The sequence below is a fragment of the Paenibacillus plantarum genome, assembly GCF_013141695.1.
GTDB lineage: Bacteria > Bacillota > Bacilli > Paenibacillales > NBRC-103111 > Paenibacillus_E > Paenibacillus_E plantarum.
On sequence record NZ_WHNY01000091.1, the window covers coordinates 57,672 to 102,445 of the forward strand.

The 44,774-nt window shown below is 45.9% G+C and carries 24 protein-coding genes (1 of these 24 only partly in view); 4 read left to right on the top strand and 20 right to left on the bottom strand.

All coding sequences use genetic code 11. From position 1 onward, the window contains the following. Positions 1-460 carry the 3' portion of an HAD family hydrolase gene (locus tag GC096_RS36045; RefSeq protein ID WP_171637715.1) on the top strand. The gene continues 359 nt to the left of window position 1, outside the view, so only the last 460 of its 819 coding nucleotides appear in the window; its start codon lies off the left edge, out of view; the stop codon is at positions 458-460. 19 nt (positions 461-479) lie between these two features. On the opposite strand, the gene GC096_RS36050 is transcribed toward GC096_RS36045, so the two are convergent. Continuing rightward, positions 480-1,310, bottom strand: a complete 831-nt coding sequence (locus tag GC096_RS36050) for an AraC family transcriptional regulator (protein ID WP_171637718.1) — start codon at positions 1,308-1,310, stop codon at positions 480-482. 183 nt (positions 1,311-1,493) lie between these two features. Here GC096_RS36050 and GC096_RS36055 point away from each other — a divergent pair, with 183 nt between their 5' ends. Further along, positions 1,494-2,561 carry a Gfo/Idh/MocA family protein gene (locus GC096_RS36055; protein WP_171637720.1) on the top strand — a complete coding sequence of 356 codons (1,068 nt, stop codon included), beginning with the start codon at positions 1,494-1,496 and terminating at the stop codon, positions 2,559-2,561. A gap of 60 nt (positions 2,562-2,621) precedes the next feature. On the opposite strand, the gene GC096_RS36060 is transcribed toward GC096_RS36055, so the two are convergent. From GC096_RS36060 to GC096_RS36075, 4 genes are all read right to left on the bottom strand, one after another. Beyond that, positions 2,622-7,235, bottom strand: coding sequence for a 3-keto-alpha-glucoside-1,2-lyase-like domain-containing protein (locus GC096_RS36060; protein ID WP_171637722.1), 4,614 nt, complete (start codon positions 7,233-7,235; stop codon positions 2,622-2,624). Between the two features lie 215 nt (positions 7,236-7,450). Beyond that, complete coding sequence (locus tag GC096_RS36065; RefSeq protein ID WP_171637724.1) at positions 7,451-9,094, bottom strand: type 2 periplasmic-binding domain-containing protein; 1,644 nt, start codon at positions 9,092-9,094, stop codon at positions 7,451-7,453. A gap of 82 nt (positions 9,095-9,176) precedes the next feature. Next, complete coding sequence (locus GC096_RS36070; RefSeq protein ID WP_171637726.1) at positions 9,177-10,067, bottom strand: carbohydrate ABC transporter permease; 891 nt, start codon at positions 10,065-10,067, stop codon at positions 9,177-9,179. Between the two features lie 22 nt (positions 10,068-10,089). Next, a complete protein-coding gene (locus GC096_RS36075; RefSeq protein ID WP_312886418.1) occupies positions 10,090-11,052 on the bottom strand; it encodes an ABC transporter permease in 963 nt (320 codons plus the stop codon). A gap of 268 nt (positions 11,053-11,320) precedes the next feature. Here GC096_RS36075 and GC096_RS36080 point away from each other — a divergent pair, with 268 nt between their 5' ends. Together GC096_RS36080 and GC096_RS36085 are read left to right on the top strand one after the other, a co-directional pair. Continuing rightward, positions 11,321-13,072 (top strand): cache domain-containing sensor histidine kinase, encoded by a 1,752-nt coding sequence (locus GC096_RS36080; RefSeq protein WP_171637728.1) that lies wholly within the window; start codon positions 11,321-11,323, stop codon positions 13,070-13,072. Further along, entirely contained in the window at positions 13,057-14,691 is a 1,635-nt protein-coding gene (locus GC096_RS36085) for a response regulator transcription factor (protein WP_171637730.1), read from the top strand. The genes GC096_RS36080 and GC096_RS36085 overlap by 16 nt, the downstream gene beginning before the upstream one ends. 37 nt (positions 14,692-14,728) lie before the next feature. Here GC096_RS36085 and GC096_RS36090 read toward each other — a convergent pair whose 3' ends face one another. The 15 genes from GC096_RS36090 to GC096_RS36160 form a co-directional block, all read right to left on the bottom strand. Further along, positions 14,729-15,829 carry a M14 family metallopeptidase gene (locus tag GC096_RS36090; RefSeq protein ID WP_171637732.1) on the bottom strand — a complete coding sequence of 367 codons (1,101 nt, stop codon included), beginning with the start codon at positions 15,827-15,829 and terminating at the stop codon, positions 14,729-14,731. Positions 15,830-15,918: 89 nt separating this feature from the next. Further along, the gene (locus tag GC096_RS36095; protein WP_171637734.1) at positions 15,919-18,261 is read right to left on the bottom strand and encodes an FAD-dependent oxidoreductase; all 2,343 of its coding nucleotides are present in this window, start codon (positions 18,259-18,261) and stop codon (positions 15,919-15,921) included. A gap of 208 nt (positions 18,262-18,469) precedes the next feature. Continuing rightward, positions 18,470-26,326 (bottom strand): discoidin domain-containing protein, encoded by a 7,857-nt coding sequence (locus GC096_RS36100; RefSeq protein ID WP_171637736.1) that lies wholly within the window; start codon positions 26,324-26,326, stop codon positions 18,470-18,472. A 213-nt stretch (positions 26,327-26,539) separates the two neighbouring features. Next, positions 26,540-27,418: a carbohydrate ABC transporter permease gene (locus GC096_RS36105; RefSeq protein WP_171637738.1), complete on the bottom strand. Its 879-nt coding sequence runs from the start codon at positions 27,416-27,418 to the stop codon at positions 26,540-26,542. 11 nt (positions 27,419-27,429) lie between these two features. Further along, positions 27,430-28,404, bottom strand: coding sequence for an ABC transporter permease (locus GC096_RS36110; RefSeq protein ID WP_171637740.1), 975 nt, complete (start codon positions 28,402-28,404; stop codon positions 27,430-27,432). Between the two features lie 156 nt (positions 28,405-28,560). Beyond that, the gene (locus GC096_RS36115; protein ID WP_246303233.1) at positions 28,561-30,222 is read right to left on the bottom strand and encodes an extracellular solute-binding protein; all 1,662 of its coding nucleotides are present in this window, start codon (positions 30,220-30,222) and stop codon (positions 28,561-28,563) included. A gap of 173 nt (positions 30,223-30,395) precedes the next feature. Further along, positions 30,396-32,630 (bottom strand): helix-turn-helix domain-containing protein, encoded by a 2,235-nt coding sequence (locus GC096_RS36120; RefSeq protein ID WP_171637742.1) that lies wholly within the window; start codon positions 32,628-32,630, stop codon positions 30,396-30,398. Between the two features lie 456 nt (positions 32,631-33,086). Then, positions 33,087-35,339 (bottom strand): family 43 glycosylhydrolase, encoded by a 2,253-nt coding sequence (locus GC096_RS36125; RefSeq protein ID WP_171637744.1) that lies wholly within the window; start codon positions 35,337-35,339, stop codon positions 33,087-33,089. A gap of 112 nt (positions 35,340-35,451) precedes the next feature. Continuing rightward, positions 35,452-37,464: an alpha-L-arabinofuranosidase family protein gene (locus tag GC096_RS36130; protein ID WP_171637746.1), complete on the bottom strand. Its 2,013-nt coding sequence runs from the start codon at positions 37,462-37,464 to the stop codon at positions 35,452-35,454. A 24-nt stretch (positions 37,465-37,488) separates the two neighbouring features. Continuing rightward, entirely contained in the window at positions 37,489-38,385 is an 897-nt protein-coding gene (locus GC096_RS36135) for a carbohydrate ABC transporter permease (RefSeq protein ID WP_376769552.1), read from the bottom strand. Between the two features lie 10 nt (positions 38,386-38,395). Continuing rightward, positions 38,396-39,352 carry an ABC transporter permease gene (locus GC096_RS36140; protein WP_171637748.1) on the bottom strand — a complete coding sequence of 319 codons (957 nt, stop codon included), beginning with the start codon at positions 39,350-39,352 and terminating at the stop codon, positions 38,396-38,398. 27 nt (positions 39,353-39,379) lie between these two features. Then, complete coding sequence (locus GC096_RS36145) at positions 39,380-40,963, bottom strand: extracellular solute-binding protein (protein ID WP_171637750.1); 1,584 nt, start codon at positions 40,961-40,963, stop codon at positions 39,380-39,382. A 119-nt stretch (positions 40,964-41,082) separates the two neighbouring features. Continuing rightward, positions 41,083-42,678, bottom strand: coding sequence for a response regulator transcription factor (locus GC096_RS36150; RefSeq protein ID WP_246303235.1), 1,596 nt, complete (start codon positions 42,676-42,678; stop codon positions 41,083-41,085). Further along, entirely contained in the window at positions 42,679-44,457 is a 1,779-nt protein-coding gene (locus GC096_RS36155; protein ID WP_171637752.1) for a cache domain-containing sensor histidine kinase, read from the bottom strand. Beyond that, positions 44,454-44,618, bottom strand: coding sequence for a hypothetical protein (locus tag GC096_RS36160; protein WP_171637753.1), 165 nt, complete (start codon positions 44,616-44,618; stop codon positions 44,454-44,456). Before GC096_RS36160 ends, GC096_RS36155 begins: the two co-directional genes overlap by 4 nt. Positions 44,619-44,774 lie beyond the last annotated feature (156 nt).

A 44,774-nucleotide genomic window follows, 5' to 3' on the forward strand; every position in this document is an offset into this window, starting at 1 on the left:
ACTGGCTCAGCAATTCACGGAGGAAAGAAGGAATCGTCCTTATGTTTACGACGACACCTTCAAAGTACTTGAGGAATTACGCAAAGAATATAAACTATTGCTAATGACCAATGGAGCACCTGATATCCAGCAAGAAAAAATAGATAGTATTCCGGAACTTGCGGATTATTTTGATCATATCGTGATTTCTGGCACCTACGGCGTTGGCAAACCGAATCCTGCCATTTATCGCCATGCGCTGGATCTGCTTAGTCTCTCTCCGAGTGAAACGGTCATGATTGGAGATACGCTTATAACCGATATACTAGGGGCGCAATCCGCCGGTATCACTAACATTTGGATTAACCGCCATCTTGTTCCCCCAACACTTACCATTCGGCCAACCTTTGAGGTTCAGAGTCTAAGCGAAATTCCACAGCTTTTACTTTCGATTCAACAATCACAACAAGATATTGTTTAAGTGGATTGATGATCACAACCTAAAGTTCTTGTATATCTTGCCGATATTGCATCCGATACTCACTAGGACTTTTTCCATATTTGGCGCGAAATGCACGGCAGAAATAAGGATAGCTGCGGAAGCCGGATGCTTCGGCAGCGTCCTCAAGCCGCATGTCACTGTACCGGACTCGGTCACTGGCAATGGCTAGACGCACCTCGACAGCATAACGCATTGGCGGCAAGCCAAAAGCCTCTTTGAACACATGGGAGGCGGTAGACGCGCTGACACTGTTGCGCGCGGCAAGTTCATCCAGCGTGAGCGGTTCTGTCGCATGTTTTTCAATATATCGCTTAAGCCTAGAAGCAATATAGTGTTCCTTTCGGCCTCCCGCGGACAATGCATTGGCGATGGACCGTTCCAGTGTCAAACAAAGCAGCTTGGCGCAACAAGCGGTGATTTCTTCATTGTTCTCATGTACATTTCGCTTCTCATAAATTAACCTCCGCCACAGACTAAGCAAATCTTCATTAACCTCGATGTGTGCGTCATCGGGTAATGTCTGACTGGCGAGCCAATGGTCGACCCATCCTCCCCCACATACCACATAGTAATCCGTACTATCGACAAGAGTTTGTCCATCCATCCCGCTCTCTTCGCCAATGAACAGCTGATAGGTGCCGTCTGGTTTCGAGATAATCAAATCGCCGGGATGAATGTGATGCGGATTGCCATCCAGATCAACACGACAAGTACCCTTCACTTGCAACCTCATCAGCACACCGTCCTGTCGACGCTCCAATTGATTGCGGTGCGGTGCTAGATGATGGGAATAACCCACATGTATATATCGAAATCCGTAATTTTCCATAGTCGCCCCCTTCTCTTTTACCCTAAATAAAATGCAAGATAAGTCAAACCTCACAAGATCGGATATTCCACCAGTGTAATGGTCTTTTTATAATTAAACTAAAGAATTCAAGCCAACTTTCTGGCTATTCTTTACGAAATAAGTCAATTACAACGAAATGAATACTAGGAGGATCTTAGAGTTATGAGCACGACATATCGGATTGGCATCGCTGGAGCAGGCGGTATTTTCAAAGAGTCGCATTTGAAGGCCTGGCAGGAAAATCAAGAGTGCGAGATCGTCGCCATCTGCGACGTCAATGAAGCACGTGCACACGAAATGGCTGAGCTTTCTGGTGCAAACCTCGTTTACACCGATTATAAGCAAATGATCGCTGAGGCAAATTTGGATGTAATTGATATTTGTACGCCGAACCTATATCACTCGGAAATTGCGATTGCGGCGTTACAAGCGGGAATCCACGTCATCTGCGAGAAGCCGGATGCGGTCTCTCCCGTCGAAGCGCAGAAGATGGCTGATGCAGCAGCCCAAAGCGGCAAACTGCTCATGACGATTCGCAATAATCGCTTCCATCCGAATGCCCAATTCCTACAGCTGTTTGCCAAAGAAGGCGGACTCGGTGAGATCTATACCGGACGCTGCGGTTGGATACGTCGTAGGGGCATCCCCGGCAAAGGTGGTTGGTTTACGACGAAGGAATTGTCCGGCGGCGGACCTTTAATTGATTTAGGTGTTCATTTTATCGATATTGCGGTGTGGGTCATGGGCAATCCAAAGCCTATCGCAGTGAGCGGAGCTACTTACCGTAAATTTGCTGACAACGATGTATCGGACTCGAAGCATAGCAACTTCGGGGAGAAACAGTCCGATGGCACATTTGATGTGGAGGATTTGGCTATAGGTTTCATCCGCTTTGACAACGGCGCTACACTGCAAATCGAGTTCAGCTGGGCTTCCAATATTGAAGAAGAGACGTATTTTGTCGAGCTTCGCGGGACGAAAGCAGGCGCAACTTACCGAAATTACGAGTTAGGTCTATTCTCAGAAATGAACGGCCAATTAGTGGATACCAAATCCTCACGTAACCAAGGGAAACCGGTTAAGATGCATCATGCCAATATCAATCACTTTATCGATTGCTTGGCTAGTCGAGCAGAGCCAATTATTCGGCCGGAACATGGCGTGGAAATGATCCAAATCTTGTCCGCGATTTATGAATCGGCGGAGACAGGCCGAGAGGTTCGCCTCTAGGAACTGAAATAAAACGGCGGAACGCATCCTCTGCGTTACCGCCGTTTTATTTTTAACTAATCATGGAGCTATACTCACCACAACATCATCAAAATAAGCTTTGAGCATATGCGTGTACACACCGATCTTCCCTGCTGAGAATGTGCTGTCTGTAGCAGAAAGAATTGGGTTCCCATTCACATAAGCCTGCAACGTGTTCCCTACTACTGTGAATCGAAGCGTATGGTAGGTACCTGCGGCAAGCGGTGTGATTGCAGCTGAAATGGCTAAGTCGGTAATACTACCGTTTTGCAACTTACTAAGATAAACTTTCTTCGTAAAGTTATCATACGTCATCGTGTAATAGTTGTTATAGTCGATGAATCTTGCTACTAACCCCATTCTGCCGCTCGCTGTCTCCATTTTCCCCTTCGCTTCTACGCTATAGTTAGTCCATGTTGATGTGCCTGCAACTGACTTCGTTCCTCCTTTATCCGCATTATCAGATAAGTAAGCTTTCGAGCCATACACGTCTGACACCACGGAGAAATTCCCCCAAGAAGATACGACCGACCAACCACTCGCGTTACCGGACTCGAAATTATTGGTCAGCAGCGTGTTATTCGTTGTGACGATGGCTTCACTGCTTGCTTCCGACTGATTGTTCGCCGCATCCAACGCTCTAACCGTATAATGATACGTCGTAGCCAGGTTCAATCCCGTATCTTTGTACGTACTCACCACACCATTGACGGTACCTATTAATTGCTGGTCACGATAAATAGCATAGCTAGTTACCCCTGTATCATCGGATGATTGGGCCCATGACAACGCAACTTCCGATGATGATAACGCAGCAGCCGTCAATCCAGATGGTGAGGTAGGTGGCGTCACGTCAGGATTCGGAAAGAGATTCACAGCGATGTCGTCAAAATAACCTTTCGACAGATGCGTATATACCCCGATCTTCCCAGCTGCAAAAGCACTATCCGTGGCCATGGCAAGCAGTTGCCCATTCACATAAGCCTGCAATGTGTTCCCTATCACGGTGAATCCCAACGTATGGTAAGTGCCAGCGGCAAGCGGTGTGATCGCAGCTGAAACGGCTAAGTCCGTAATATTACCGTTTTGCACCTTACTAATGTAAACTTTCTGGGTATAGCTTTCATAAGTCATACTATAATAGTTGTTATAGTCAACGAATCTAGCTACAAGTCCAATTCTGCCTTTTGTCTGATCCATTTTAGCCTTGGCTTCTATACGATAGTCGGTCCACGATGATTGCCCTGCAACAGACTTCGTAGCCCCTTTGTCCGTATTGTCGGACAGATAGGCTTTGGTACTGCCATCCGTTACCACAGCGAACGTTCCCCAGGAAGATACGACAGACCACCCATTCGCGCTTCCAGACTCAAAATTATCTTCCAGCAGCGAGCTTTTTGTCGTCGCTATGGCATTACTACTTACATTAGAATGATTATTCGCTGGGTCAAATGCTTTCATTGTGTACGCGTAGGTAGTACCAAGACTTAACCCCGTATCCACATAACTCGTGCTCATCCCATTGACGGACGCAATTTCTTGCCCATCCCGATAAATGATGTAACCGGCCACACGATCATTATCTGTAGACGGGGTCCAAGATAGTGATACTTCATATGAAGAGAGTGGGGTCGCCATCACATTGGAAGGTACAGATGGTGCTGTTACATCCCTGTACGCAACGAGGAAATTATCATAAGACACCGGCCCCATAACCCGCTTTAAGACTTCTAGTAATTTTGTTATAAAAGTGCCGTTTGAACTTGAGATCCCTTCATTAATAGCTCCCTTAATCCCGCTCCCTAGCGCTGCTATCCATTGTTGACTAGCCGTACCAAGAGGGAATCCTGCGGGCAGCACGAGATCTTTGGTTAGTATACCTGCGGAACCATTTGCAATCGTACTATCTGTTGCTGTAACGACTAATTGGCCATTGATATAGCCATTCAAATTATTCCCCGCAACTTCAAACCTTAGGTTGTTCATGACATCTAGCGGCATTGTCAATCCAGCGGTTGATTGGAGAACGATCGTTTGATCATTGTTCTGTCTCTCGATGGATGCCTTGCCAAGAAGCGCATCGTAAGTGAAGCTATAATACTTGCCTGGATTCACGTATCTCGCAAGGAGTCCTACCGTGTCCTTAAAACTTGTCAGGCGAACATCAGATTCAACGAAATAGTCCGATCCATAGGTTTGTTCAACAACAGAAGTCGATTGTTTGGTCGTCCGATACACATGATTGCCATTGCTCTCTGTGTGAATTCCGAAATTCCCTTTGACCGCTGTCCATTCCGCTGCACCTGACTCAAAATCCGTAGAATAAAGTGGATCATATACGAGCTCAAAGGCTAATCCTTTATCCGTATTCAGCGATACAGATAGCACTTGACCGTTCACGGTCACAGGTATTTCCTGAAGACGCGCACCGTTCAGAGCAAGTTTATACGCTTTAAATCCACCAGCAGGTTTATTCGTTGTTAACGTGAACTTAGCCCGTTGCTGCTTCACCAGTGTAGGCAGTGTACCTTTGTAGTATTTTATGTCGCCAGAAGGCAGCAAAACATATTGTTCCCCTGTAGCTGCTACATCCGTTGTATAGACAAGCAGCATACTGTCGCTGTTTTGGAGAGAATTCCCATCTAACGATGATGCAAAAAAGGTCCCTTTGTCGACATCGCCTGTCACTGTCGCTTGCCCTAGTGCGAACGTATGATTATTCATCGTTCCTGCTGCCGCAATGACTTTCGGTGTGTTCACGAAGTAGGTGTCGAGATTGAGATCAAACGTAAGCTCCCCGGTGTCTGACAGCAGCTTATTCTGATTCAAGGCAACTAACATTTCGGTCTTCTTATTCGTATCGTCCAAGGAGTTAATGAACAATTCGGCCATCTGTCTGTTCGTCATAGAAGATGAAATAGGCAGCCTGTTGGCTTCTGGCAGATTGCCGCTAGCAATCTGATCTGGTGTTAGGTCTGAAGTAATTTTGTACACAGAAAACGGAACATTGGGTTTATCTGCATACACAGAAACGGTCTTGAACAAATGCGGAATGTACATCATATTCGTCAGATAAGCATCGCCTTCTGAGGCTGCCGCCTTATCGCGCGACCATGTGCGATCCCATACGAACACGAATTTCGGACTTGCAGTTTGAATGGCCCCATTTCGGAATAAGAGTACCGCTTCAGCCTCCGACATAATAGCAAGCGGATCGCCTACGATAGAGAACTCTTCAGGAGCACCTAACTTCATATTTTTATAAGCATCCCCTATATTGACGCCGAAGGAGTATCGGTTCATCATGTCCCAGCCTTGGTAAGCCCCGACTGCGCCATTGAAGATACCGATATCTTCACGCCCTTTGACGGGTTGTGTATCCTGAAACTCCGTAAGCACAAATGGTTTGGCATATGGCTGCCTTAATGATAGGGCTGGATAGTAAGATCCAAAATTCGTATCCGTCGGCCAATCCTTCGGATAATTGGCAATTGTAGTGCTATTGAACGCCATACTTAGACGAGGCTCCTTGAGCGGATTGTACTGATATCCACTCCCATTACTGTCCGTAAATCTATTGTTTGAAAATTGGTAATAGGCATGTGTTTCATACACATCCGACGCTTGATCGCGCCAATAGTTCACATTCGGGCTATAAATGTAATTTAATCCGCCAATAGGCGCTTTAACGCCAAGATCCTCTTTCAAATAAGTCCTCATCGCATTTGAGACATGAATGGTTTTATTGGAATAATACGCACTAAGCTGATCCTTCATGTCCCCTGCTGCATCCCAGTAATTGCCTGGGAAACTTAAGATGTCTGGCTTACCGATCGATTCCAGATACTGGTTGAAATCCTGCAGCATATAGTCGCGCAAAGGCACCTTCATGCCGCTAAGATTCATATTCAGAAGCAAGGATTCATTCCACGGGCTAACACCGATTAGAACGGGATCATGTTTCAAAGGGAGACCCGTATAGGGGTTAACATGGGACAGCCATTTGTCTGCAATCGCTTTCCACATGTCGAGCGCTTGGGGGAGGAGGGGAAGCAAATAAGGTGATTTCGTCCCATCTGCGTATTCGCCAAGCCCCGGTATATTTTTGAAATCATACAGGTGAAAAATGTCAATTGTTACGTAAATCCCCTTAGACTTCAACTTTGCAATAAAGTACTCTAATCGATCCAATCGATCTGCATTTAGTTGTGGCGTTGTTGATCCATTTTGGATGAAAATGCCTTGTGCCCAATCGGCCATTGCATCCTGTGCATGTATTCTAACCACGTTATAGCCTAAACGTGCCAGGCGATTCGCAGTTTGATCCGCATCATCATTCGAGCCGTAGAACATATTCCATGTTATATTGGCTCCGTATAACTTCACCTTTTTTTGCGGTGCTTGCTCAAACGTATAGTCGCCGTCAATGCCTTGTTGGATGAAACCATATTTACCTGCTGGCGCATCATTCAATCCAGATAAATCCACGGCGCTGCCAGGAACCGTCATCGGCTCTGTATCCATAGGCTTCCATACATCAGCTGCCTGAGCTGTCAGTGAATGACCTAAGATACCGCCACTGCCAATAACAGAGAGTACCATGGTAAAAATAAGCAAAACGGTTATTCGTCTACGGATCGATTTGTACGTCATTATTTAGCTCCTTTAATAGAGATTACAGTCGATCCCTCCATGTATCCAATGGCACAGTACTAGACTTAGGGCGTCTGTGCATTATATTTGAGTTGTTTCCCTTATCCCCCCCTCCCATTAAAGTCCACAAAAAGGCATATGCAAGCGTGTGAAGAAAGCTATCCACTCACGAACATTGCATATGCCATTGTTTAACCCTATTGGCTAGCTAACTCTTATTTCTTCTGATTTGTTGGCCAAGCAAACTGAATGCCAAGCGCTTTTTTGGCTTGCAAAAACTGATTGTTCTGGTAAGCATACAGTTCCTGATAACCGAGATTTTTTTCCAGCTCGATCTCTTCGTTATAGAACTTCTCCACATCGGCTTCCGACTTGGCTAGGAACATTTTGGCTCTTGCCTTCACACGGCTTTCTTCAATTTTTGCATTAATTCCCGCTTCTTTCGTCCCGCCTAACGGAGTCGTCGATTCGAAGGGCAGCATATCGTACGTATATTGAGCAAAATAGTCCGTCGCTTGTTTCTTCAAGGTGTTATCCAACGTCTTCGTTGTTGGTGAAGTCCGCGCGATGGGTACCCAGTTGATCAGCCAATTCAGTGTGCCATTGCCGTATTTCAGCTTGGCTTTGTTCGCATCTTCGGCATTCAGCTTATTGTACTCGTCCGTCAGCTTCACTTTGCCATTCTCATCGAAATCCCAGGCTGCGCCTTTCGGACCGTAGTTCACATTCAGACTCATCTCGTCCGTGGATAAAAAATGGAATAGTTTAATAATCCGATCCTGATATTTGGATTTGGAGCTAACCATGGACAGCGTCCAGCCTGTAACATTGACAGGGTCAACGTATGGCTTATTCCCCTTGCTGCCAACTACAGGCCCGACATGCACATAGGTCGCTTTCGGATCCTTCTGATACAATGCACTCCAGTCAATATTCTTGTTCGTGTAAGAGAATACCGCACCATTTGCAACCTTTTCCTGAATCTGATTCTTGTTCAGTGTCTGGCTGTCCTCCGGCATCAAGCCCTCACGATACAACTGATTAAGGAACTTGTACGCTTCCAGGGATTCCACCGTACGCTCACGGTCAATCAGATTACCTTGCGCATCCTCACGAGGCGCCCCGAAGAAGTTGGAAATAATCCAGCTGTCAAAATAAGCAGGCGTCAGAGCAAAACCGTTATATTTAACGCTCGAATCCTTCACCTTGCGAAGAGCTGCGACCAAGCCATCTTTCGTTTTAAAATCGTCGGCTTTGATGCCGAGTTGGTCCATAATATCTTGACGCGCATATAATCCTTGGTTGCTGGCGATATAGTCGCCGGGCTGGAACGTTTCCTTAGCCCAGAAGTAGCTGGCGTACCCGTAGAAGTGTCCGTCCGAGTTGCGGAACCAATCCTGCATGGTTTTCGCTACTTTGAAGGAAGGATCGTACTTCGCGATCAGGGTATCCATCGGTGCAACCAAGCCGGACTTCTCGAGTACTCCGCGCTGCGGGGATCCTTTATCGACAGTGATCACATCCGGAATGTCCCCCGCTGCGATGATCGCACTCAGCTTATCTGAACTTCCTGAGGTGAAATCGATCGAAACGCCGGTCGCGTCTGTAATCATTTTATCCAGCAAATTGTTGACCGCATCCCAATTCTTCTTGTAGTAATCCTGATCAACGAACCAGGTGATCTTGATTGGCGACTTGTCCTCTGTTGCTGCTTTCTGTGTAGCAGATGCTGTTTCCGAGGATGTTGGAGCTGACGACGGCTTATTTTGGTTGTCGCCTGTAACAGAGCATCCTGCTAATAACGAACCAATCATCATTAAGACAATCCCCGATTTGTGAAAACGTTTTCTTTTAAGCACTTGTTTTCCTCCCCTTCGTGTAGGCCTATATATTGTTAATGTACAGCAAAAGCATTCCGCTTGCATGCTTTTGCTGTGCAGATTAACCTTTCACAGAACCAATTAACACACCTTTTACGAAAAACCTTTGGAGAAACGGATACACAACTAAGATCGGAGCCGTCGTTGCCATCATCATGGCAAGCTTCAGGGTTTCGGAGCTGATCTGCTTCGCTTCCTCCGGCATATTCCCCGCTACTTGCTCCCCAAACTTCTGCGCGACCGATGCATCTGTCACAATGCGTTTTAAAAACAGCTGCACAGGCTCAAGATAGTCCTTGGTTGTAAAGAACAGAGCATCCGTATAGGCATTCCAGTGATACACGCAGTTGAACAGCGCAATTGCAGCCAAAACCGGCTTGGTCAGTGGAAGAACGAGCTGCAGGAAAATGCGGTATTCGCCAGCGCCATCCATCTTCGCAGATTCAACAATCGACTCCGGGATCGTCCGGAAAAATGACATAATAATAATCATATCCCACACGCTGAACATCGTCGGTACAATGTAAACAAGGAAATTGTTCAACAAGCCGAGCTGCTTGTAAAGCAAATAGGTGGGGATCAAACCGCCGTAGAAAAACATCGTAAACAGCATGATAATCAGATACACATTACGCCCCGCCAACGATTTGCGAGACATGCCATAAGCAACGAGCGCAGTAAACGCCACGTGAAGAATCGTGCCGATCAGCGAGCGAGATACCGTAATGAAATAAGCATGGTAAATCGTGTTATCAGAGAAGATCGACATATAATTGGCGAGTGTAAATTCGCGTGGCCATAAGTAGACGCCTCCTCTCATATAATCGACGCCCTGATTCAATGAACCAACCAGCGCGAACCAGAAGGGGGCAAGCGTCAGGACGACAATGGCCAGCATGAGAAAGACGTTGAAAGCATCAAACCATTGATCTCCTCTTGAACGGATTTTCATTAGTGGATCCTCCTGAATAAAGTTAGAACAGACTGTTGCCGGATATTTTACGGGTGACTTGATTGGCGCCGATCAGTAGAATCAACGCGACCAGTGATTTGGCAAGCCCCACGGCTGTCGAGTAGGAATATCGCATTTGCTGCAGCCCCACCTTGTAGACGTAAGTGTCGATTGTTTCACTGACATCCAGGTTCAGCGGATTCTGCATGACCAGCATCTGTTCAATACCGGTATTTAGAATCGAGCTGACCGCGAAAATAAGCATAATGACGATCGTTCCCATGATGCTGGGCACCGTAATGTACCACATGCGCTGAAACCTGCCGGCTCCGTCGATTTTGGCCGCTTCGTACAGCTCCTGATCGACCCCGGCAATAGCCGCAATGTAGATGATAGCTCCCCAGCCGATTCCCTTCAGCATCTCCGCCCCAACCATAATGAACCAGAACAGCTCCGGCTTGCCCATGAAATTGAGCGGTTCATTAATGATATGCAGCTTCTGCAGCAGCAGGTTGAGGATCCCGTTCGAAGGCGAGAGTACGGTCATAATTAAACCGCCAAAGATGACCCAAGAGACAAAGTGCGGCAAATAAGAAATCGTTTGCACAAAGCGTTTGAACCTTGCTGTCGTCAGCTCGTTCAGAAACAGGGCGAATACGATCGGCGCCGGGAATCCAAAAATGAGAACGAGGATATTCATCGCCAGCGTATTGCGCAGCACGTTCATAAAATTAGCATCAATAAAGAATTCCTTAAAATGTTCCAAACCAACCCAAGGCGATCCCGACACACCTAAGAATAGATCATAATCCTTGAACGCAATCAGAATTCCATACATGGGAATGTAGGAAAATATCAGCAGGAACAGCACCCCTGGCCATACCATGCTTTGCAGGGCGAACTGGCTTTTCCATCTTGTATGTCTGCCAGTGGCCGCTTTACCTGCTGTACGAAAAGGACGATCTGTCGTTACGGCTCTTTCCACTTCTTGCCCCCTATCTCGTTACTCATTGAATGCCCACCCGCATGAATAACGTTCACATTATTTTATCCGTATTCGTTTTACTGAGGTTTGCCTCTTTTAAACGACTTCGGAAGTATAAATCTACTATACGTTTTGTAAGCGCTCTTAAAAATATCTTCATTCTTGTTTTAATACCTTCATTTTGGATAGGCAAGCTGCGAGGGAGGTTTCTTGCACAGGTTGTCGAATAGGGTTAAAAACAACTCCTCTCAAGAAAGAAGGTCCGCCATTGCGTCGATATCTGAACACCATGAGCCTCAAAAGTAAAGTGACACTCGCATTCGTGCTGTTGATTCTGCTGCCTTTCATTGTTCTGGGCCTGTATACCTACGACCAAACGCAACGCTACATGAGAGATCAGTTGATTGCGAATTCGCAAATGACCTTGAAGCAAGTCAAATCTACAATTGAGAACAAACTTGATCTCATTGAAAGCGTTAGTAACAGCATCACGTACAATTACCGTCTGCAGCAATTTTTGGCTGCCCCCTACTCGCAAGCCAATAATTCCTTAGATGACTATTTCAGCTATGCCGTACCGCTCATTAATTACGCCATGCTGTTCCAAAAAATAAATACAGAGAAAATATCGGTGTATATGAGCAACGAAACGATACCGGAAGGATTCGGGGCCTTTTACCATGAAACGAAAGCAACACAGGAGTCTTGGTACGATACCTTCAAACATACTGAAAAAAAATCCCTTTGGGTGATTCGTAAAAGCCAGGATCTTGGAGAAACGTTCGGGTATATTCAGAAAATGATCTCCCTGGAAAACCATGATCTTGGTTTCACCCTTGTCGATGTGCGGCCAAGCGATCTGCTTGATCCTATCTCACGAATATCAGAAAGCAACCAGCATATTGTCCTCATGGACGACCACAATCGCATTCTATTTCCTGAAGGATCAAGCGCAGCTGATCGCGCTCCATCGCTCAAGCCTCCTCCATCTGGAAGCTACGTCATTCAAGATAACCAGTTATTCATCTCAGAGCCGCTAAAGGGACTCGGCTTATCCATGCTGATGACGATAACACTGCCTAGATCATTCGGCTCTCTTCAGGTGGTTACGAATCTCGCTTTCCTCACGGCGATGGTTTTACTATTGTTTGCCTTTTACTCCGTACTGAAGATAGCTTTAAGAAAGATGAAAACGAGCATTGGGCAGATGGCCCACGCGATTGAATCCGGTTTCGTGCCCATTCCAAATGATCGCCAGGATGAATTCGGAGTTATTACTGAGAAATTCAATCTGCTGTTAAATAAAATTAACCTGCTGATGAAGGATATGATTCGCCAAGAAACGATTCATAAGGATGCCCAACTTATCGCACTTCAGTCGCAGATCAATCCACATTTCATCTATAATACGCTCGACATGTTTAGTGCCAAGATGGAGCTTGCCGGTCAATTTGACGTCTCCGATGCGATGGCTGATTTTGGCAAAATGATGCGTTACAACATGGACGGTCAATTCCGGTTTACAACCCTTGAAGCTGAGATTCGCTACTTGGAACAATATATGAATCTCCAAAAGATTAAATATGGTGACAACATCGAATTACGTATTCGAGTGCCCGATCTATTGCTGTCTTCCCATGTCATTCGCTTTATTTTGCAGCCCATTGTTGAGAATAGTATTAAGCACGGTTTGTCGCAGCAAGGACCCCTTCGTATTCTGCTCGATATTGCTGTGCAACCCGACAGAACCCTACGATTGTCTATCCGTGATAACGGTCTTGGCATTTCGAAGGAACGTCTGGACCAATTAAATGAGCGGTTCCGCACATCTACGTATACCCCAAGTAGCAGCCTGCGAAGGGAAAGCATCGGACTTGGCAATATTAACGAAAGATTGAAGCTGTACTACGGAGAAGAATATGCGATTCGACTGGAAAGTGATGAAAGCCATTACGCCGAAACGATTCTCACTATACCCTATGATGATAGAGAGGAAGATCAACCATGTATAATGTGTTAGTGATTGACGACGAGGAATTAATATGCGATGGGGTCAAAGCTAAGTTGGAACGTGCAGGCTTACCAGCCGTTGGACACATTCATGTGGCATATGGTGGCTTGCAGGGGCTTCAAGCTGCCCAAGAGGTACAGCCACATATCATTATCACCGACATGCGTATGCCTGACATTGACGGCATACAGCTCATTCGCCAGCTTTCCCCTAAGCTGCCACGGACGAAATTCATTATGCTGAGCGGTCATGGCGATTATGGCTATGTCCGAGAAGCATTCAAATACGGCGTGCTTGACTATCTGCTGAAACCGGCAGGCTCCGCAGAGCTTGCGAAACTCATTCTGGCAGCCATCGCCGCAATTGAAGAGGACAGCCGTAAAGCCCAAGTTATGGAACGCAGCCAACTAGATGAGCAAACTTTACTCGCCGCAAGACTTAATTTCCTATTGAATGTTGACTCAGGTCGGATGGAAATGCATACCGGTGCAGAGAAAGATGAGCACCTCATTCAGCCCCCTTCTAATGCGACGAACACGCATGACCTTCCTGAAATGCTGCAATCTTGGCAAACACTTCAATCCTATTTTCCTCACCCTATATTTGCTATTGGTTTGTTCTACATCGGTGAGAGTGTGTTTAGCACAAAGGATCTGACACGCACCGATGCATGCTTGAATGAGCAGATTCAACTAGCTGGATACACTGCTCAGCTTCAAATTCTCGCTTTTCATGATACGCAAGGTAAAGTTTATACGATTTTCAACTATACTGACCCTCTCACATTGAACACAATTACTGCCCTACTTCGTGAGACTGTTGCACAACTTAATGTGGATCTTTTGAATGCGTCCGTCGTTTCCATCAGTAAAGCTGGCCACTTAAGGGATTTACCTCAGCTGTACAAGCAAGCACAACTGGCCATGTCTTACCGTATTTTGCTCGAGCCTGATCCTGTGTTGTGTCTGCATGAGCTTCCAAAACCGTTGGAGGAGTGGATGCCTGCCCGTAGAGATATCGATGAGCTCCGTCAAGCTGTGGAAACGCTTCATCTGGCGCGCATCCATCTATGGATCGACCGTTGGTTACCTGACAGTCTGGTTATGCGAATATCTCTGGAACAACTGGAAGCCGTCTTCGATCTCATCATTACGGAAATTCATAGGCATTTCAACGGACGTTTCATGTTTGAAGAGAACGAACTGGCTCAGGCATTCACCAGCTTTCATACCCTTCATGACCTTCGCCAGTATTTAAAAGGGTATGTCCTTACGGCCAAGCAACTTGTATCCGAAAGCACAAGCTTGGAAGGAGCTGTCATTAGCGATGCGATGTCATACGTTCGGCAGCATTTTAATCGCGAAATTCAACTCGCAGAAGTGGCGAATCGCGTATCCATGAACTACTCTTATTTCAGTACGCTGTTTAAAGAACGGATTGGGTTAACATTTACCGCTTATCTGATCAAGATCCGCATGGAGGAAGCACAAAGACTCCTGAAAGACCCCGCACTACGCATCCATGAAATTTCAGAGAAAGTCGGTTACAGCAACCCCTATCATTTCTCGCGAGCTTTTAAAAATCATTGCGGTATTTCTCCCAAGGAGTTTCGCAATACCATGCAATGAAAACAAGCCCCGGTCTCAACATCGACCGGGGCTTGCTTTACTTATAGGATTCACGCAAATAGATCTGCAACGCCTGACCCAGACACCTGCCCAATCGCCGAAGTGAATCCGCTGTGTACTGCATAGGGACGAGACCGAAATAGGGGATCTCCATAGAAACAGCCAGAGGAACACTATGCTGAATCATAAACGATGAGCAATTGGGAAACGGCTCGTTCCACTCTTCACCCATCTCAATATCATTGGCCGGATCGTACGGAATCTCTCGATTGCTGGCTATTCCGTGTGTCAGATCATGCAGCAATTTGCCGAGTCGCTCGATCCGGCGGTCTGCTTCGGTACCTGTCTTCACGAAAAAGACATGATCATTGCGTTCTCCCCATTTGTGCGGGCAATGAAAGTCTATGCCGACTACGGGCTGCAGAGCACTCACGTATCGCATAATCGCTGAAGTAGCTGCATACATGGGATGATCGATGTAATCACGGTTGTGGTCGTGCGGCATCCTTCCTTTACCTTGATCGCCATTCTCGACCCCATCGATATCAACAAAAGGGACGAAATGAATGCAGAATTGATCGAGAAACCCGGATCCTGCATGTTCCTCCAGGTATAGCTCCAACAAACCCTCCAACACGTAGTTTACCGTCGACTCACAGGCATGGTGGCGACTGGAGAAGAAGAGATGTTGCGGTGCATCCTTGTTGCCGATAAGTAAAAGCGGCACTTCTCTCTTTTGCTCAGATAGGCATAGCGTATCACGACGCACGACGGCGTAATCCTTGTATTTATCATAAAATGTTTCAAAATGCTGCAATTGATACGGCAGCGAAAATGCAAAATAAACTTCAGGGTTATTCGAATCGAATCGGTAAACAAATGATTTGGAGTTAATGACACTTTGTTCTCCCAACCATGTCCAGTTCCTACCATCTATGCTATACGCCGGTCCCCATGGTCCAACCACTTCGCCATGCATAAATTCGAAGATAATTTCATTCTCCTCTTCACAGCGAATGCAGAAATTCCAATAAAACCACCAATAGGAATCACGGATGTCCTGCTCCAGCCTCACAACTTCATCTAGCGAGACAACCTTGATATTGCCACCTGCATAGTTCGAACGAATGTGGATCATGTGAAGTCCTCCTGTATACCGTTTGTATCCGGTATTTGCCCTATCCATCCTATAGTAATACTCTCCAACTCCCTTATACGCATCGAATGCTAGGCATAGCAGCGAATTTCATAAATGGCCGCTGATGGATCTCCATTCGTGGCATCGATCACGACACGCAGTCTTTGTGTTTGGACAGAATGAATGAACGTGTGACGGCAATGGCGCTGGTAATTATCCTTCACCTCAAGCAGTTGCTCCCATGTACCGCCAACAAAGGCTTCGATACGGTAATCTTTCGGACATTGTGGGTCGCGATAGAATGGCGCATACCCGCGGTATTCCCATAGTAGGCTGCCAGGGAACGTAATCTCAACCTGTTTGATCCATTGCCGCTCTTCCCAGTTGAGCTCCAGCCATTGTGAAAGCGGCTCGCGCGGATCTGACCGCCATAGGTTCGTAAACCGATAAGGTCTAGTCACTCCATTCGTGACATGCTCAGGAGAGTAGGCCTTCTGCGGAGGCTCCACTCGGAAGCTACGGGTGGGCCCATTCCAATCCCTTCTCATCTTCCCTTCACCCATTTCATACGCACATGTTTGTCCTGGCACAATGCCGTCAGAACAATGCCAAACGATGTTGGGATTCGCCAGCAAGTCCAAACGAACATAGCTGCCTGACTTTAGGCCTGTAGTCTCGTCCAAGTGGACATCCCAGTCTATCCACTGATACTTGCCAGGCATAATAAGCAGCCTCGTTGCGGCAATGGCAGGACTCGCTTCCGTACGATAGTCCCAAATATGATCGACAGGGATAATTCTCGCTTCCACGAATTGAGGGGCGTCGCTCCAATTACTCAAACAAACCGAGACCCGGTTCAGTACTCCCTCCGAAATCGCAATCCATTGCCCCTTCCGTTGGCGGAGAAAATCATCCTGAGGACCACGCTCGCCAGATGCGTTCAGATCTGCCCTCACTTCGGCGCCGTGGCACGAAGCTTGGCTGCTAGCTGTAACATGCGCTTTGCGTGCTAGATCCAACTCATCCTCGTTCGTCGTGTTCAGCAGGAAACAACCGTCGCGAAGCAGCGTTTGTTTGACTTCTTGAATAGCCTCACTAGGTACCTCCGCGAGCGCTAATCCACGCTTCAATGCAATCGCAGCCGACGTTCCCACGGCCTGCCCAACTAACGCGGTTGTCGCCATTACGCGCACCGTACCTAATGCGGCATGCGTCACAGAGATATTGCGACCTGCCATCATTAAATTATCGACGTCTTTGGCAATCGTTGACCGCAATGGAATGCCATAAGGACCACAGTAGCTTTTCACCATATAGGAGGATGTTTCATCGTAGCCTTCTGAACTGGCATGCTCGCTGGTAGGCGCAAAAAGTCCCCCCGGTGTATGCAGATCAAGAAACCAGCCACCATAGGCAATTTCATCCTCAAATACCGTTTTATTCAGCGGGTCATGTTCTGTCATCAGATAGTGCCCCATAATTCGGCGGCTTTCTCGTTTGCCTGGCACTTGACCGATCCAGTCAATGGCATGATTAGCTGACAGTTCTTTCGTGAGTGGATCCTTATTCTTGATCCAATCCCAAATCCCTAGCACATACCGTGTCAGCTCATGACGAATATCTTCACTTTCATAGATCGTGTGCCAAGGCATGCCGATCTCGATCCACCAGTAACCACCACGCATATCATTCGGGTTTCGACCCTGTTTATAGAAAAAGTCGGGATTATCGAGCTTTGCAGCCCAATCTGGAGCCGTAAACGGAGCCGGGGAGCCAAGATCTTTCGTTTTAAAAAGCAGCGAACTCCCCATCACATCTCCGCTAGCTTGCAGTGGTGCATGCGGTTCGGCGTATTCCTCGCGTCCCTCGGACCCCATCCGCCATTCACAACCTGCACGGTCGGCAACGATGCCGTCGCCAGTGCAATCCACGAATACATCCGCTACGAATTCAATCTCCGTCTCCGCATTAGCTACATAACCCACGACCGACGCAATCTTGCGCTCACTCGCCATCCGAACGTCCAGAATGGTTGTATTCAAATAGAAGGTCAAATTCTCCGTTCGCTGTGCCATATCATACATCGTCATATCCCATACGCTGTTCGTCCAGCCATTCTCAAAAATCGGCTCATGATTCCGCGCGCGTTCCTCGATCAATAACTCCGAGATAATACCCGTTTCTTTGGCGTAAACATGGAAAGCGGCTGCACCGTGCGGTGTTACTCTAACCTCGGATGAACTGTTCCCCCCGAAGACAGGTCGATCCTGAACCAGACACGTCTTAGCCCCATGTCTAGCTGAAGCAACAGCCGCACAGAAACCCGCCAGCCCGCCTCCACACACAACAACATCGTACTTCTCCGTCTTGCGCGTGCTCCTATTTGTTGAATGATTTGCCGCTGTCCGTGTATTCGTGAAGTTATTAACCATTTCTCTTCGTCTCCCTTTATGCAGCCACACCTACTTTTCCATAGATGATAGCGTTTTCTTAACCTCCTTTACACTGTATCCTGAATAAGAACGCAATAACATATCACCATTTTTGATTTGATGCCTCCATTTTGGCATCTCAATATTCAGGCATGAATTTGACAACCTCCGTAATAGTGAATTCGGTTGACTCTTATTGCTGAAACCTTCACTCATATACGTTAAGCTCATGGATAGACCAATACACACCAGCACTACCGGTTTGAACAATTCGAATGTATCTAGCTGTGATCCCTGAATGCGTGATGGTAGTTAAAGCGGTGCTGCCTGTTCCAGTAGCTATAGGCGTCCCCCAATTGGATCCATCAGCAGAGACATAAACTTGATAACCTCTTGGATAATCGCCTGCACTCCCTGAGGCATCAAGCACGATACGACTGAACGTATAGGCAGCTTTCATATCCACTTGAATATATTGCCCGTACACCTGAGCTGTCGCGGTATCCCAACGAGTTGCTGGCAAACTATCTAAGACATTTTGAGCTTTCGCAGCTTGCAAGGATGCCGTTGCCGTCCAACCTATACGTGATATTGGGGCATCGTTCGTGGTAACAGTCAATGGTGTACTGGAAGTAGACTGATTGCCAGCGGCATCTCGCGCTTTTACCGTCAGCGAATAGGACGTACTTGGGATTAGTCCTGTTACTGTGTAATTGGTTACGCTTATTCCTTCCGCATTCAGCTTCTGTGAACCGTTGTATACATCATAGGCAACGAAACCATTCGCATCGGATGCTGGCGACCAGCTTAAGCTTATCGTTTTTTCCGTTTTACTGGTCATCGTAAGCCCAGATGGTGTGGAAGGTGCTTCCCGATCTGCTAAATAGACATTCATTTCATGAATCGACCAATAGACACCAGCGCTTCCTGTTTGCACCACACGCAAATATCTTGCCGTTTGAACAGGGATGCTGATTGTTGTGATAGCACTGCCTACGCCTGTTGCTACTGCAGTCCCCCAAGAAACTCCATCTGATGAAACCAATATGGCGTATTGCCTTGGATAATCACTTGAACTACCTGTGGCATCTAATTCAATCTTGTTGAAAGTAAGTTCGGCTCTCATATCTACTTGAAAATACTGGCCATACACCTGAGCCGCCACAGTGTCCCAGCGAGTCGAGACCAAGCCATCAATCGCATTTTGTGCTTTGTTCGAACCATGAGAAGCTGAAGCTATCCAACCCGCGCGCGACAATGGCGTATCTTTCGTAATAACAACCACAGGAACGCTAGCCGCCGACACATTACCGGATGTGTCTCTTGCTTTAACCGTAAACAGATACTCTGTCTGCTGTGTAAGCCCTGTGATTGTGTAGCTCGTGTTTGTTACAAGTGTTCCATTCATCTGCTGAGAGCCCTTATAGACATCATAACCTGCGACGCTATTAGCGTCATGTGAAGCAAGCCAGTTCAAGGTGACTGTTGTATCTGTTGAATTGATTGCCACGACATTGGTCGGTATTGTCGGCGCTACCGTATCCATGTTATATACATTAAACTCATGGATAGACCAGAATGCACCGACACTTCCTGTCTGAACGACCTTGATAAATCTCGCTGTCTGTACTGGAAATTGTATAGACAACATAGCGTTTCCGGAGCCTGAAGCAATAGCCGTTCCCCAAGTTAACCCATTCACGGATACATACACCTCATACTTCCTCGGATAGTCCCCCGAGCTTCCGGTTGTATCTAAGACTAGTTTATTAAAGGTACGATTCGTTAGCATATCTACCGAGAAATATTGCCCGCTAACTTGAGCCACTCCTGTATCCCAGCGTGTCGCTGCATTCCCATCAATTGCATTGTTCGATTTGAAAGCGCTATGGGACGCGGTTGCTGTCCAACCATCACGCGGCAATGCAGCGTTCGGGTCACTTATGATGGGGATGTAAGCCGCAGTCGTGACCACATAAAGAATGTCACTTGGTTGTGACTCTCCGGCCTCATTCATAGCTTTAATGCGGTAAGAGTAGAATGAATTAGCATTTAATCCGCTATCATGGAATGCATGGGTTCCACCAGAGATCGTTGCGATCACTTGCCAATTCACTTGCCCGTTGGCCCTACGCTCGATCTTGAAGTTTGTTGCTTCCATCTCCCCATCATGCCAACTGAGATCAACCGTACTGCTCGTAATTCCCGTCGTCGTCGCATACTTAGGCGCATCCGGCGGAGCATCTGATAGGCCTAGAATAACATCAACCGCTGCGGTTATTCCCGCTGTATCGTTTGCCACAATATTAAGCGTATTGTATTCGCCTGAAAAAGCAGAATTCACTAGATTTATTGAAGCTTTACCAACAGCTAAAGTTTGACTTTGCTCAGGTAATAAATAAGCACGTGCTTGATCCAACAATAAGATATTGCTCGATGTGTTACCTAGGAGAACAAGATCGGAATCCACTGTTTTCCATTTCGGAAATTTCAGTTGGGATTGGTATTCCTGTAAGCTCTTGACGACACCACCAGGCTCGGCTAGACCTATCTGTGCACTTCGTCCCTGCGCGATATAATAGTTCACGAGGCGTTCTGCTTGCGTTACATACGTTGAATCAGCAAATTGTGCAGCCGTTAAAGCCACAGTTAACGGGACGGTATGCCGTTCTTCAAAAGCTCGGACATCCCACTCCCGGTGGATCGCAACCACCTCATCTTCAACGGCAGGAAGATCCGTTACAATAACTGATGAAGTTGCTTCTAACCCGCTTAATAGTTCTTTCACCTTAATCGTATAAGTACCAGGAGCATCGCTATTCTTCAGAGGCAGCTTGGCTGTTAACCCTGTAGCCGAATAAATCGTTGCGGTGTCCCCACTCGTCGAATGGGTGACCGTAATTTCGACGGGAATCCCCGACATTGGATTCGGATTACGTATCGTCGTATACGCTTCATAAAAGCCAGAATTCGTTAATTGAACAGCGATTTCAGGTGTTGTTACCTCTGCCGGAGGCAAAGCATACCACTGAAAACCATTCGACTGCAGGTCGACATGCGCTGCTTCTGCTACGGTTACCTTTCTGCCAAGTCTAACATCATAGATCGGTAAATTCGTATTCCAAGTCAACTCAGCCGTTTGACCGACGAGATGCTGCGTATTACCTATTGCCGTATCATGCTTTTCATTCAAAACAGTTATAAATGAGGTATCACCTGCACGAGTCGGTACAGCCCAAACATCACTTTGCGTAGCGTAGGCTATTGGCCTGTTAATTCCCGTCATCGCAACCTGAAGCTTACTAATGTTATCTGTATTCCGAGTGAGAAGATTGTTCGTTTGATCTGTGTCGCTTTGAATCACATAAGCTCTAACCTGCATATTCGTAGCCGTTGCATCAACCGGCGAGACGGATTCATCATCCTTAAGAATACGTCCGCCATTACTAACAAAATTCTGCAGTTCCGTCGTTATCCCCTCACTCCAACTCCAGCTATTATCGAACTGATTCAAACCAACTAATAAAATAGCTTTCATTGAATCTGGTAATCCGCGTTTCAGCTCCTCAGGCGTTATCACCTTAGAAGGCCAGCCAGCTGCGTGAGTGAGAAACAAGGCTTCAGATACTTTACCTTCATGCGATCCTGCCAACAGCTGAACGTCAGTTGGATTATCCCCGCCGACAATGCCTCGGAGCAGCGCCTGCTCGTTTACATAGAGAATGCCAATTGTCGGCATAGGATCGGACATTGCATACGTTCCGCCATAGCGATGAATCCAATCAAAGAGTGCTTTCTGTTCCGCTATAATTTGCGGCTCTGCTCGGCTCCCTTTATTATTCGGCAACACATTCGTTCCAATCGCTTGAATTCCTCGTGTAAGTGCCATCGCATACGCCTTTTCACGGTCTTCCTTTCCAAAAAATAGAGAAAAATCATCTTGGAGTGCCCAAGTCGTCTTGTTTGGAGCATAACTCTTCAGGCGATCAAGAAGAGAAACCAAATGCAAGGGTTTGGATGACTTTTTTTCATTCCAATCATAGGCGCTTTGAACTGGCAGTTGTTCATGCATCTCTTTGCCTGGAATTGTTGCCCATACCCAACCGCCACGCCCTCCGACACCAGGTGAACTGCCGAACGACCCTGTCGTAGTCGTATAAGCAGGATTTACCTCAGATACCGCTTTGGAGAAATAACCGTAATTTGTGTACGTTTCATTGTATCTTGCAATATAGTCCAAAAAAGGCTTCGTAGACGTTGCGAAATATTCATGTGTCTTCGGAGTATAGGAGCCTGCTAAGCTGGGCGCTAAAGGTGTTGTTAGCGGGAGTCCAGCAGCCGTCTGAAACGCATTAAACGCTCTACCCCATGGGCGGTTTGGATGTGGGGGCGCCCAATCCCAATAGGAAGCATAACCCGCATTATCCGCGCCAAGGCTAATTCCAGCTAGATTCGGATAAGCCTGCAGACGCTGCAGTCCCAACTGAATATCCCGATAGAGCGGAGCATGGAAATCAGCTATGTAGGAGCTGTAAAACGGTAGATTCTCGCTGGTTGTATTCATAACATCCCAGTCCGTTTTAGGAACGAATCCAAGCTGCACCCCTCTGTCACTTAATGCCTGTGCCATGTTTGTCTGACTCTTATCATTTGCTGGTTCTTCAAAAGAACTAAATTCATACACACGATCATATCCCGTGTCTGACACATAATCCGCATATTCCTGTACGGTCCCAATATTGGCATATGGAGCAGCAATATCAGAATGTTCGGAGTGATAGAAGCCTCCTGAGCTCATCCCATGTGGCAAATAAACGAAATTGATTGTTTCCGGTGACCTTGGCACGTCGATACCTACATGTCTCTCAATGGAAGTTGATGCAGGCTCATAAGCAGGTATAGCTGGCTTAACTCCTGCAAGCGCTTGAACATCTGCATCCCAAGCTGATTGATTCGGAAACGAGTCGGACTGCTCTACACTTTGAACGGTAAATGCATGTCCAGCACCTGGAATCGTCAAGTTCACTTCTATTGGCATATCCTTCGGATTGCCTGCCACAATGGGTTGCAATCCCGCATCAAAACGAACAGGACCACGCCCATCTACCCATAATTCATAGGGTTTACCCGCTTCATTCTGCGGCACCAACAAAGTGAGCGAATCGTAACTTCGCGTGCCGCTGTTATAGATTTCCTTTCCATCATTTTTCAAAATGACTTGTTTAACAGATCCTGGTACTGAACTGCCAATACGAATCGGGAAGGTCCATAATTCATAATCCCAAATCCAGCTGCGCTCCGATCGGTCATCTGTATACATGTTCGTTTGTCCCCAACGCCAAGCCACACCGCGTACCCAGTGATTACCTGGTTGCATCACATTATCCGATTGTTGCTGTACAATCGACATGTTGTCTGGTGCCTGCTGCAACAAAATTTCCGACTTGTATTCAGCGCTTTGGGTAAAAGGTTGAACGGTTTTTACCGATTGGTTCGCCTGCGGAATCTGCAGCTTGATCGCTGGCCAATCTACTGCGTTAGGTCCATCTGTACGGACAGCGTTTTGATGTATTTTGGCAGTCCCCTTCGTAAATAGCCCTGTCGGTGTGTCAAATCGGACTAATCGGAACGTTGCGTATTTGGTGGGAGGCGTAAAGTCGCTGGATTCCGACAATCGGGTAACGATGGAACCAGCCATATCCGCCTTGATTTGATCCACTGTAAGCGGAGTTGCGTACATATGCAACGAGTCTATGGCTCCCCGGAAGCCGTATTTAATCATCGCCTTAGCTACACTATCATAATGCCATTCAGTTCCTATCAGCATAGTCACTTCGTTAGGCAAGAGATCGGTGAATACGGCACTTCCGTCAACTTTACCAATTAATTTGCCATTGACATAGAAGTTGACACCTTGATATTTCTCAAATGTAACGGCTACATGCGCCCATTGTCCAACGGCCAATTCTGAAGCCGTGTACTTCCACGTATACCATTTTTCCCCATAGTCTGCCCCATAATAAAGCTGATTCCCCTGAAGGCCAAGGTAAAACGTCGTCCCCTTCCAATTGGCATCTCGCTTCGTTACAATCGGTTGATAACCATTCAAATCATCAGGTTTGATCCAAGCCGAGATGGTAAACGTAGAGGAGACATGATTCAATTGATTCAGTGTACTAACACTAGCTTGATCAGCACCATTCAGCTTTAGGGCTTTGCCGCCTCCGACACGTCCGTCCACCAAAGCTGCCGGGAGGTTAAAAGAACCATTCTGAGAGAAACCACTACTGTCCACTAGAGCCGATGCGTTTACAGGATCCTGCTCCATCTCATATTTCGCAATTAAGGGGACTTTAATCACTTCTTGCGTAGTGACGGCAACTGGTGCACTACCAACCGACTCGTTTCCATACAGATCTTTCGCTTTGACAACGATTTGATAGGCTGTACTTGCGGTTAGTCCCGTTATACGATAACTTCGTTGATTCGTATAACCAACATATTGATCATTTGCATATACATAATAACCCACTACAGCTACATCATCAGTTGCTGCTTGCCACGTCACATCCATTTGCGTATCCAAAACATGGCTAACCGTCACATTTCCTGGTGCTGTTGGTGGATTCAAATCCGGAGCGATTGTGCCATACGCATACACCTCGTGAATTGACCAATAGGAGCCTGCAGCTTTGGTTAGTGTTAGTCGGATGTAACGTGCCGTCTGCTCTGGAAAAACCGCTGTAATAATGGAAGAACTGCCAGTTACCCTTCGTATAGAAGCATTCCAACTTATGCCATCTGTAGAAGTACTAATATCAAACTCCCGGGCATAATCGCCACCTGACTGAGCTGCATTCAGCACCAGTTTATTGTAGGTTTTATCGCCTGGACCCATGTCAATTTGAAACCATGCGCCTACTGTCTGCGCAGTACCGCTGCTCCACCGCGTGGAAAGATCGCCGTCAACGGCAGCCCAGGCGCCACCGCTATTCGCTGAAGCACTCATTGACCATAAGGAACGATCAATCCGATCCGTCGTTTGAACTGTGATGGAATCACTCCATGCGGAAATATTTCCAGCTAAATCCATAGCTCGAACTTTAAACGAATAGGACGTTTTGGGTGTAAGTCCCGTTGCCTTAAACGACACACTGCTGGAAAAGGCTACATAATGATTATCTGCATAGATTTCATACCCCAGCACCTTCCCATTATCTGTGCTTTCCTGCCAAGTGAGCATGGCATCAATGTCAGTAACTTGAGAGGCCAAGGCTCCCTCAGGTTGGAGCGGAGCTTGTTGATCTGCATTCGTGCTCCCATATAGCTTCACGTTATGAACAGACCACCAACTACCATTGTTCTTAGTTAATGCAATACGAATATATCGGGCTGATTGTGTTGAAAATGAAACATCAATGACCGCGCTGCCATTTCCTTGAGCAATCGCATTGCTCCAGGTTACGCCATCTTCCGATACTTTAATTTCATAACCACGTGCGTAATCACTGGATGAGCCGCTCGAATCCAACACTAATCTGTTGTACGATTTCGCCATTAGGCCCGTATCGATTTGAAGCCACATGCCGATTGTTTGTGCGGTTCCGCTCGACCAGCGGGAGGATGCAACATTATCGACTGCCAAAGCAAGAGCGCCAGCAGCATTATTGTGGGAGGATGACATTGACCAGGCGAAACGATCCATTTCTTCTACATTCACAAGTAGTGCTGTGCTTAACGCCGAAGCATTGCCGGCAGCATCTTTCGCTCGTACAGTGAAAGAATACGAGACTCCTGGTGTTAGGCCTGAAGCAGAATAGACCGGTGCCCCCGTAATCGTAGAGAGATACATGTTATCACGATATACGTCATAACTAGATACCCCTGTATCATCCGTCGATACCGTCCAGGTAAGTTGAACCGATTCCGACGTACGCCAGGTCGAAGTGAGATTGGTGTGTGCAGTGGGAGCTTGCGTATCAGCAGCCAGAGCCAGCGAAGGAAGCGCTGGGAATAAACCGATTACCAGTAATACAATGAAGAATCGAACCAGTACTCGATACAAATGTTTTGCAATTTTAGACAGAATAACCCTCCCCTTTCGATTGAAAAAGTTGCTGTAACTCTCCTGTGTGAACTCCTAGAAAGTCAGCATGTCATAGATATAGGCCAACTCTAATCTTGTAATCGCTTTCAATACACCCCCTTTCAAATCCCGCATGATGACCATTTGCCCCCTACACACAGGCATTCATAATCACCACACAGGATAGCTCGATTATCCTTTAATCGCTCCAATCATAACTCCTTTGACAAAATACTTTTGAAGGAATGGATAGACCAGTAATAAGGGCACCAACATCACAACAACCCCTGCTGAACGTATGGACTGTGGTGTGAGCAACTCCTCAAACTCCTGCGGCTGCAAGCTGTTGAGACTTTGCAAAAGTGATTGATTTGCAATCATATTCTGCACAAGCACAGCCAAGTTATATTTGTCCGAGTCATTAATATTGATTAATACACTTTGGAACACGTTCCAGTAGCCAACACCATAGAAGAGCATTAACGTAGCCAATACAGGCATCGAAAGCGGAAGTACAATTTGCCATAGCAATCGCCATTCACTACATCCATCTATCTGAGCAGCCTCACTTAATTCCTCGGGCATTTGTTCAAAAAAAGATTTTAGAACCAGCAGGTTATACGCACTGATTAATCCAGGCAGCCAGAGTGCCCAATATGTGTCTATGATACCTAGCGAACGATTAACCAGAAAGGCTGGAATCGTTGGAATACCGAAAAGCATCGTAAAGACGATCGCGAGCGTGAATCCTTTTCGCCAATAGAATGTAACCTTGGACAGTGGAAAAGCCGCAAAAATCGTAAAGATCATACTAAACAAGACACCAAAGCCTGTAATCACCACACTGTTTTTCAAACATTGTAAAATAGGCGTTCCTTCAATTAATGATTTATAGGAGTCCAGATTGAAACCGACTGGCCAAATACCAACGAAACCGGATGCAATCGCCGAGTAATCACTGAATGACATCGACACGATATTCATAAGCGGGATCAAACAGCTCATGCCAGCTAACAGCAACAACGTAAAGTTCACGGCATAAAAAAGTTTTTCCCCGATCGACAAGCGCATGATAGTTCCTCCTACCACAAAGATTGATTGAATTTTTTGGCGAAGTGGTTAGCGCTAACAATAAGAATAAGTCCGATCACAGCTTCGAACAACCCCATCGCTGTTGTCATGCTATACATTCCGCCTTGAATTCCGATGGTAAAAATATACGTACTGATGACACTCGAGACATTGGAAACAACCGCATTTTGCAGGTTGTACACATGGTCGAAACCGACCTCCATTACTTTGCCCATTGAAAGAATAAGCATCAGAATCATAATGGGGATAATCCCCGGAAGCGTAATATAGCGAATCTGCTTCATTTTATTCGCACCGTCCATACTCGCTGCTTCGTAGAGAGCAGGGTCAATCGAGCCGATTGCTGCCAAATAAATAATGGCGGCAAACCCCGCTTCTTTCCATATCGCAGATCCAAAGAAGATGCCAAGCCATGTGCTTACTTGATATAAAAAGGGGACAGAAGTTCCTCCCAATAATTCAATAAGTTTATTCACCACGCCGTCTTGGGAACCGAACAGTGTAACTACGATCCCCCCAACGATCACCCAAGAGAAGAAGTGAGGAAGATAGATAAGCGTTTGTATCGACTTTTTAAACCAAACCATTCTTACCTCATTCAACATGATTGCTACAAGAATTGGAAAAGGGAAGCCAAGGATAATATTAAAGAAGCTAAGGAACAGCGTATTGCGAAGGATTTGCATCGTTTGAGGATTATCCAACATCATTCTAAAATTATCCAATCCTGCCCATGGACTTCCCCAAACCCCTTGCATTAAGTTGTACTGCTTGAAGGCAATCACATTGCCGAGCATCGGTGCGTATCGAAATACAATAAAAAAAATGATGACCGGGATAAACATATATACCAGCTGGCGATTTTGCTTCCATCTCTTTGTGTACGTTCTCTTACTAGCAGATCTTACAGAAGTAACCGTCTTGCTATACGTTGAAGTAGCATTTGCAGAATTATTGGTTTCCATTGCTCGCCTCCCATCTACCTTCTACAGGAATGTCGTCCGCCATATATGGTTGCTGAATAGCCACCGCGTAGCTTCCCTCATTATAATGTCTGTGAATGGACTCCAGCACTCTGACAAGCAAGCTGAAGTCCCTTTCACCCTTTGCACAAGCTGTTCTTATTTGTTCGCGTACAGCTTCACAGCATCTTCACCAAATTTGTATAAATCATCTAGCAAAAATGCTTTGGCTTTATTAGTTTCATACCATTTGGCATAAAACTCATCGACTTTAGCACCGCCAGCCTTTTCCCACGCATCTTTGGCATCTTTATAGGCTTGTTCAGCTGAGTATGTTTTGCCGCTTACGATCGATCTTGCCCATATATCTTTGATTGGTTGATCCGCATTCTTAACAATTAACGACAATTCTTGCGTTAATACCGGCAAGTATTCCGGCTTTAATGTTGGAATCGGACGCTCTTTGGTCACGTAAGCAGCTTCAGATTGAAGTGCTAATTCGCGCAGCGCCTTTAAAGAGTCTGTCGTTTGCGGCTTCTGTGCAGTGAACGAACATTTGCCATACAGCAGTGTTGACGCCATCATATTGAGGTCACCCGTATAGGAGATTTCTTTCTTATTCTTCTCCGCGTCAATCGGGCTGGGACATCCGGCCGCATCCTTATTCCAGTTCACACCTTCGAGTCCGTTTTGCAATGTTCTTGCGGTTTCTGGTTTCATCATGAAGTCAACATATTTCATAACAGCCTGTGGATCTTTAGAACCTGCATTAATAGCTCCAACCATTTGAATTGGACTACTGATGACTGGACTAAACTGGCCAAATGATGATTTCGGGAGCTGCAGAATGGCAAGCTTGCCGCCCGCATTATTTTTGACAAACGCATCATAATCACTGGCGCTTATATCTTGAAAAAGATACATGCCGAGCTTTCCTGCGAGAAAATCTTGTTTCGCTTTTTCTCCGTTTTTATCCGCCAAGAAATCTTTATCCGCTACAGCAGCATCGAACAATGACTTCTGGAAATCAGTCGCCGCCTTGAGACGATCCCATTCATGGATAAATGTATTACCTTCGAAACGCCATGCCACTTCACCATACCCAAACATATGGGAAATAATAGAATTTGCATTGCCGCTAAGGTTAAGTCCGAATGTATCCGCTTTGCCGTTACCGTCAGGATCTTGCGAGGCGAAGGCTTTTGCCACATTAAAAAATTCCTCGGTTGTCTTCGGTGTTTGCAGATTTAACTTCTGAAGCCAATCTTCACGTATATAAATGCGGTGGCCGGACGTCAGCGGGTTGACTTTGCCGAATTCGTATAGTTTACCGTCGTCCTTCGTGCCCAATTTCTTTAACTGTGGAAATTGACTCATCAATTCCTTATACGTCGTGCTATATTTGGCAATGACATCATCAAGCGGCATCAGCATCTTCTGGCTGTACCATTGGTTCCGATAGCCTGTATCGTATTCTAAAATGAGATCAGGTGCGCTATTCGTTGCGAATAAAGCATTGAATTTAGGTAACGATTCCCATCGCGGTACCGTGACATATTTCACATCGGTTGGGCCGTTCTTATTGATCCATTCAACCCACCGGTTCTTCTCCCAATTCCCTTCCTCAGGCGGTATGTTATTACGTTCGTACACAGAAGCCACAATTTTCCCTCTTGGCTCTTGCGTTGCAACAGGCTTCGCTGAGTCACTTTCTTGGGCAGGCGTCTTCTCACTTGTGCTGCAACCCGATGCGATCATGCTTGTTAATAGTACAACCGCCATTGGAACAGTAAGCCTGTTATTCCATAAATGCTTTTTCATTCTTGTCTAACTCCCCTCGTTATTCGCTTGTCGGACCGATGTCCTCGGCTCCTATCTGCACTATAGCGTTCGTCCATTCTTTACGCAATTTACATGTTTCCTTGGGCTAACCGAAAGGTAAAACATGACGAACTTACCGATTATCCGTGATAAACCAAAAAGAAAAAGCCCATTTACGACGGGCTTTTTCCATGATTTTTGCGGTACTCTCCCGGTGTTGTGCCCACGACCTTCTTGAATGCACGAATAAACGAAATATCGTGAATGTATCCCACCGCGTTAGCAATTTCCTGCAAGGATAGAGAAGACGTTATCAATAATCGCTGACTATTTTCAATACGAATGCGAACTAAATAGTCAACCAGTTTCTCACCGAATGCTTCCTTGAATAGACGGCTGACATATTTGCCATTTAGTCCGAACACATCATAGAGATGATTCAACGACATCTCGGCGTTGGCATATTCCTTTTCGATATAGGCTTTCACTTCTCGAATTAACGTATAATGACTACTGCGCTCCTGCAAGTCTCGCACATACAGCTCAAATTCCTCTAAGATGTGCCCAATCTGCGCTTCTAGATCTTCGGCCAAATCAAATGTCTCACAGACCTGGTTGATTCTAGGCAGCACATCCGTTTTCCATACAACTTGAATTTCAGTTGGGAATTCCATGATTTCTTTATACACATGATGGCTTAGGGAGTTGAGAAACTGCACAAGCTCGACTCTTGACAGGCGGTTCTCTCGGGCTTCAAAGAACATGCGATCGAGGAGCGGACGCCATGGTTCTTCACCTGTTCGAAAGTTACGTGCAAGTAGCTGGATGGTGTGAAGATGCCAGAATGCTCCACCTTCCACACGCTTAGTCTGCTGATAGGAGATGACTTGATTCAATCCAAGACTTGGCTTGTAGGACAGGGCTTCCTTCGCTCCCGCGTAAGATTTGGCGATATCGTCAATATGTGTCCCAGAAGGACCACGACCAATGGTCACGGTAAAATCAAGATTTATCTCCACCCATTCGCGAATAGCTTCGCTCAAATCTGTTAGGAGGAGTTCAAGATCAATTGCCTGTTCCACTGATTGATATAAGGCCGTTAAACGATGCTGATCTGTCCATTCGGTCCATACGGTTAAAGGATGCGATTCAGATATCTCTTTTACGACACTGTTCACAACGAACTTCAGCAGATATAGATCGCGATGTGTGTAGTTATCGACCAACGAAGTAAACTTATCAATCTCCAGGACAATGACGCCGAGCGAATGGAATTGTGCAGGCATATTCAACCGTTCTAATTCCTCATCCCATTCTGTTGGTTCAATAGGACGACTGCCCTCTAGCAACTCAACAAAGAAGTATCGCCTGCGAAACATGGCGTCTTCCTCATGCATTTTCTGATACGTGTTGGACTCCTCAATTAAATTATCCAGTGCCTGTTCAATAAACTTGAACTCATCAGGAACTTGCTTAGACAGTTTCCCGCTTTTCTGTACGGAATACCGATTAATCTGGTTTAGAATCTCTTCAATAGGCTTATAATTCCTTCGTGTCACGAAAGCCATCCAAACGGTACCAGCAATCACGACAAGCAAGCCCACAGCTACCCATATATATGAAAAAACCGAAGCATATCTGAAAATCCTCTCATCATGTACACCACCGGTGAACGTCCAACCGGTATATTCGGAAGTAATTTCGGACAAAACAGTCCCCCGAACCTCTCCCTGTTTCTCCCGCAATAAGACATTATCATTGAAATCCTTTATTCGGACAAAATTAATGTTGGAACTGGTCAGTTCTTTGATCATTTGCTCGATACTTGCCAAGCTAATATTCACGACAATGAGGCCCTGTCCACCAACCAGCAGCGGATATTTGCGAACCAACGAAACAACCGCAGAGGGAAAGTGTTCTGTATCCTGAAATTCGATATAATCGCGCTTACCAGAAAGCTCATAGAGGGACGCTAGTTGCAATCGTTGGGAGATGAAATCGCGATCTCCGAACTTTTCCAGAGAAATAAATGTATTTTTGCTCATGACCATCTGATCGGAGTTACGGAACATGTAAATGGAGTCAATAAAGCCATTTGTTGAAATCATATCCCTAACTTTCTTGGAAATTTCATAATGATTAAAATAGGACAAGGATGCATCGTTCTCGAAAAAAGCTTTGAGCTTCATATCCGATTCAATATCCTTGATCAATCCTTGATCAATTTCCTTTAATGAATAGTCGATCAATTGGATGACATGGCGTGTGAACTGTTGGTTCACATTCACAGTCTCACGTTTGGTAAGCCCGCTAAGCAGCAAGAAAGTGAGTAGAATTAAGATCGATGTTAAAATGAAAAAGATGGGGAAATAAGAAAACAATAGACGGTAAAACCATTTTTTACGCATTATCTTCTCCTCGCCTAACTATTTCGAAATCGTAGATTACCCTGGATATGGAAAACAATAACACCTTCCTTTTTTGATGTAAAGAATTTCCTGTCCACTCTCTTTTTTTCCGAAAATGAGAGAATATCATGTCATAGCTGTCCTTCCCTGATCGAATTGGAATTTCAACAAAACGTCAAATAAAAAAAGGCAGCATGCGCCGCCTTTTTGATATTTGTGCCCTAGCGTGCGATGGCCGACCGGGATACTTCTCTTGCGCACAATATTTGTGCGCTAGCGTGCGATTGGCGCAAAGTCTGCAAAATCGCCACCCTTAGAAAGGAATTCTGTTTTTTTAAATTATACTTTCTATTATTTTAAAACAAACCGGAACTCCTTGTTTGGCGTCCCGGTCTTAATAACATTCAACTGCACATTCCGATCGTCCCGATCGAGATCAAATCTCCTAAAATCCCTTTACTTCTTGTTTGTTATTGTCAGCGGTGAAATCGTCCAAGCTGTCGATACGCCACGCAAGCCGACACGACCTTGTAGAAACGCATTCGGATCTTTCCAGGTCAAGATAGGTTTATCGCTATCCTCGGAGAAAACTTCGATTAATGATCCTTTCAAGTTCACTGAAAGGTGGCGGGTTTGTCCAGGTTTAAAGGCAAGAGCGGCAGAAGCCGCTTCCACCGAATTCTCGTAGCTCACACGCCTTAGCACAGCTTTGTCATTCAGAAAAGCTAGCGTGTAGCCCATGAAAGCATCTTTCACCTGATCTTTGAAATCAGACTCGTTCGTAGTCCGCAGCAGGACGCCTACTTCGTCCAACGTTGTTGCTTTGAGCGTCACATCGAATCTTACGGAATAATCCGTCCAGCCGGCGTCCCCGCCGAATCGATTGACTAGACCAACGGCCGTTGGTTTAATGACCGTCTGTTCTGGCACAGCTACAGTTCGACCCGCTTCCAGGTAACGAAGCTTAACTTCTCCCTTCGCCCCGTGCAGCGACAACCATTGTGTTCCCGCCTTCAGCTCGAACTCACCTAGGGGTACCTTTGTCCACGCCGCATCGTCTGCGAATAAAGACGCATCCAGCTTGATTGACTTAGTGTTTCCGTTGGATTCAATCATCACCGTTGATCCCGCAGAAGTTTTGGCTGCGTTAACAGAAAGCAGATAGCTGCCATCTTCGCGTACGTTGATCGGAAAATTGAGGACATCTTTCTTCTTCGAAAGGACGACAGCATCACTGCCATCTGGCGTTAGGCCAGATTGGATGACTGGACTGCCTTCCCTGACACCATGAACAGCTTCCAACGTACCTGGTATTGGCTTAATTCCATGCTTATCACTGCTCCCATTTGCTTCATTGGAGAAAGCCGTATAGTGCAGATCAGGCTTCGCCTCTTGCGGCCATGCATAGCCAATTCGGCCAGCTTTCCCAGACATTGCGGTTCGCTCGATCTTCAGCAGTCCGTCCCAATAGATGATTGTCCCCGAGCTGCTTGACTCGATCCGGATCGTATGGATCTTCGCTAGATCCGTCCCTTTCGGCAGCGCTATCGTCGCAACAACCGTTTCGACGCCTTGCACACGGTCGATCAGGGAAAGCTCCATTGTTGCTTTATTCACACGTGCAAAACGGTAATTGTCCGCATCACCGTATGCGAATATGGCTTCTAGCGCAGAAGCCTGCCCGCCACTTTTGGCATCATCCCATCTGAAATTGTATTCAGCGGTGTACAAGTTATCTGTAGCTACTCTTGTCAGCAAAATCTCCGTGACTCCTGCTTGACTCACAGTCTCCCACTTGTCAGCAGATGGCGTAACTCCTGGAACGTCTTGAAACATTGGCATTCTTGGTGCTTCCTGCGGGGAACCGTGTGTCGGACCGAGAACAGACATCTTGTCACCGTTGAAAACGAGTCGATCCAAGTTTAGCTTGCGAACCGGAGGGCCTTCAGCTGACCGTCCGACTAGGTTATGGTAAACCATATAATACGAATCTAGATCAGGTCCCATGACCGTCGCACTATGTCCAAGTCCGTTGAAGTCATTGGCTGTGGAAATCAGGATCGGGTTGTTCTCAGGGATTTTATAGGTGCCAATCGGAGATTCATGATTGACCCCATAATTAACACGATAACCTTTGCTAAACACATGATTTCCTGTGTACGTGATGAAATAGCGCCCATTACGCTTGATGATCATGGATCCTTCTGTCCAATGTCCGAGCGAGGCGTTCAACTGCTTACCGGGTTCAATTGTATAGGGATCTGACATCAAGCTTGCCATGATGCCGTTCAATTTGGCATGTGTGAAATACCATTGCTCATCGTCGTCGATAAACACAGAGCCATCAATCGTGAAACCGAGATTGTCCGTCTTCTTCACGAACGGTCCTGTCGGTTTATCGCTTTGCAGGACATAATGCCCTTTGCCCGCTGGTGAAGTGTACATATAGAAAGCACCGTTCCAATAGACGACCTCGGGTGCATACGCACCTTCGCTGATGGCCTCCTCCGTAACTAAGCCTTCATAGCGCCAATTCACAAGATCGTCTGAGCTCCACGCTTTTACGCCAATTCTCCGATCCTTCGTGCTGCAATAGAGATAATATTTACCGTCAAAACGGAGAACATAGGGATCCCCAATGCCGTAATCCTCCCATTCCTGGTCCAATACGAACGGGTTCTGGTATGTCTGATTTAAGGATATTGCCACCTTGTCCGTCCCTTTCTTTCCCCAGAACCTGGGCATGATCGTTACAATCGCCGAAAAAAGAACACACACAACTACAAACCATATCCATGCCTTCTTAACTAGCCGCATCCGATTAACGTGTGACTTCCAGTACATAGACAGACGATGCCTTCAGCTCACAGGTCACTTGAGCGCTCACAACGGAAACGTCAAATCCTTCGCAGACTACTGCCTCCGGGTGACGCACGTCATTGAAAGCATCCGCATGTTCCCCCGTTAATGCAAGCAGGCGAGCAGTTCCCGACTCCACAAAGCCATCCAACTGCACTTCGGTTACCGTATCTTCTAGACTCCGATTTACGATGAAAATCGTTAGTTTATCCCCATCAGCATTGCAGCAAGCCACTACATCCAAATTTGGCAGATTCTCCAGCTTTGGCGCTGTAGGCACTAAGCTATTCACACTAAAGCTACCGCATTCGGTCTGACTCTGAACGACATAGCCTAAGTCTCTGTTTGCATACATCTTCATAACATAATAGGTTGGCGTCCCATAAATGGTTAGGGAATTCTCACTTCTGCCTGAGGACTTTCCTCGGAACTGATCCGCATAGAAATCGCCTACTCGGATGCATCCGCCTAGCCAGCCATTGACTAAATCAGAGAAGCTGCCGATCTCGATGAGATCGCTATTTCGAATAAATTCATTCAAATTCGCTGCATTCGCAGCAGCTGCTTCAAGGGTATGTTCATTCGGAAGACCCTTACGAATCGTATTCGGATAGTACATCGTGTTATATTCCGTGATTGCCAATTTCAAATGCGTGTACCGCGAATCGGAATTAAACAATTCTCTTACTTTTCGAACAGATTCTCGTGTCCATTCTGGATAGGTGAGAATGGCCTTATACCGCTCTTCTTTTGGCGTGCGATCATTCATCCCAAATCGGTTGTAGCCGTGATACAAATGTAGCGTTACATAATCCATATGTTCTGCAGCTCGCTCGACTAGGATTTGGTTCCAATCCTGCTTGTCATCGCCACAAGCGAGCAGTTTAATCTCAGGATCGATGGCTTTCATCGCTTGGGCGAATCGTACGTAACGATCTGCGAATTGCTCTGCGCTGCAGTGCCCGACCTGCCAAGGTCCCCAGACTTCGTTGCCAATCTCCCAGTACTTCACGTTATACGGCTCCGCGTGCCCATTTGCAGCCCGCAGTTTCCCCATTGGCGTGTCCAAACTACCGTTACAATACTCAACCCATTCGGCTGCTTCTTCCGGCGTACCGGAACCATCGTTCACGCAAATCAGCGGCTCCACCTGCAAGTCACGGCAAAACTGAATAAACTCATCTGTGCCAAAATACTTATTCGTCCAGCCTCCCCATGCTTCGTTCATCACGCAGGGACGCTCGTTCACAGGGCCAATCGCCTGCTGCCAGTGGTAAGCACTAATATAATTGCCTGCAAGCCGCATCATGCCGGCGTTCAAGTCTCTCGTCATATCGACAACTTCCTTACGAACATTGCCAACACGATCAGACGGAAGCAGCGAAATATGATCCAGCCAAAGCATTCCTGTGGAGACATTGTCTCTCCAGCGATCATGTTCCGCAGAAACATAGATTCTGAATTCCGCTTGCTCACAAAGTCGACTGACCTTGATACGAGATACATATTGTTTCCAGTTATGACTTTCGATCTCGATGCTGGTGGAACCTAGCACCTCTCCACTCGCTGCGTCCACGATCTCTGCTGTAAGGAACTTGATTTCGACAGAAGCTCTGGCATACAGCGCTAATTCGTAACCATGCTGATCTTCTTTCACAGCAATCGCTTGACGAATTCCTGCGTATGCCTCGTCATCGCTATAGATACGCACCATCTGGCTATGTCCGGAGTGATAGGTAGCAGCAGGCTCGAGTGCAAATACCGTACTTTTCCCATTCGTATAAGGGCGCCAGCGACCGGAAAGCCCTCTGTATGTCCCGTCCAAACTTTCAAAATCCATATCTGAGAGCGGATAAGCCAACATGGCATCCATATGATCACGAATATCTTCCACAAAATGGCCGAATAGATACGGATTAATTCTGTCCTTACTGACTTGTTTCGTATTCACTTGAATCGTAGCTTTTGCATGCATGAACATAACGCTCCCTTCCATTCTTTATCCTTTTAATGAACCAATCATGACGCCTTTCACAAAATGCTTCTGTACAAAAGGATACATTAGTAGTACCGGTAAGCTGGAAATAATAATGACGACATATTTGATGCTTTCAGCCAATAGGATTTTGGATTCAAGACCTACATTGCTGTCCACTACATCGGCTTGACTGACCATCAGCACTTCACGCAGCACCAGTTGTAACGGGTATAAATCTTTGCTGCGAATATAAATCAATGCGTTGAAGAAGGAATTCCAGTGACCAACCGCATAAAATAGGACCATAACCGCCATAATCGGCTTGGATAACGGTAAGATGACATGGGTTAATAACTTCCAGTTGGAACATCCGTCCATATGGGCCGCTTCTTGAATCTCCCAAGGGATGTTGGATTGAAAATACGTTCTCATCACAATCAAATTATACGTGGCAATTGCGCCTGGAATGACTAATGCCCACATCGTATCCACCATGCCTAAATTTTTTACAAGGAGATAAGACGGGATAAGCCCTCCGCTGAAAAACATGGTTAGCGTTATAAAAACCATGAAAATTCCCCGCCCAGGAAGGTCAGGTCTCGACAACGGATAGGCCGCTAATGTCGTCATGATCAAATTGATAATCGTTCCTACAGCCGTGTACAAAATGGTATTTCCGTATCCGTTCCATATTTGTTCGTTTTGAAAGACGTTTCGATATGCCTCTAGGGTGATCTGTTTAGGTAGCAAAATCACTTCCCCATTCAAGACCAACGCAGGATCACTGAAGGAGGCACTCACGATAAATAGGAGTGGGTACAGGACCACCACGACGATAAGGAATGCTAATCCGTTTACCACGGCATCGAATACTTTCTCATCCGACTTCCTTTTCTTGAGCATTTGTTCCTGCATCATAGGTCCCTCCTCACCATAGACTAGTCTCCGCCTTTTTACGGGCAAAGCGATTCACGAGCAATAATAATACCAAGTTAATGACAGAGTTAAACAAGCCAATAGCTGCTGTATAGCTGTATTCGCCCTTTAATATACCTGTTGTGTACACGAAGGTGGAAATCACATCGCTGGAATCTATGTTCAAATTATTTTGCATGAGTAAAATTTTCTCAAAACCTACATTCATGAAATGTCCGACATCAAGAATAAGCAAAATGACGATGACCGGCAGAATGCCTGGGATCGATACGTGCCAAATGCGCCGTATCCGACTGGCACCATCCATCTTTGCCGCTTCATAGAGCTGCGGATTGACTCCGGCGAGCGCTGCAATGTAGATAATTGATTGCCAACCCATATTTTGCCATATATTTGAACTAATGAAGATCGGCTTGAACCACGCTGCCGAATCGAGAAATCGAACCGGATCTCCGCCCAACGCCTCAATAATGGCATTCAAAGGACCACCACGCGGAGATAAGAACAACATCAACATCCCTACCATAACGACGATGGAGATGAAATGTGGGATATACGTAATGTTTTGCACAATTTTACTGAACGCTTTATTACGGACTTCGGTAACGATTAAGGCAAGAAGAATAGGGATTGGAAAAGCAAATAATAACGAGAACAAGTTAATCGATATTGTATTCCATAACAACCGCCAGAAATAGTAGGATTCTACGAATCGCTGGAAATGATCAAGCCCCACCCATGCGCTTCCGCCAATTCCTTTCGCTGGACTGAAGTTTTTAAACGCAATTTGCAATCCATATAGGGGTCCATAATGGAATACTAGGTAATATACAATGGGAATGAGTAGCATCAAATAGAGATCATAGCGACTACTCAATGTTTTAAAGAGGCTGGAGCGCCTCGATTTGGTTCGAGACGCAACGCCTGCTGTCTTTGCTGTATTGTTCATCTGTAGCCCTCCAGCCATCAGTCGTGCTTATTGCTGCTTTTTGAGGTTATCATAAGCAGTCTGATACAGCTTCTGCAGTTCATCGATTTTCATTTTTTTCAAGGTATTCTGGAACTCTCCCCACTTGTCAAAGCTAAGGGCACCGGCAATGAATTTCGTGCTTTGCTCTTCGTAATATTTATCAATATCGTTGCGGAGTATATTAATCTGTTGCGCAGTTTGCTCATCGAACATCGGCGCTGCATAGCGAATCTTCGGCATGTAAGGATCAAGCTTCTTCTGTGCTTCTTGAACCTGCGGTGGATTAATGAAAGAAGCAACCTTATCACTGATCAGATGCGGCGCTCCTCCACCGGCATATGGGGTGATTTTGGATTGATTGCCAGTAGCCAAGAAAGCATCCGTGTAATAAGGAATCCCATTTTTCAACTCATAATTCTCACCCTGACGACCGAATCGCAGCATAGTAGATCCCTCGTCGCTGAAGAAGTAATCAACCCAACGCATCGTTGCTTCCGGATTCTTGTTTACCGATGTGATCGCAAATGCACCAAAATCCCTCGGTACCGGAGCAGCTAACTGAAGTCTATCACCATGTGGTCCCTTAGGCGGTGCTATACCGATATATTGATCTTGGACCTTTCCGTCCAACATGGGATTGTTCGTTTGATCGAAGAAGAAACCGGTATTTCCTGTCCCTTGCTTTGTCAGATATTGCGCTTCCTTCTGTGTAAATAGCTCTTGATCCAGAAGTTTCTCCGAATACAACTTATTTAAGTACATCAGTAATTCTTTATTTCGATCGCTTCCCATCCAGAGATTGACCTTGTCATTCTCCAGGTTAATGTTATAGCCCAATTGGAAATCCAGACCGAAAGAGCCCGCCATGATTGGTACAATCGCCAAGCCACTACGTGCTGTCATTGGAAGCTCATCTTGTTTGCCATTACCGTTAGGATCTTTATCCCGGAAAGCTTTCAACACCTCGTACAGCTCATCCGTCGTCTCTGGTTCTTTCAGGTTCAGCTTCTTCAGCCATGCCTGATTCATCCATTTTTTATCCGTTCTTGCCGAGTTGACACTCACAATACCTGGTAGGGCATAAATGTGACCTTCAGGTGTTGTAATGGCGGAGCGAATCTCTGGATACGTTTCCATTAATTTTTTAAAATTGGGTGCGTATGCTTCTATCAGCTTCTCCAGTGGGATTAATTGACCACCAGAACCATAACGAGTTGCCTCTAAAGGAGTAAGGGCTGAGCGATACATAACGTCAGGAAGCTCATTCGAGGCAAACAACAGGTTCTTCTTCTCAGGGAAGCCATCTGTTGGCGCTTCAATAAATTCAACTTGGATATTGCTCATTTTTTCATAGTCCTGGAACACTGGCATATCCTTAAAAGGCCCATTAGATGGCGCGATTCGTGTAAACATTTTTAGCTTCAGCGGCTCTTTAACGATAGGAAAACCTGCTGTAGCAACACCTTTTGACTCATCAGCCGGGGTTTTACCCTCATTTTCTTTACTAGGTGTGTCCGAACTGCAAGCGGAAAGTGTCAAACTGGAAATAACTAACGTTGAGAAAAGTACTGTCCCCCAATTTCTTTTCATGCTTTCGTTCCTCCGATCAAGTTGTGTTTTCTGCCCTATTAAGAAAGCGTTTTCTAAGGGTTGATCTCAGTATAAGGAATTATGACTTTCCGGTGATTCAACATTTATGACTTTCCATTCTACTTTTTTGACTGTTTCAGCTTGTCCATGTACACCTGAGGCGTCATCTCAGTCATACTTTTAAAAACTTTGAAAAAGTAAGTGTAACTTACAAACCCGACCTCACTGCTGATCTGTTTTAACGCATACGTGCCTGACTGCATGAGCATGCAGCTTGTTTGAATACGAACCCGGTTCAAATACTCGGTAAATGTCATTTGCATTTCCTCTTTGAACAGTCTGCTTAAATACGATGCATTCAGATTAAGGGAACTCGCCGTCATGTCCAAGGAAATATTAGAAGCGTAGTTGTCCGCTATATATTGCAGTGCTTTCGTTATATGACGCGAATAGGAGCCTCCTACACGCTGTTTCTTGATACCCTCAACAAGGCGTGCACAGTAGTTTACCATCCAAAGCTCAAGCTCAGAGACACTTCCCATACGTCCAAGTTCTGCCTTTGTGGGGATATGCTCGGTATCTTCTAAAGCCGTCTGCGGATTATGCCGCTTCCATACCATTTCAACCAGATGAAGCATTTCACTGACTATGATTTGTACGGTCATCCCATACACAGGCTGGCTGCGCAGTTCAGCAAAAATATTTGTAATAAATTGACTAGCTCGTTCGCCATCCAATTGCTCCAGATAAAGCAGCAGCTGCTTCTGTTCTTTCATATATGGAGAGGCTTTCAATAAAGATGCGTTCGGGTCCTGGTCGTGCTGAACATTCAATTCCTGGTTCGCTTTGAAATAGCTAGGCCCCACCAGTCGCAAGCTTCCGCAGAGCGACCCTTTCGCGTAAACGCATTTTAAATTAAGGAATTTCTCTAGAGAATGGGATAGCGCACTCATGGCTTGATTTATTTGTGAAGTAACGGCATGTTCGCTTCGCTCCTCCGAGGAATACAAGACGATAAAACGTCCCTCCCCTACGTAGCCTACCGTTCGTTTCTGAACATCGCCAATCGCCATCTGCATGACTTCGATCGCTTGAAGCACTAATCGATTCTTTTGTACATCGGTTAATGACTCCGTCAACAACAGAAAAGGTACGATTTGTACAGCAGCCGATCCATAATTAATTGCAGTAGTATAGAGCTGATTGTCTCGTGCATAAACCTGCAGCGCTTCACAAGCCTCAACAACATCTCTGGCCACATTAGCCACATGCTCGCGAAGAATAACCGGGCTTAGGTGTTCAATCATTTTGCTTTGCGCGTTTCGAGCTTCTTCACTCTGCAGCTCTTGTACGGCTTTATCGAGAAGTGTCAGCAGCGCTGATGCTTGTAATCTATGTTTGAGCAAGTAATCCATAGCCCCATTCATCAGACAAGTCCGTACATAATCATAGTCGTCAAAACTGCTCAGCATAATCATTTTAACCTTCGGAAATCTTTCCTTGATCTCCTGGCTTAGCTCTACCCCATTCATAATCGGCATGCTGACATCCACGATCGCGATATGAGGTGTCATTTGTTCCATCATGGCAAGTGCCATAGATCCGTTATACGCCTCACCACATATCGTAAACCCATGCTTTTCCCAGTCCAACATACTCTTCACATCATGACGTGCCAACGCCTCATCATCGACTAATAATACTTGAAACATCATTCATCCCTCCTGAAGCAAATGATTCTTAACCGGCAGCAATGGAAATCTAATCTGCACAGTCGTATACTTATCTGGTTCACTAAAAACAACCACACCATATGGCTCTCCAAACAATCTCACGATGCGTTCATGAACGTTTCGAACACCCATACCACTAAAGCGTGTATTCGTCTGGACTTTATTCCTTTCAAACAGTGCCTCGATCTGCCCCTGGGTCATCCCTTTGCCGTTATCTCTCACTTCGATTCTCAGCTCTTTGTTCTCCTCATAAATACGAATCAACACGACACCCTCATACCCCGAGGCAGAAAGTCCATGAAGAATGGCATTTTCCACAAGTGGCTGCAGCATTAACTTCAGAACGTTATGTTGTAAAAGCTCTTCATTTTCGATTTCGATATTCAGTTGCAGTGGCTCTACATATTTGTATTTTTCAATGGTCACGTAACTGCGGACATACTGCAATTCTTCTTGCAATGTAAGAAATTCATTCGTATTCCCGAGAACGCCGCGCATTAGCTCTATCAAGGACTCTGATACCTCTACAATATTCGGCACACCGTTAATCTTGGCCAAATACTTCACCGTATTCAGCGTGTTATAAAGGAAATGCGGACGGATTTGAGCTTGCAAAACGGCCAATTCCGCTTCACGCTTCTCTTTTTCGGTCGATACAATCCCTTCAAGTAAACGCTTTAATTCTTCAACCATGCTTTTAAAAACTTGATATAACTGACCTATTTCATCTTTGGAATGAATTTCGACAGTTGGAAGCGTCATATTGCCCTCCATGACATGCATCATCATCGAACGTAATCTGCGAATATTCCTAGTTATTCTGGAGGAAACTTGAAGCGTCCCTATGACGATGATTACAAAAACAATGATCGCTACGGTGGCTAGTACATTACGAATATGCGTCGTTTCCGTCAAGAGAGACTTCATCGGAACGAGTGCCACTGTCGACCATCCTGTATAGTCTGATTTCCGAGTAATGACTAGGTAAGATTGCTGATTAATCATCCTTTCAACCGAACCGTCCGTTCCGGCCATCTGCTGATTGAATTGAATGAAGGTATCTTTATTAAAAACACTCGATTTGGGCTCATATATGAATTCATTTTTCCTGTCCACCACGTACAGCATACTGTCTGGCGTCGGTTTGACATCATAAATTTTCTTAATGAATTCGTCATTGAGATCGAACATCACCATACCGATTAAATTCCGGTTATAGCGGAGCTCGCGACCTGTAACGATGGAGTTATTGAAGCCAGTTTGATGAAAATAGGCATGCCCTGACCCATTTTGCAGTAAAGCATCCATCATCGGTGAGAATAACACGTTCTTGTCCAGCCAAGGAGATCCGACGAAAAACACCTTCTGGTTCAAGCCTATGACAGCCACACGTGAAATGTAGGACTTATAAGCAATCAATGCAGACAAGAATTCTTCAATCCGCTTCTGCTCTTGAAACCACTCATAGCTTGGTTCCTCCGTCTTGCTTAGAAGCGTATCCAGCACCGTTTTATTCGTAGCAACGACCGTATTTAATCGACTAACCTCCTCCAAGCGGAGATTTAATGATTCGTCAGCCTGCCGTATACTTTCATTAACAGAAGTAATTGCATTATTCTTTACGGTTTCTCGCATGTATAAATAAACAATACTTGTCACAGCAACGATGCCAATTAACGTAACCAAACTGAATGCGACAAAGATTTTTCCCTGGATACTTACCGTGGGAGAAATTAGCTTTTTGATCGAGAACAACTTCATGAGCTGGCGGCTCCTTTCCATGTCATCTCATAAGAGAAAAAACATCTTTCGAATCCCTTCCAGGATGTGCGGATAATGCTGTTTTTCGCAGGTTCTACTTCTACTTCTACTTCTACTTCTACTTCTACTTCTACTTCTACTTCATATGCCGCTTCTACCATCCAGCCTGTCTCCGCCGCCCACTAAACAAATTAAATGGATTTTATGAAGCTAATTTTGCTGATTTTCACCTTTTGGGAGCATTAGATGGATTTCCTACAGTTACTTTTCACCAAAATCAACCAATCGGCCAATCTCGCTCATATTAGCTGTACATT

Coding starts and splice junctions, on each gene's coding strand:
- GC096_RS36050 (WP_171637718.1), bottom strand. CDS start 1,310: ATGGAAAATTACGGATTTCGATATATACATGTGGGTTATTCCCATCAT.
- GC096_RS36055 (WP_171637720.1), top strand. CDS start 1,494: ATGAGCACGACATATCGGATTGGCATCGCTGGAGCAGGCGGTATTTTC.
- GC096_RS36060 (WP_171637722.1), bottom strand. CDS start 7,235: ATGACGTACAAATCGATCCGTAGACGAATAACCGTTTTGCTTATTTTT.
- GC096_RS36070 (WP_171637726.1), bottom strand. CDS start 10,067: ATGAAAATCCGTTCAAGAGGAGATCAATGGTTTGATGCTTTCAACGTC.
- GC096_RS36085 (WP_171637730.1), top strand. CDS start 13,057: ATGTATAATGTGTTAGTGATTGACGACGAGGAATTAATATGCGATGGG.
- GC096_RS36090 (WP_171637732.1), bottom strand. CDS start 15,829: ATGATCCACATTCGTTCGAACTATGCAGGTGGCAATATCAAGGTTGTC.
- GC096_RS36095 (WP_171637734.1), bottom strand. CDS start 18,261: ATGGTTAATAACTTCACGAATACACGGACAGCGGCAAATCATTCAACA.
- GC096_RS36105 (WP_171637738.1), bottom strand. CDS start 27,418: ATGCGCTTGTCGATCGGGGAAAAACTTTTTTATGCCGTGAACTTTACG.
- GC096_RS36110 (WP_171637740.1), bottom strand. CDS start 28,404: ATGGAAACCAATAATTCTGCAAATGCTACTTCAACGTATAGCAAGACG.
- GC096_RS36115 (WP_246303233.1), bottom strand. CDS start 30,222: ATGAAAAAGCATTTATGGAATAACAGGCTTACTGTTCCAATGGCGGTT.
- GC096_RS36120 (WP_171637742.1), bottom strand. CDS start 32,630: ATGCGTAAAAAATGGTTTTACCGTCTATTGTTTTCTTATTTCCCCATC.
- GC096_RS36130 (WP_171637746.1), bottom strand. CDS start 37,464: ATGCATGCAAAAGCTACGATTCAAGTGAATACGAAACAAGTCAGTAAG.
- GC096_RS36135 (WP_376769552.1), bottom strand. CDS start 38,385: ATGATGCAGGAACAAATGCTCAAGAAAAGGAAGTCGGATGAGAAAGTA.
- GC096_RS36140 (WP_171637748.1), bottom strand. CDS start 39,352: ATGAACAATACAGCAAAGACAGCAGGCGTTGCGTCTCGAACCAAATCG.
- GC096_RS36145 (WP_171637750.1), bottom strand. CDS start 40,963: ATGAAAAGAAATTGGGGGACAGTACTTTTCTCAACGTTAGTTATTTCC.
- GC096_RS36150 (WP_246303235.1), bottom strand. CDS start 42,678: ATGATGTTTCAAGTATTATTAGTCGATGATGAGGCGTTGGCACGTCAT.
- GC096_RS36155 (WP_171637752.1), bottom strand. CDS start 44,457: ATGAAGTTGTTCTCGATCAAAAAGCTAATTTCTCCCACGGTAAGTATC.
- GC096_RS36160 (WP_171637753.1), bottom strand. CDS start 44,618: ATGGTAGAAGCGGCATATGAAGTAGAAGTAGAAGTAGAAGTAGAAGTA.